The sequence below is a fragment of the Blastococcus sp. CT_GayMR16 genome (genome assembly GCF_004570875.1).
Classification (GTDB): domain Bacteria; phylum Actinomycetota; class Actinomycetes; order Mycobacteriales; family Geodermatophilaceae; genus Blastococcus_B.
Genome location: NZ_SPQK01000018.1, coordinates 1 through 57,341, shown reverse-complemented (window position 1 = coordinate 57,341; position 57,341 = coordinate 1). Strand labels below are relative to the sequence as shown.

Sequence of the window (57,341 nt, the reverse complement as noted above, 5' to 3'; positions counted from 1 at the left end):
CGCAGCCACCGCGGTAACGCCCCGCGCCACCGGAGTCCAGCGCCAGCCCGAGCCGCTCCACCCGCAGCGGGAAGCGCCCCTCGGTGAACTCGGTGGGCAGGTTCCGCGAGTCGGGGACGACGTGGATCGTGTCCTCGCCGTCGGCGTAGTAGCGCCCGCCCGAGCCGCCGCCGAGCACCTCCCGCATGAGGTAGGACTCGCCGCCTGCGTCGGTGCCGTAGACGCCGGTGTAGCGGATCGTCTCCTGGTCGGCGGGCATCCGGCCGCCGGTCGCCTTGGCCAGCACCCCGGCCAGGACGCCGAGCAGCCGCAGGATGACGAACGTCCGGGCGTTGGTGGGGGCCGGGAAGATCGGCGTGAGCAGCGTGCCCTTCTCCGGGAAGCGCATCTCGATCAGCGGGACGACGCCCTCGTTGACGTCGAGCTGGGCCATCCGCTCCGGCGTCTCGGCCAGGTTGCGCAGGATCGGCGCCAGCCACTTCTTGAGGAAGTTGCCGTCGGCGTAGTCGCCGCAGTGGTTGATCGGGCCCTTGGCCTGCGGGCCGGTGCCGGTGAAGTCGATGACCAGCGGGACGTCCTTGGTGGAGTCCATGATCAGCGTGATCCGCTGGCGGTGCAGCTGCGGCTCCTCCACGCCGTCGTGCTCGGCGTAGTCCTCCCAGACGTAGGTGCCGTCCGGGATCTGGCTGAGGATCTCGCGCCGGTAGACCTCGGTGGAGTTGGACAGGATCGCCTCGAAGCAGGCCTCGACAGCCGCCACGCCGTAGCGGTCGAACAGCTCACCGAGCCGGCGTGCACCGGCCAGGCAGGCCGAGCACTCCGCGTCGAGGTCGGCCGCCAGCGAGTCGGGCATCCGCGAGTTGCGGGTCATGATCTTCAGGGCGGACTCGTTGGGCACGCCGCGGTCCCACAGCTTGATCGGGGGGACCATCAGGCCCTCCTCGTACACGCTGGTCGCGGCCGACGGCATCGAGCCGGGGACGGCGCCGCCGATGTCGTCGTGGTGGCCGAACGCCTGGATGAACGCGACGACCACGGGGTCACCGGTCTCCACGTCGGCCGCGAACACCGGCACCGTGACGCACAGGTCCGGCAGGTGGCCGATGCCGCCTTCGGAGAGGTAGACGTCGTTGTGGAAGTAGACGTCCCCGACGTTCATCGTCTCGATCGGGTAGTCGCGCACAATCGGGTGCACGAGCGCCGAGTACGAGCGGCCGGTCAGCTTGCGCAACTGCCGGTCGTGGATCCCGGCCCGGAAGTCGTGGGCATCCCGAATCATGGGGGATCTCGACGTCCTGCCGATGGAGGTCTCGACCTCCTTCTCGATGGCCGCCAGCGTGCCGGCGACGATCTCGACGAGCACCGGGTCGGCATCGACCTTCTGAGACTCGGTCACAGGGCCGACTCCTTCGTGAGCAGCAGGTTGCCGTAGGCGTCGACGGTGACGGCGAAGCCGGGGTGCACCGGGACGGTCGAGCCGAATTCCTCGATGATCGCGGGGCCGGGAACCACGTCGCCGGGCCCGAGATCGGGCCGGTTGTACGTGGGCGTCTCGATCCAGTCGTCGAAGAACACCCGGCGCGACCCCGTGACGGCCCGGTCCGTCCCGCCGTCCTTGGGTGCGAGCTCCACCAGGTCGGGACGGCGGATCGGCCCGATCCCGCTCACGCGCAGGTTGACCCACTCCACGGCCTGGCGCGGATCGGTGGCGAAGTCGTAGCCGTAGAGCTGGCGGTGCGCGGCGTGGAACGCCTGGGCGACATCCTCCGCCGAGGCACGGTCGAGTTCGCCGTCGGCGACCGGCACGCGCACCTCGAATGCCTGGCCGACGTAGCGCAGGTCCGCCGTCCGCTGCATGCGCTGCTCGTCGCGGCCGAAGCCCTCGCCGTCCAGCGCCCCCTGCGCCCGGCCCTCCAGCTCGCCGAACACCGACTGCACGCGGTCGAGGTCGAGGTCGAGGTGCTTGCTGACGACGGTCTGCACGTAGTCGTTGCGGACGTCGACGGTGAGCAGCCCGAAGGCGCTGACGTTGCCCGGGTTCGGGGGCACGAGCGTGCGGGGCAGGTTGAGGATGTCCATCAGCCGGCAGGCCAGCAGCGAGCCGGAGCCGCCGAACGTGGTGAGCGTGAAGTCGCGGACGTCGAGACCCTTGGCGACCGTGACCTGGCGCAGTGCGTTGGCCTGGTTCCAGGCGGAGATCTCGAGAATGCCGGTGGCGACGCGCTCCAGCGTGAGGTCGAGCTTCGCGCCGAGCTGCTCCAGGCCGGTGCGTGCGGCATCGACCGAGAGCGGGATCTCCCCGCCCAGCAGGTGCGGGGGGATCCGGCCGAGGGTGACGTGGGCGTCGGTGACGGTCGGCTGGTCGCCGCCGTTCGGGTAGCACATGGGGCCCGGGTCGGCGCCGGCCGACTTGGGGCCGACCTTGAGCGTGCCCTCGGGGGAGAGCCAGGCGATCGAGCCGCCGCCCGCGCCGACGGTGACGACGTCGATCATCGGGATCTTCGACGGGAAGTCGCCGACCGAGCCCTCGGTGGTCAGCGCCGGCTCGCCGTCGATGACGACCGTGACGTCGGTCGAGGTGCCGCCGCCGTCGCAGGTGAGCACCCGGTCGAAGCCGGCGGTGCCGGCGATCAGCGCGGCGCCGAGCGCGCCGGCGGCGGGGCCGGACAGCATCGTGGTGATCGGCTGGTGAACGACCTCGCCGGCCGACAGCACGCCGCCGTTGCTCTTCATGACGTAGAAGGGGACGCCCGGGGCGATCTCGTCCAGGCGGGTGCGGATGTTCGTGACGTAGGCGCCCACCTTGGGCTTCACCGCGGCGTCGACGAGCGTGGTGACCGAGCGCTCGTACTCGCGGTACTCCCGCAGCACCTCGCTCGAGATGCTCACCACGGCGCCGGGGTGCTCGGTACGGATGACCTCGAGCATCTGCTGCTCGTGGGCGTCGTTGGCGTAGGCGTGCAGGAAGCAGACGCCGATCGTGGTGATCCCGGCGTCCCTGAAGAAGCGGGCGGCCGCGCGGGCGTCGTCGGCGTCGAACGGCCGCACCTCGGTGCCGGTGTGGTCGAGCCGGCCGCGCACGGTCCGCACCAGGTCGGCGGGCACGATCCGCGGCGGCTTGACCCAGAAGTAGCTGTTGCCGTACCCGTCGGGCACCGACTGGCGGGCGATCTCCAGCACCGACTCGTAGCCCTCGGTGGTGATGAACCCGATGCGGTCGAGCTTGCCCTCGAGCAGCTGGTTGGTCGCGACCGTCGTCCCGTGGCTGACAGCAGAGATCGTCGCCCCGGCTGTGTCGTCGGAGATGTCCATCAGGCCCAGGACCTTGCGGACGCCGTTGAGGAACCCCTCGGCCGGGTCGGCCGGGGTGGACGGTGTCTTGGTGGTCGTGGTCTGACCGGTCTCCTCGTCCACGGCGACGACGTCGGTGAACGTCCCGCCGGTGTCGATGCCGATGCGGACCCGGCGCTCAGTCATGCCGGTACCTTAGCGATGAGATATCCCCTCGGGAAGTGGTGCGGCTTCAGTCCGTGATCTCGAGGTTCTTCAGCGAGATGCCCCGGAACGCGGCCAGTCGTTCGGCCTGCCCGCCGATCTCGGTCCGGTTCTCCGGCGGCACCGGACTCCAGAGCTCGACGGAGACGGCGACGGCGGAACCGGACTTCCGCGCCCGCCAGGTGCCGGCGATCTCGCCGTCGACGAGCACGCCGCCCGGGCGGCCGAGCACGCGCCAGAGGTCCTTGGCGCGGGCGGTGTCGTCCACCAGCAGCGGCCGGTCGCGGGCCTGCAGGTAGAGGTCGAAGGGGCCGAGCAGTCGCGTCGCGGGAGCAGGATCGTCGTCCAGGCGGTCCACGTCGTCGGCGAGCAGCCACCGCCGCTCGCCGTCCACCAGCACCTCGACGGCGTCGGCCGGCCAGCGGGCCTTGATGTCCTTGACCGGGGCGTCGAGGTAGCCCGCGACGTGCTGCGGCGTGGCCGGGCCGAGCAGTCGCAGGTACGCGCGGACGACGTCCAGCCGGTCGGGGACCTCCTCGGCGGGAGTCAGCCCGGGCACCGGCCGCAGCACCGGGGGTGAGGTGCCGGGCTCGAGCTCGAGTCCGGCGCGCAGGGCAGCGAGGCGGAACGGCTGCTCGTAGCTGTGGATGGCGTTGCACGGCACGCAGAAGCGGAGGTAGGGCTCGGGCAGCGCCACTGTCAGCCGCGTGGACATCTCCCCCTTGACCATCGGCTCGCGGACGATCGACCGCATCGCGTCGGCGACCACGTCGAGCCCGGCGAGGTTCGGGATGCCCGCTGCCTTCAGGGGCTTGGACGCGTCGAAGATGCGCTTGCCGGCGTCCGCGTCGGAGAAGGGTGCGGTGGCGGTGGCGACAGCGGCCAGGTCGCTGCGGCGGTAGACGTGCGGCGCACCGCGGATCGTCCAGACGGTGGCCAGCTTGCCGGCCGGCGGGGCGTCCACGCCGCGGATCGCCAGCGCCCACAGCGCGCCGTCGGCACCGGTGTCCTGGACCCCGATGTCGAGCACGGCGGTGTCGGCGAGGGTCCCCGAGGGGCGGTCCAGCTGCTGCGCGCGCACCCGGAGGTCGAGGACCTGCCGCCGCGTCACCTCGATGCCCACGAGGCCGATCTTGTCCTGCCCCGCGTCAGTCCGCGAGGGCCCGCAGGATCCGGGCGAGTTCCGCTCGATCAGCGGCCGGGAGCCGCCCGAAGAGCTGGGCCGCGTCGGCCACCCGGGCCGCGTCGATCTCCGCGCGGATGCGCCGTCCCTCGGCGGTCGGCCGGAGGATCACCGCCCGCCGGTCGCCGGGATCCGGGGTCCGCTCGACCAGACCGCGTTCCTGCAGGCCGTCGGCCACCTCGGTCGCTGAGCGGGGCGCGATGTGCAGCGCCTCGGCCAGGTCGGTCAGCCGCACGCCGTCCCGGCCCACGACCACCGCGAGCGCGCGGGCGTGGTGCGGGGAGAGGTCCCACGGCGCCAGGACCTCCCGGAAGCGCCGCCGCTGCGTCCGGGCCACCCGCATCACCAGGTCCCCGAGTTCGGCCGTCCCGTCGTCCGCCACCCGGGAATCGTAGCGGGAGCTGCGTGGTTACCACACCGTGAGGTAACCTCAGCATTCGAACTCAGGAGGTGGTCGGCATCGACGAGATGACGACGAAGAACGGCCGCGGTCGCGAGGGTGGTTCCAGGAACCCCGATCCGGCCGACAAGGCCCAGCTCGAGCGGTCGCCCGTTCGCTGGAGCCGGGTGGCCGGCCTGTTCCGGCCCTACCGGTGGCAGCTCTCGGTGGTGGTGGCCCTGATCGTGGCCAGCTCCACCGTCGCGCTGGCCACCCCTTTCCTCGTGCGCATGGTCATCGACGAGGCGCTCCCCCGTCAGGACGTCCGGCTGCTCGTCTGGGCGGTCGGCGGCATGCTCGCGGTCACCGTCGTCACGGCGGTCTTCGGCGTCGTCCAGACGTGGCTGTCGACGACCGTCGGTCAGCGGGTCATGCACGGCCTGCGGACGGCGGTCTTCACGCACCTGCAGCGCCAGTCGCTCGGCTTCTTCACGCGCACCAAGGGCGGTGAGGTGCAGTCGCGGCTGATGAACGACATCGGCGGCATGCAGTCGGTCGTCACCTCGACCGCGACGTCGGCCGCCTCGAACGCCACCACGGTCATCGGGACGGCGGTGGCGATGGCGGCACTCAGCTGGCGGCTCTCGCTGCTGTCCCTCGTCGTGCTCCCGCCGGCGATCTGGCTGACCCGCCGCGTCGCGCGGATGCGCCGGACGATCACCGCGCAGCGTCAGCGGCACCTCGCGGATCTGCACTCCCAGGTCGAGGAGGGCCTCTCGGTCAGCGGTGTGCTGCTCGGCAAGACCCTCGGCGCCGGGCCCGCGCAGTCGCAGCGGTTCACCGGCACGTCCCACGACCTGGTCGCCCTCGAGGTGCGCTCGCAGCTGGCCGGCCGGTGGCGGATGGCGACCATGAGCATCGTGTTCGCCGGCATCCCGGCGCTCATCTACCTGGCCGCGGGCTTCCCGGCGACCTCCGGCGGCATGACGATCGGCACCCTGGTCGCGTTCACCGCGCTGCAGGGCACGCTGTTCCGGCCGCTGATGGGCCTGCTCGACCTCGGCGTCACGCTGACCAGCTCGATGGCGCTGTTCAGCCGGGTGTTCGAGTACCTCGACCTGCCCGTCGACATCGACGACCCCATCGCCCCGGTGCCGGTCGACCCGGCCGCCGTCCGCGGCGAGGTCCGCTTCGAGCACGTGGGCTTCCGCTACCCGGACGGCCCCCGCCCGGCACTGAGCGACATCGACGTCACGGTGCCCGCCGGCAGCAGCCTGGCGCTCGTCGGCGCCACCGGCTCCGGCAAGAGCACGCTCGCCTCGCTGGTCGCGCGGCTCAACGACCCCACCTCCGGGCGCGTGCTCATCGACGGCGTCGACGTGCGCGACCTGGCGCTCGCCGACCTGGCGCGGGTGGTCGGCGTCGTCTCGCAGGAGACCTACCTGCTGCACGGCACGATCCGGGAGAACCTGCGGCACGCCCGCCCCGACGCCACGGACGACGAGATGACCGCCGCTGCCCGGCGCGCGCAGATCCACGACCTGATCACCGCCCTGCCCGACGGCTACGACACGGTCGTCGGCGCGCGCGGGCACCGGTTCTCCGGGGGCGAGAAGCAGCGGCTGGCGATCGCCCGCACGCTGCTGCGCGACCCACGGGTCCTGGTCCTCGACGAGGCGACCAGCGCGCTGGACAACCAGACGGAGCGGGCCGTGCAGACCGCGCTCGACGAGGCCAGCCGCGGCCGGACGACGATCACCATCGCCCACCGGCTGTCCACCGTGCGCGACGCCGACCGGATCGTCGTCCTCGACGCCGGCCGGATCGTCGAGCAGGGGACCCACGAGGACCTCATGGCCGAGGACGGCCGGTATGCCCGGTTGGCCGGGACCGCCCAGCGGGACGCCGTCCTCGTCGCCTGAGACGTGACGAGCGACGCATCCGGACCCGTTCCGGAATGGTTGCGCGGGGCAACCCGGTTGCCGCCGTCATGGACCTGTTCGCGCCCGTCTCCCTCGGGGACCTCCAACTCGCCAACCGCGTCGTCATGGCGCCGCTGACCCGGTTGCGTTCCGGTGACGCCGGCGTCCCCGGTGAGCTCGTCGCCGACCACTACGCCCAGCGGGCGAGCGTCGGCCTGATCATCACCGAGGGCACGTTCCCGAACGCGGAATCGCGCGCCTACCCCGGTCAGCCCGGCATCGTCACCGACGAGCAGGTCGAGGGCTGGCGTCGCGTGGCCGAGGCGGTGCACGCGCGCGGCGGGCGCATCGTGATGCAGGTGATGCACTCCGGCCGCGTCTCCCACCCCGACATCAACGGCGTCGGCCGGATCGTCGCTCCCAGCGCGATCGCCATCGACGGCGCGGTGCGCACGCCGACCGGCACGCACCCCTTCCCCGTCCCGCACGCGCTGACCACCGACGAGGCGCGGGCGACGCTGGCCGACTTCGTCGCCGCGGCCGAGCGGGCCGTCGCCGCGGGTCTGGACGGCGTGGAGATCCACGGCGCGAACGGCTACCTGCTGCACGAGTTCCTCTCCCCGGCGTCCAACCAGCGGGACGACGTGTACGGCGGGAGCCCGGAGAACCGCGCCCGGTTCGTCGTCGAGGTCGCCACGGCGGTCGCCGGGGCGATCGGCGCCGGCCGGGTCGGCATCCGCATCTCGCCCGAGCACAACATCCAGGGCGTCCTCGAGACCGACCCCGACGACGTGCGGGCCACCTACGACGCCCTGGTCGACGGGCTGCGCCCGCTCGGCCTGGCCTACCTGAGCGTGCTGCACAAGGAGCCCTCGGGCGAGCTGGTCCAGGACCTGCGCCGCCGCTTCGACGGCCCGCTGATCGCCAACAGCGGCTTCTCCTCGCCCACCACGCGCGACGAGGCGGTCCGGCTGATCGGCGAAGCGCACGCCGAGGCCGTCGCCGTCGGCCGGCTCGTCATCGCCAACCCCGACCTGGTCGAGCGCTGGGCCGGGGAGCACCCGGAGAACGCGCCCAACCCGGCGACCTTCTACGCCGCCGGCGCCGAGGGCTACACCGACTACCCGACGCTGGCGGCGGGCCGGAACTGACCCGCCGTCCCCGCGCCTCCTGCGAGACCGGGCCGTCGCCGAACCCCTGGACGACGCCGGTGGGCAGGAGGAGCGTTTTCTCCGTCGTCCCGTCCGGGGCGGCGCGACGGAGGGGGACGGACGTGGCGAAGGAACGGGATCTCGAGTTCCGCGTGGCACTGCGCGGCCTGGACCTGGACGAGAAGGAAGCCGAGCGGATCCGGTTCGCCGTCCAGAAGGCGGCGCTGGTCGAACTGGCGAGCATCGATGTGGCCTCCGGCTACCGGGTGCACCGGCTCACGCCTGACCTGGGCGGCAAGATCCCGCCGATCGGGCCGACCGACGGCATCGTGGCCCACCTCCCCGACCTGCGGTTCTAGCGGCCCGGCATGGGCGGGTGCACCTGCCCGAGCGGCCGGTGCCGCCCGGGCAGCCTGTTGCTGGGCATCGTGACCAGCTCCGGTGAGCTCGCGTACCTGCGTCCCCCGCCGCCGATCGACGACGAGTTCGTCGCCCGGGCGGAGGAGGGCAGGCTCCCCGAGGCACGCTTCCGGTTCGCCGAGCCGTGCGTCGAGCAGGGCTGCGCGAACTGGACCGAGGCCGGGCGCTGCTCCGTCGCCGACCGGGTGGTCGCGTCGCAGGACGACGGGGATCCGGGCGACCGGCTGCCGGCCTGCGGCATCCGCGGGAGCTGCCGCTGGTTCGCCCAGGTGGGCCGGGAGGCCTGCCGCGGGTGCCCGTTCGTCCTGCACTCGGAGGTGTCCACGGCGACCGTCGAGACCTGAACGCGACCGATCGGAACCGCGCGGGGCCCTGCTGCGGAAGAATTGCGGCGAAGACCGTGACGCGCCGGACGTTTCCCCGTTGCCCTGGTATGCGGAACCATCCCGTCCCCCGTATCGTGCCCGCACCGGACGTGCAGCGCAGCGCGGAGGCCGGCGGACCAGGAGTGCCGACGGGTGGTTGATCACGTGTGTCCACCACGGCGACACGCTTCGGCGGGTGGCCGGTTCGACGACGATCTGTTGCGCGCATTCGTCGAGTCCACCGATGCCCTGGTCTGCATCATCGACGGCGCCGGGCACATCCTGCTGGCCAACCGCGCCCTCGAGCGCTTCACCGGCCGCTCGGTCGACGACCTCCAGGGCGAGAAGTTCTGGGAGGTCTACGTCGCGCCCGAGCACGTCGTCCTCGCCCAGGACGCCGTCGAGCGCGCCATGGCGAGCGGAACCGCCCACCCCCAGGAGGGGGACTGGCTGACCGGGGACGGCGAACGCCGTCGCGTGGCGATGCGCAACACCGTGCTCACCGACGACGACGGGCTGCCCTATGCGCTCGCCTGCGTGGGCCTGGACGTCACCGACGACCGCCGGCGCGAGGAGCTCCTCCACCAGCGGGCGCAGACCGACCTGCTCACCGGCATCGCCAACCGCGGGGCGCTCTTCGACGCGCTGCACCGGCGGCTGGAGGAGGGGCCGGGCTGCGCGCTGCTGTTCTGCGACCTCGACCAGTTCAAGGAGGTCAACGACGAGCACGGGCACGCCGTCGGCGACCGGATCCTCGCCGAGGTCGCTGCCCGGCTGGTCGCACTGACCGGTCCGGCGGACCTGGTCGCGCGCTTCGGCGGGGACGAGTTCGTGATCCTCTGTCCGACCCCGGACGAGGCCGCGCTCGCCGATCTCGTGCGTCGCGTCGCCGCCGAGGTGGGGCGTCCGTTTCCGGGGCCGGACGGTCCCTTGTCGCTGGGAGTCAGCGTCGGGGTCGCGATCGGGCGGGCCGGGGAGTCGGGCGACGAGCTCATCGGCCGGGCGGACCGGGCGATGTACGGGGCGAAGACCCACCAGCGGCGGCGGCTCCCGCGCTGACAGGGAAACGGGTGCCCGTCCCGGAGTCGTAGCTCCGGGACGGACACCCGTGGAGTTCAGCGGTCGGGCGCGCGAGTTGCACCGCGGACCGCAGAGGTCAGTGCGTCAGTGGGCGGTGTGCCCGGTCCTGCGCTCGGTGCCGTGCCAGTCGTCGTCGCCCTCGGGCTCCTTGGCCAGCAGGAACGCGCCGGCGGTCCAGACGACCGCGCCGATCAGGGCGATCCAGGTGCCCACCTCGGCGGAGTAGTCGCCGCCGCGCTCGAGCGCGCCCGGAGCGTCGAGGATGTAGCTCAGCGCCAGACCGGCCGCGGCGATACCGGCGGCCATGGTGGTCAGCGAGAGACCGCGGTGCTGACGGCCGCGAGCGCGGTTCAGCGCGTAGAGCAGGGCAGCCGCCAGGCCGACGCCCAGGAAGGCGACGAGCGGGATGGTCGTGTCGGTCTCGTAGCCGGTGCCGGTCACCGAGTCGTCCTGCGTGGACACCCAGTCCAGGAAGGTGGCGATCAGGAAGACGACGACGCCGGCGGTGGCCACGTAGGCACCCATCGGGTTCGCCCGTCGGTCATGACGGAGCTCCCCCTCGTGCGAATGCGCAGCAGTACTTGAATTGGCCATGAGCGCCGGTTACCCGTCGGTAGGTCGGCGGCAACCGGATGGTGACGGAACGCACCCGTTTCGTTCCGGCGTCCTGGAACTCTCAGGAGCGCAGCAGTTCCTGCCGCGGAGCTGGGACGCGCAGCGACTGGGCCTCGCTCAGGGCCTCGGGCGGGCCGGGCCGGCCGTAGTGCCAGCCCTGGCCGTAGTCGACGCCGAGCGTGCGCAGCGCGGCGGCCTCGCCGGCGGTCTCCACGCCCTCGGCGACCACGCGGACGCGGCAGCCGTGCCCGAACTCGACCAGCGACTGCACCAGCTTGGTCAGCACGGGGTCGGAGTTGAGCCCGGTGACGATGCTGCGGTCGATCTTGATGACGTCGGGAGAGGTCACGACGATGTGCCGCAGCGAGGAGAAGCCCGCACCGACGTCGTCGATCGCCAGCCGCATGCCCTCGGCCCGGAACGGCCGGAGCGCGGCGTTCAGCGTGCCGTAGTCCTCCACCTGGTCGTGCTCGGACAGCTCGAGGAGCACCCGGGGGAGGGGCAGCCGGGCGAGCAGCTCGCCGCACTCCGGCGTCAGCAGGGTCGCTGGGGACACGTTCATCGCGATGTAGCCGCCGACGCGGTCCAGGTGCGCGGCGGCCTGCTCCAGCGCGAGCAGTTCCAGCCGGTGGCCGAGGCCGATGCTGTGCGCCTGGGCGAAGACGACGTCGGGTGCCATGCCCCAGTCCGCGGGGAAGCGGCTGAGCGCCTCGGCGCCCACGCGGTCGCCCGTGGCGAGGTCCACGATCGGCTGCAGCGCGACGACCGGCCCGCCGTCGGCGATGACCGGGCCGAGCCGGTCACCGATCTCCGAGCGCCGCTCCTGCGAGCGCACCTCGGGCTCGATGATCACTGCGGCCGCCGCGGCGAGGACGTCCATCAGGCCCTTGTCGCGCTTGCTCAGGTCCTTGTCCGTCGTCAGGCCGGCCGCGCAGAAGGTGCCGTAGAGGGAGCCGTCACTGAGGACGACGGGGACCGAGACGTAGCTGCGCAGTCGCGGCATGCGGGCCGCCGGCAGCTTCATGGCCTCGGGGAAGGCGGTGAGGTCGGGGATGACCTGCGGGATCTTCTTGTCGAGGATCGCCTGGCAGAGCGTGAGTTCCTGCTTCTGCTGGTAGCCCTCCTTGAAGAGGACGGGCACGGCAGTGTCGACGACCTCGAGGTGCTGCGTGGTGCCGTCGAGCCGGCTCAGGAAGGCGACGCTGAGGCGCAGCGACTTCCTCGCGGTGTGCAGCAGGTCAGCGATCTGCTGCTCGGCGTCCGAACGCTGCCTGCCCATAGGTCTGTGATCGGCTGATCTGCGCCTTTCCTGGAGAAAGTTTGTGCGAGCGTGTCGATGAGGAGAGGCGCTGTTCGTCGTCAGTACAAGGAGCACATCGACACGACCCCCTCGGGAGAAGCCATGCGCACGCTCGTCGTCACCACGTTCCTGACCCTGGACGGCGTCATGCAGGCGCCCGGTGGGCCGGGGGAGGACCCCTCGGGCGGGTTCTCCCACGAGGGCTGGCTGGTGCCGCACTTCGACGAGGCTCTGGGCGAGCAGATGAGTGCATGGTTCGTCGGCGCCCAGGACTTCCTGCTGGGCCGCGGCACCTACGACATCTTCTACGCCTCCTGGCCGAAGATGATCAGCGACGACCCGGTCTCGCAGGGCCTCAACTTCAAGAAGAAGTACGTCGCCTCCCGCGGACTCGACGCGGTCGAGTGGGAGACCGCGGAGCTGATCCAGGGCGACGTCGGGGACGCTGTCCGGAAGCTCAAGGCCGAGGACGGCGGCGAGCTGCAGGTGCACGGGTCGGCCGGCCTGATCCAGACCCTGCTGAAGGAGGACCTGGTCGACGAGCTGCGGGTGGTCGTCTTCCCCGTGGTGCTGGGTGAGGGGAAGCGGCTGTTCGGCGAGGGGGCGATCCCGCGGGTGTGGCGGCTCACCAGCCAGGCGACGTCGTCCACGGGCGCGCTGATGCTCACCTACGAGCGGGTCGGCGAGGTCGAGACGGGCTCCTTCGGCGCCGAGTTCGACTGATCCTCGGCGGTTGGTGCACTAGTCGTCGACGACGAGGCCGTCGCTGAGGCGGACGACGCGGTCGGCCGAGGCGACGACGACGGGGTCGTGGCTGGCGATGAGCACGCCTGTGCCCGCCGCGGCGCACACCTCGCGGAGCGTCGCGAGCACGTGCACCGACAGGTCCTCGTCCAGCCGGCCGGTCGGCTCGTCGGCCACCAGGAACGCCGGGCTGACGACGAGGGCCCGGGCGATCGCCGTCCGCTGCTGCTCGCCGAGCGACACCTCCTCGGGCGGGCGGTCGGCGAGGTGGCCCAGCCGCAGGGTCTCCAGCACCCCGAGCGCCGTCCCGCGCGGGTCGTCGAGCCCGGCCAGCCGGGCGGGCATCGCGACGTTGTCGGCGAGGCTCAGCTCCTCGAGGAGGCCGAACCGCTGAGGGACGACGGCGACCGTCGCCCACGACGCGGACGCGGGGGTCTCGGCGCCGGGGACGTGCACCAAGCCCCGGTCCGGGGTCTCCCAGCCGAGCAGGCAGTTGAGCAGCGTGGTCTTGCCCGAGCCCGAGCGGCCGAGCAGCGCCACCACCTCGCCGGGGTGCACCTCGATGCTGACGCCCCGCAGCGCGTGTACCTGCTCCCGCCCGCGGCGGTAGCTCTTGTGGACGTCGTCGGCCCGCAGCACGTCACTCATGTCGGATCCCGCAGGACGACGCCGTCGCCGGTGACGTCGATGAGCACGCGGCGGGCGGCGAACAGGCGCAGCGCCTCCTCCGGCAGCTGGACCCGGCCGTCCCCGTCGATGACCGCCAGGCGCCGTCCGCCGACCTCCTCGTGGGCGACCGTGCCCGAGCGCAGATGGATGATCTGGTCGGCCGCGCCCGCGGCGAGCGGGTCGTGGGTCGCCATGACGACGGTGGTGCCGGTGCGGGTCAGCTCGTGGACGGCGCCGAGCAGGTCGGCGGTCGTGGCGCTGTCGAGCTCGCTGGTCGGCTCGTCGGCCACTACCAGCGCGGGCCGGCCGACGACCGCCTGCGCGAACGCCAGCCGCTGCTGCTCGCCGCCGGACAGCTGGCCGGGCAGGTGCTCGGCGCGGTCGGCGATGCCCAGCAGGTCGAACAGCTCGGCGGTCTCGCGGACGACCTCGGCGCGGGCGACCCCGCGCAGCTTGCCGGCCATCGCCAGGTGCTCGCGGGCGGTGAGGTGCGGCAGCAGGTTCTGCGGCGGCCGGGCGAAGACGTAGCCGATGTGCCGGCGGCGCAGCGCCCGCAGCTTGTGCGCCGACATCCCGGTGAGCGCCGCACCGGCGACCTCCGCGCGCCCGGCGGTCGGCCGGTCCTGGGCGGCGAGGATCCGCAGCAGCGAGCTCTTCCCGGAGCCCGACGGGCCGGTGATCGCGGTCAGCCGCCCGGCCGGCACGACGGCGTCCACACCCTTCAGGGCATGCACCTCGCCGCTGGGCGACCAGTAGATGCGGACCAGTCCCTCACAGACGGCCGCGGGGGTGGCGTCATGTCGCATCGCGCATCACCTGCCCTCCGGTGGCCCGCCGCGCGGAGCGCCCGACGAGGGTGGCGCCCAGCACCGTCACCAGGACGACCCCGACGACGACGGCGGCGATGGTCGGCCACGGTGTCGCGAACAGCGGACCCGGAGGAAGCGTCGGCACCGGGTCGAGCAGGTGCAGCACCAGTGCGGACGCCGGGAGCGCGACGGCGGCCGCGACCAGAGCGCCGAGCGCCGCCAGCAGGCCGATCTCCAGCCCGCTGGCCCGGTCGGCCGCGCCGCGGGACATCCCCATCCGGGACAGCAGCAGGCCGGCCACGGTCCGCCGGCGCTGCTGGGCCATCGCCTGCATCGCCAGCCCGACCAGGCCCAGGACGCCGGCGGCGAGGGCGACGGCGCGGAGGTAGGACAGCGCCCAGGTCTGCGCGTTCAGCTCCGGCCGGGCGGCGAACTCCGCCGCCGTCTCGACGTCCGCCGTCGAGGTGTCCACGTAGCCGGCGGTCGCGAGGGCGTCGACGACCTCCCCGGGCTCGCCGCGCGCCCACACCATGCGGCTCAGCACGAGATCGGGGTCGCGGTCGGCGGCCTCCAGGGCGTCGAGGTAGCGGTCCCAGTCGGCCACCAGGAGCGCGTCGCGGGAGCCCTGCCCGGGAAAGGCGTCGACCTGCGCCACGACGTCGACGGGCAGCGTGTAGTACTCGAAGTCGAGGGTGAGACCGCCGTCGGTGGCCGCGAGGGCGCTCTCCGACGTGCCACCGGCGAGGACCACGGGCACCCGGTCGCCGTCGTAGTCGGCCAGGGCGCTCATCAGCTCGTCCAGCGGCTGGTCGGCGAGGGCGTCGTTCCAGCGCACGACGTCGGCGACCTGCTCGGGGTGCACGACGAGGACGTCGGCCCGCCGGTCGCCCGGCACGAGGGTGGCGTCGTTCTCGACGCCGACGACCATGGCCCCGGCGGGGATGGGCCCGTCGGCCGAGGCGCCGCGGGCCACGGGTGCTACGACGTCGCTGCCAGTGGCGACGGACGCCTTCGTGGCGATCGTGCGGGCGGTGGAATCGGCCAGCGCCCCGGCGTAGACCACGAGTCCGAGCGACAGCGCCGTCGTCACGACGACGAGTCGGGCGGCGCCCTGGCCGGCCAGCACCCGGCGTGCCGCCAGGAAGGCGCCCGGGGGCAGGCGGCGCAGGCGGGCGTCGGCGCGCCGGCCGATCAGGGGCAGTCCGGCCGTGACCACGCCGGCGACGACGACGGTGGCCAGCAGCGGCACCACGAGCGTGAGGACGCCGAAGCCGCGCTCGGTCTCCGAGCCCCCGGTCACCAGCGGCACCGCAGTGACGACCGTGACGGCGGCGGTCACCGCCAGCCACGGCACCCGGCCGAGCAGCTGGGCAGCCGGGCCGCGGCCGATCTGGTCGAGCCGGGCCAGCCGGGCGGCAGTCACGCCGGCGACGACGGCGAGGGCGGCCACGCCGCCCGCGGCCAGCGCGACGAGGGACCGCTGCAGAGTCTCGGGCCCGAGGTCGGCGGCCGGCCCCAGCTCGCGCACGAGCAGCCAGCCGACCAGCCCGCCGACCGCCAGCCCGAGGGCGCCGGGCAGCAGTGCCTCCGTGGCGGCCTGGCCGGCGCCGCGGGCGGGGGAGAGACCGCGCGTGATGAGGGAGCGGAGCTCGTCCTCGCGGCGCCGGATCCGCTGGCCTGCCCAGGCGCCCACGAGCACCAGCGCGGCCGCGCCACCCCCGATCCCGACCGCGCGGACGGGCGGGGAGAGCAGGCCGACGGTACGGTCCACCGTCTCCAGCGACGTCGGCAGGGCCGACTCCGGCGCGGGTCGGGGGAATGCCTCCGCCGCGATCAGCTGGGTGACCGCCGATTCGGGATCGGCCATGGCGGCCTGCAACCGCCCGAAGTCGTCGGCTGCCGTGCGCGCCCCGGCGATGTCGGTGCCGTCGTCGATGGGCACCAGCCACTGGACGAGCACGTCCTCGTCGACGGCCAGGGCCGTCGCGAGGGTGATCTGCTTCGACGCCAGGATCGCCGCCGGCGGGTACTCCAGCTCGCCCAGCGGGGTGAGGGTGGGGAGGAAGAGAAAGCCGAGGCCCTCCCAGTACGGGTCCAGCGGCAGGGTCGGGGTCGTGTAGACGCCGCTCACCTGGAGGGTTGCGAGGTCGCCGTGCTCGCCCTGGACGGCGAGATTCTGCCCGGGACCCACACCGGCGGCCTGCGCCAGTTCCTGGGGGATGAGGACGCCGGTCTCGGACGGGGCGCCGGCTACGATCTCGACGTCGTCCTGGGCGCCGGTCCCGAAGAACAGCTGCACGTCGGCGAAGCCGTGCGGGGATGCGGTGAAGATCGCCTCGTTCAGCGTCGCCCGGGACACCGGTGCGTTCAGCCCGGCGTCGGCCACCGAGGCGACGACGGCGTCGTCGAGTTCACCGATGCGGGCGATCCGGCTCTGCGCCGAGACCTGCCGGCCGACCAGGGTCGAGGACCCGAACGTGCTGCCGAGGCCGTTCTGCCCGACCCGGTCGCGCTCCTGCTGCCAGGCCCCCTGCTCGGCGGAGGCCACCATCAGGGGTCCGGACACCAGGGCCGCGGCCAGGACGGCGACGAGAACGGCGAGGCCGAGCGCCTGGCTGGGCACCGGCAGAAGCCGTAGCCGGAGCCGCCGGAGGACCGACCGCGGCCCGTACCGGGACGTGATCATCAGTTCGGAACGTACCGGCCGGGGCAGGAACCGAGAAGCAGCCTCCCGTGATCTTCATCGATCCGTGTCGGGCGGATCGTTACGTTGCTGCGGGGCCGAGGCGCTCGTGCAGGAAGGCGGTCACCTCGGCGCGCGCCGCGTGCGTGGGGTGACCGGGCTTCTCGACGTCGGCGCTGGTGAGCACCGAGTGCTCGCGCTTGCCGATGCCGTGCGGGTTGCCGGGCTCGGAGTTCAGCGGGATCGCTCGCCAGCCCGGCCCGAACGCCTTCTCCAGCTCGGCGAACCGGTCGCCGGGAGACGCGGCGTCCTCGCTGAACCGCAGGCCGACCAGGCAGAGGCCCTCGGACCGCACCCGCTCGGCGATCACCGCCTGCTCGCGGCCGGACATGCCCAGGTCGCGCCGCCGGGCCTTGCCCAGGGGGAACGGCACCGACGGCTGGCTGCCGATCGGGGCGAGCACGGCGGGCTCGACCGCCGAGGCCAGCGCGAAGCCCCCGCTGAAGCACATGCCGATGACGCCGACGCCCGCCCCGCCGGCCCGCTCGTGCAGCCAGCGGGCCAGCGCGCGGACGTACTCGGCGATCGGGCGGTCGGCGTTGCGGGCGAACGCCCCGAACTCGCGGGTGATGCAGGCCTTCGCGAGCGTGCCCATGACGTAGCCCGCGGAGAGCCCGCGCCCGGGTTCGCCGAACAACGAGGGGACGGCGACGGTGAAGCCCTCGCCCACCAGGTGGTTCGCCAGGCCCATCACCTGCGGGGTCATCCCGGGGATCTCCGGAAGCAGCACCACCCCGGGCCCGGTCCCGCGCGTGTAGACGTCGTGCGTGGCACCGGCTGCGGTGAACGGGGTGGGCGTCCACCCGGCGAGGACGTCGGCGTCGGGGGTCGGCACCGGCTCATGGTGGGGCAGGTGCCGCGCGTCGGCCACCGAGGGTGGAGGCGAAGTAGGCGGGTGGATCAGGCCCTGGTGCCGTGCGCCGCGATCGAGACCGGCTCCCACGCGCGCCACTCGGCCAGCCGCGACTCGTAGTCCCGGGTGGCGATCGTCAGGGCCGCGTCGCCGAAGAAGATCCGCAGCGGCGGGTTCTCGGCGTCGACGACCTGCAGGACCGCCGCGCGGGTGGCTCCCGGGTCACCGGGGTTGCCCGCGCGGGCCTTGCGCTGCTCGGCGGCCTTCTCGCGGAAGGCGTCATAGGCCGGGTTGGCCGCGGCGTGCTTGGCCGAGGCGCCGCCCCAGTCGGTGGAGTAGGCGCCGGGCTCGACGATCGTCACCTTGATGCCGAAGTCGGCCACCTCGGCGGCCAGCGACTGGCTCAGTGCCTCGAGCGCCCACTTCGACGCGTTGTAGATGCCGATGTTCGGGAACGCGCTGATCCCACCGATCGACGACACCTGCAGGATGTGGCCGGAACCCTGCTCCCGCAGGTAGGGCAGCACGGCCTGGGTGACCCAGAGCGCGCCGAACACGTTGGTCTCGATCTGCGCGCGGGCCTCGGCCTCGCTGATCTCCTCCACCATCCCGAACTGGCCGTAGCCGGCGTTGTTGACGACGACGTCGAGCCGGCCGTAGCGGTCGTGCGCGTCCTTCACGGCCGCGACGACGGCGTCCCGGTCGGTGACGTCGAGCTTAAGCGGCAGGACCGCGTCGCCGAACTGCTGCACGAGGTCGTCCAGCGTCGAGGTGTCGCGGGCGGTGGCGGCGACGGTGTCACCGCGCTCGAGGGCGGCGATCGTCCACTCGCGGCCGAAGCCACGGGACGCGCCGGTGATGAACCAGGTCTTCGACATGCCAGGCGACAAGGACGCCGGTCCGGGATCTGTTCCGCGTATCCGGGAGCAAACCCGACGCCGCCGCTGTTGCCGACCGTTGACTGATGCAACGGTATGACTGTGGGGGCGACGACGTGACAGCCATCGGACGACGCGCTCCGCGGCAGCTCACCTTTGCCGTCCTCGCTACCGGGGTGCTCGCGTTCGCGCTGCTGCAGTCGCTGGTGATCCCGGTGCTACCGACCATCCAGGAGGAGCTGGGCACGACCCAGGCCGACGTCACCTGGGTGCTGACCGCGTACCTGCTGTCGGCCTCGATCTTCACGCCGATCGTGGGCCGGCTGGGCGACATGACCGGCAAGAAGCGGATGTTCGTCGTCGCGCTGGCCGCGCTCGCCCTCGGCTGTCTGCTGGCCGCGCTGGCGACGTCGCTGCCGGTGATGATCGCGGCGCGGATCATCCAGGGCATCGGCGGCGGCGTGCTGCCGCTCGGCTTCGGGATCGTCCGCGACGAGTTCGACGAGGACAGGGTGCCCGGCGCGATCAGCGCGCTCGCCTCGATGGCCGCCGCCGGAACAGGCGTGGGGCTGATCCTCGCCGGGCCGATCGTCGACCTGCTCGGTCCGGCCTGGCTGTTCTGGTTCCCCATGATCGTGCTGGTGGTGGCGGCGACGGCGGCGTACTTCGTCGTCCCGGAGTCGAAGGCGCGCAGCGTCGGACGGATCAACTGGGTCGCGGCGCTGCTGCTGTCGGGCTGGCTGGTCGCCCTGCTGCTGCCGGTCAGCCGGGCGCCGGTGTGGGGCTGGGGTTCGCCCATCGTGCTGGGGCTGCTCGCCGTCGCCGTCGTCCTCGCGGTGCTGTGGGTCGTCGTCGAGTCCCGCGCCCGCTACCCGCTGGTCGACATGCGCATGATGCGGACGAGGGCGGTGTGGGCGACCAACCTGGTCGCACTGCTGTTCGGCGTCGCCATGTACGCCGGCTTCGCCTTCCTGCCCCAGTTCCTGCAGACCTCGCCCGAGAACGGCTACGGGTTCGGCGCCTCGGTCACCGAGTCCGGCCTGATGCTCCTGCCGCAGACCGTGGCGGCCTTCGTACTGGGGCTCTACGCCGGCCGGCTGGGTCAGCGCTTCGGATCGAAGAACGTGCTGATCGTCGGCACCCTCGTCTCCGTCGCCGGCTACCTGCTCTTCGCCCTCGCGCACGACGAACGGTGGGAGATCTACGTGATCTCCGCGATCATGGGCGCGGGTTTCGGCGTCGCCTTCTCCTCGATGGCGAACCTGATCGTCGCCGCGGTCCCGCACGAGCAGACCGGCGTCGCGAGCGGCATGAACGCCAACATCCGCACCATCGGGGGCTCCATCGGTTCGGCGCTGATCGCCAGCGTCGTCACCGCCCACATGGGCCCCGGCGGGCTGCCGCGGGAGGCCGGCTACGTCAACGGCTTCCTGCTGCTGACCGGGGCGCTGATCCTCGCCGCGCTCGCCGCGATCCTGATCCCGGCCGTGCGCCGCGACCCGGTCACCCACGAGGAGCCGAACGTGGCGCTGCGCCACCCCGAGGCGGCGCTGGTCGCCGGCGGCACCCTCGTCGGCGACGACCCGGAGTAGGCGCTCAGGCGCCGTCGATCACCCGGCGGTGCAGCTCCGTCGTCAGCACGTGGATCTCGCGGGTGAGCTGGGTGTTGGTCTTCAGCTCCATCTCCTGCTCGACGAAGTCGTGGTTCGCCTTCAACTGCTGGAAGTGCGCGGCCCGGTTCTGACCGATCATCACGAAGGTCGACAGGAAGATCGCCTCCAGCGACACCACCAGGGTGAGCGTGGGCCACGGGCTGGCCTCCACGAACACCATCCAGACGGCGAAGGCGGCGACGTGCACGTAGACGAACGGCATCGAGCCGGCGAACGCCGTGATCGCGTCGGCCACCCGCAGCTGGAGGTCGGCCGCGCGCTTGAGGCGGAGCTTCGTCACGGCGGGGTGTTCGGGGTGGCCGGCGATGTCGGTCATGCGTCTCCTCCGAGGGTGCGTGGGCGCGGGGTTGTGCGCCTCGTGCACGGGCACGAAGGATGCACGAGCCCGCGGTGATCTCGCCGCGCCGTCGACCGGATCGGACGTCATGGACCTCGAGGACCTGCTGCCGGCGCCGGACCACGTCACCCGGCAGTCGCGGTGGATAGCCGCACCGCCCGACGCTGTGTGGGACGCGCTGCACGAGATCCGGCTGAGCTGCCTCCCCGTGACCCTGGTTCTCGGCGCCGTCCGGTTCCTGCCCGTCGTGCTCGCCGGGAGCGGACGGGAGCACCTCCACGACAGGCCGTTCCTCGATGCGCTGCCGGTGCCGCTCCTGTCGTCGGAGCGCCCACGTTCCGTCGTCTTCGGCGGAGCACTCCAGGCCTGGCGCCTCACCGGCGGGGAGCAGTCGCCTGCCCTGGACGCGGAGGGGCTGCACGCGTGGTCGGAGCCGGGATGGGTGAAGGCAGCCATGGATTTCCGGCTGACCCCGCGCGGCAGCGGCACGGAACTGAGCTCGGAGACCCGGGTGGTGTCGACCGACGACGCCACGCGCCGGCGCTTCGCCCGCTACTGGCTGATCGTGGCGCCGGGCAGCACGGCGATCCGGTGGGAGGTGCTCACCGCGGTCGACGTGCGCACGCAGCGGCACGCGGCCTGACGTCGACGTGATCGGAGTTGGAACGGGCGAGGGCCGGAGAGTGCGTCGTCCGGCCCTCGCCCGGGTCTAGGTGCCGCTCTCCGGCAGGTCGATCCAGCCGCCGCCGCCGGAGGACTCGCGGGCGGCGTCGATGAGCCGCTGGGTACGCCAGCCGTCGCGGACGGTCGGGACGCGGGACGGCTTGCCCTCGAACGCCGGCAGCCACTCCTCGAGCATCACGGCCATCGCGTGCCGGGAGGCCGAGGACACCTTGCCCGCCGGCCACTCGACGCCGCTGCGCAGCGGCCGGGCCGGGATCTCCAGCGGGACGACGCCCACGTCGCCGGCGCCGCCGTGGAAGAAGACCGGCTCGCCGTTCGCGTCGAGCTCCGCGCGGACGGTGTTGTCGCTGCCGAGCAGCTCGAAGCCCGCGCTGTTGGCGTGCAGCCCGACGACCGACGTCGAGACGGTGGCCAGCGCCCCGGACTCCAGCCGCAGGATCAGGGACGACGTGTCGTCGGCGTCGACCTGCAGGACCGAACCGTCCTCGCGGGGACGCTCCTTCACCACGGTGCGCACGTCGGCGGCCACCGCGACAGCGCGGCCGAGAATGGTCTGGAGGTAGTCCAGCTCGTGGGAGGCCATGCCGTTGAGGTAGCCGCCGCCCTCCTCCTGGAGGTACATCCACTCCGACTGCTCGGGGCGGCTGGGGTGCCAGTACGGCGCGGTGCGCAGCACGCTCGCGAAGTACGGCGTGCCGAGGCCGCCGGCGGCGATGAAGTCCCAGAGGGCGAGGCGCTGCGGATTGAAGCGGTTCTCGAAGCACACGCCCGTGACCAGGCCCGAGCCCTCGGCGGCCTGGACCATCTCCCAGCCCTCCTTGCCGTCCATCGACAGGGGCTTCTCGCACAGCACGTGCTTGCCGGCGGCGAGGGCCGCCAGGAGCATCGCCCGGTGCATGCCCACGGGGGCGCTGATCGAGATGACGTCGAGGTCGGGCCGCTTGACGAACGCCTCCCAGTCGGTGGTGAAGTCCTCGATGCCGAGCCGGCCGCCGGCCTTCTCGACCGAGGACTGCCGGCGACCGCAGAGCGCGACGACCTCGAACTCCTCGACGGCCCGGAAGGCGGGGACGTGCACGAGCTGCCCCCAGCCGACGCCGATGACGCCCACTCGCAGGACCATGTCGTGCTCCTCTGCTCGGCAGTACCGCTTCGCACGCTAGCCCGGGAAGGAGCTGGTGTGAACGACTGGTGAACAAGCAATCGTATGGATTACGGTAAAACTTCTATCAGAGCCGTGTGCCCGCCCGGAGAGCCGGGGTGCGGCCGGCCGGAAGGTTGTGCGCCCGTGCCCCTCGCCATCACCGACGACCATCGCGAACTCGGCGACGTCGTCCGCTCGTTCTCGACGTCCAACGGGCTGCGTGCGCACGCGCGGGCCGCGCTGGAGGGCTCCGGCGACCCCGCCGCGCTGTGGCAGAAGATCGCCGCCCAGGGCTGGGTCGGCCTGCACGTCCCCGAGGAGTTCGGCGGGTCGGGCTACGGCCTGGCCGAGGCCGCGGTGGTCGCCGACGAGCTCGGCTACGCCATCTCCCCGGCACCGTTCCTGCCGTCGGTCGTCGCCTCCGCGACGCTGGTCGAGGCGGGCACGGACGCGCAGCGGAAGAGCCACCTGGCCGGGCTGGCCGACGGATCGGTCGTCGCCGGGGTCGCGCTCAGCGGATCGGTGACCCAGGACGGCGGGACGCTGACCGGCGAGGCGTCCGGCCTGCTGGCGGGCTCTGCCGCCACGCTGCTGCTGGTCCGGGTCAGGGACGACCTGGTGCTCGTCGACGCCGCTGCCGACGGCGTGACGGTGCACTCGGAGAAGCCGCTGGACCCGGCGCTGGGCTTCGGGACGGTCACGTTCTCGGGCGTCGCGGTCGCGGCGGACGCCGTCGTGGCGGGCGGTGCCGCGGTGGCGTTGCGGGTGCTGCGCACGGTCGCGGCCGCGGAGGCCGCCGGTGGCGCGCGGGCGACGCTGGACGCGGCGCTGGAGTACGCGAAGGTGCGGGAGCAGTTCGGCCGGATCATCGGCGGCTTCCAGGCGATCAAGCACGCACTGGCCGACATGCTCATCCGCCTCGAGCTGGCGGTCGCCGTCAGCTGGGACGCCGCCCGCGCCGCGTCCGGCGACCAGGCCGAGCTGGCCGCCGCTGGCGCCGGCGAGCTGGCGTTCACCTCCTACGTCGAGAACGCGCAGAAGAACATCCAGATCCACGGCGGCATCGGCTTCACCTGGGAGCACGACGCGCACCTCTACCTGCGTCGCGCCGTCAGCCTGCGGAACCTGCTCGCGGCCGCCGGCGACCCGACCGAGGTGCTCTACGGCCTGACCGAGTCCGGCGTGCGCCGCGCCTACGGGGTGGACCTGCCGCCCGAGGCCGAGGAGTACCGGGCCGCGGCGCGGGCGTTCGTCGACACCTACCGCGCGACCCCGGAGACCGACCGCCGTCGCGCGATCGCCGAGAGTGGCTACCTGGTGCCGCACTGGCCGCCGCCGTTCGGCCGCGGCGCGAGCCCGGTCGAGCAGCTGGTGATCGAGGAGGAGCTCGCCGCCGTCGAGACGCCCAACCTGGGGATCACCGGTTGGGTGCTGCTGACGCTGACCCAGACCGCGACGCAGGAGCAGATCGACCGCTGGGTGCCGACGACGCTGGCGAACGGGGTCGTGTGGTGCCAGCTGTTCAGCGAGCCCGGCGCCGGCTCCGACGCCGCCGCCGTGCAGACGCGGGGCGTGCAGGTCGAGGGTGGCTGGCTGGTCACCGGGCAGAAGGTGTGGACCAGCGGGGCGCACGTGTCGAGCTTCGGCCTGGCGACGATCCGGACCGACCCGACGGCGGCCAAGCACAAGGGCATCACCGCGGTGGTCATCGACATGAAGGCGAAGGGCGTCGAGGTCCGGCCGCTGCGCCAGCTCAACGGTGAGTCCCACTTCAACGAGGTCTTCTTCGACGACGTGTTCGTGCCGGACACCGACGTCGTGGGTGAGGTGAACAACGGCTGGGCCGTCGCGCGGACGACGCTGGGCAACGAGCGGGTGAGCATCGGCGGTGGCCTTCCCGGCCGATTCACCGCCGACCAGCTGATCCCACTCGCGTCGCGGTTCGGTGCCTCCTCCGCCGTACGCGGCGAGATCGCGCATCTGATCGCCGTCGAGCAGGGGCTCGAGCTGGTGAACCTGCGTCAGGTGGCCCGTGCGGTCGCCGGATCCGGTCCGGGGCCGGAGGGCAACGTGACCAAGCTGGCCGGGGCGGAGCACTCGCAGCGGCTGACCGAGTTGGCGGTCTCGTTGGCGGGTCTGGATGCGGTATCGGGGGCGGAGGACGGCCTGGCCATGGGCTACCTCAGCAACCGGTCGTCGACGATCGCCGGCGGCACCTCGGAGATCACCCGCAACGTGATCGCCGAGCGGATCCTCGGCCTGCCACGGGACCCGCTGAACAAGTAGCCCGCTCGCCTCGGGCAAGTCCCGCGCCTTGCCGGGGCGAAGGGCGCGAACGTTGCACCGCCGTTGTGAGCACGGTGGGGTCGTGGTCTGATCGCCGACGGCGCGACATCGGTGTCCCGCCGTCCGGAGGGGGTTCCATGGCCGAGGTCCAGGGCAGCTGCGACGACCGGTTCGCCGGGGTGCGGGAGGCGCTGGAGCGTCACCTGGACGCCGAGGAGCTGGGTGCGTCGGTCGCCGTGGACCTCGACGGGGAGACCGTCGTCGACCTGTGGGGCGGCTACCGGGACACGGAGCGGGCCACGCCGTGGACCCAGGACACGATCGTCAACGTCTGGTCGACGACGAAGACCGTGCTGTCGCTGGCGGCGCTGATGCTGGTCGAGCGCGGCGAGCTGGACGTCTACGCGCCGGTGGGCGACTACTGGCCGGAGTTCGCGGCCAAGGGGAAGAAGGACATCAAGGTGCGGCACCTGATGTCGCACACGTCGGGCGTCTCGGGCTGGGACCAGCCGTTCTCGATCAAGGACATGTACGACTGGGAGACCTCGACCGAGCGGCTGGCGATGCAGCGGCCGTGGTGGGAGCCGGGCACGGCGTCGGGCTACCACGCCAACAACCAGGGGCACCTGGTCGGCGAGGTGATCAGGCGGATCACCAACACCACGTTCAAGCAGTTCGTGGCGGACGAGATCGCGGGCCCGCTGGGCGCGGACTTCCAGATCGGTGCTCGCGAGCGGGACGTCGGCCGGATCGCGCCGGTCGTGCCGCCGCCGCGCCCGGAGGAGGACCCGCGGACGCTCGACCCGGAGTCGGTGATGGTGAAGACCTACACCGGGCCGGTGGCGTCGGCGAAGGCGGCGAACTCACCGGTTTGGCGGGCTGCCGATCTGGGTGCGTTGAACGGGCACTCGAACGCCCGCGGCGTACTGGACGTGATGCGGGTGATGTCGCTGGGCGGGGAGGCCGGGGGTCGCCGGCTGCTCTCGCAGAAGACGATCGACCTGGTGTTCGACCAGCAGTCCGACGGCGTCGACCTGGTGCTGGGGGAGCCGTTCCGCTTCGGGATCGGCTACTGCCTCGGGTCGCCCGTCGTCCCGTACGTGCCTTCGGGGCGCACCTTCTACTGGGGTGGCTGGGGCGGCTCGATGATCATCCTGGATCTCGACCGCCGCCTGACGATCAGCTACATGATGAACAAGATGGCGCCGGGCATCCTCGGCAGCGACCGTGCGGATGCGTACGTGAGCGCGGTGTACGACGCACTGAGCTGACGCCGAAAATCCCCGGAATTCCGGCGATCGAAGCGCCACCACGACTGGGTCAACAGGTCCACACTTCCGTGCCAGGTCAGCCCCGACCGAGGCTGATCCCGGAGTCGGAAGGGGTGTCGTCATGGAGACCAGACCTGGATCGCAGACGGGGGGCCCCGCGGTCGTGGGCCACGGTCACGGCGGCGACGGACGGAAGTGGGACAGCATCGCCGGCATCGCAGGGCTCGTGTTCATCGTCCTCATCGTGGCCAGCTTCTTCACACCGGACACCCCGGGGTCCGACGTCGCCGCCGAGCGGATCGCGGAGGAGATCACCGCCGACGAGAGCGGTCACCAGATGTCGCTGCTCCTCGGCTTCCTCGCCGACCTCGCCTTCTTCGTGTTCCTGGCGGGGCTGTGGAGCAGGCTGCGCCGGTGGGAAGGCCCGGCCGGGATGCTGTCCGGGCTGGTCGCCATCGCCGGAGCGGCGTTCGTGGCGATGATCCTCGTGTCCGAAGGGATCTACCTGGCATTCGTGAAGGGCGCGACTGAGGGTGACGCGGCGGCGCTGCCGGCGCTGGCCGTGCTCGACGACTGGGTGGGCGCCTCGACCGTCGTCCCGGGCACGGCCTTGTTCGCCGCCATCGCCGCGGCCATCCTGACCACTCGGGCACTTCCGGCGTGGCTCGGCTGGCTGTCGGCCCTCGCCGCCCTGTCGCTGCTGGTCAGTGTGCTCGGCGTCTTCCAGAGCACGGACGACGAAGGCGCCCTGGGCTTCGTCGGATTCGCCGGCTTCCTGCTGCTGCTGATCTGGGTGCTCGCCGCGAGCGTCGTGCTGCTCATGAAGGCCGGCGGAAGCGGTGGGTACGACGAGGCTGGGCCGATGCGGGCGTCGGGCCAGGTGGCGGCCTGAGCTGAACGGCAACGAGGGCCGCCCGGACGACGTCCGGACGGCCCTCATTGCCGTTCTCACCGCTGTGCGCTGACGAGTTCCTGCTCGGGTGCCCGCGCGGGCGTGTGGCGCTCCAGGGCGGCGCCCTCGATGTCGACGTCCGGCAGCGCCCGGTCCAGCCAGCGCGGCAGCCACCAGGCGGCCTTGCCCAGCAGGGTCATCACCGCGGGCACGATCGCCATGCGGACGACGAACGCGTCGACCAGCACACCGAAGGCGAGCGCGAAGCCGATGCTCTTGATGGTCGCGTCGTGGCCGAGGATGAAGCCGCCGAACACCGAGCCCATGATGAGCGCGGCCGCCGTCACCACCCGGGCGCCGTGGCGGAAGCCGCCGATCACCGCTTCCTTCGGCTCGGCGCCGTGCACGTGCTCCTCCCGCATCCGGCTGACGAGGAAGACCTCGTAGTCCATGGCCAGTCCGAACAGCAGGCCGATGAGCAGGATCGGCAGGAAGCTCAGTACCGGCCCGGTCTGCTCGACGCCGAGCAGGTCGGCGAGCCAACCCCACTGGAACACGGCGACGAGCGCGCCGAAGGTGGCGGCCAGGCTGAGCAGGAAGCCGAGCACCGCCTTGATCGGCACCAGGATCGAGCGGAACGCCAGCATCAGCAGGAACGCCAGGCCGACGACGACGAGGAGGAACACCGGCAGCGCGTCGCCGAGCTTCTCGGAGATGTCGATGCCGAGCGCGGTGTTGCCGGTGACCGCCAGCTCGGAGCCGGTGTCCTCGGTCAGCCCCGGGCGCAGGTCGCGGATGTCTGTGACGAGGTCCTCGGTGCCCGCGTCGGCCGGCCCGGCGTCCGGGATCACCGAGATGATGGCGGTGTCGTCGGCCTCGTTCGGGATCGCCGGGCTGACGGCGGCGACGCCGTCCAGCTCCCCGATCGCGGCGGCCGTGTCGGCGAACGCGGTCTGCGGGTCGTCGGCGTCGACCGCGTCGACGAGCACGGTGAGCGGACCGTTGAACCCGGGGCCGAAGCCCTCGGCGAGCAGGTCGTAGGCCTGCCGCTGCGAGGTCTCCGCGCCCAGGTCGCCCTCGCTGGGGAGGCCGAGGCGCAGGTCCAGTGTCGGCAGGGCCACGACGCCGAGTCCGATGATGCCTGCCAGCAGGACGATCAGGGGACGGCGCGTGACCGTGCGGGCCCAGCGGGTGCCGGCCGACTCCTTGGTCGCCAGCGCGGCCTGTCGGCGGCCCAGGCCCGGGACCTTCCAGCGGTCGAACCGGTTCCCGGCGAAGCCGAGCATCGCCGGGACCAGCGTCAGCGCGATGAGGACGGCGACGCCGACCATTCCGGCGGCCACCAGGCCCATCGAGGTGAGGAACGGGATGCCGACGACGGTCAGCCCGGCGAGCGCGATCATCACCGTGAGCCCGGCGAACACGACCGCGCTGCCCGCGGTGCCGACGGCGCGGCCGGCGGACTCCCGAGGATCGACCCCGGCGGCCAGCTGCTCCTTGTGCCGGATGCTGATGAACAGCGCGTAGTCGATGCCGACGGCCAGGCCGATCATCAGGCCGAGCGTCGGGGTGGTCGCGGTCAGGTCGATGACCGACGAGAGGGCCAGTACGCCCGCCATGCCGACGCCGACGCCGATGAGTGCGGTCAGCAGGGGGAGTCCGGCGGCGAGCAGGGACCCGAAGGTCACCGCGAGGACGACGAGCGCGACGAGGACGCCGGCCGCCTCGGCGGCGCCCTGCGCGGGGATGGCCTGGGTGGCCTCGCCGCCGAACTCGACCCGCAGGCCGGCGTCCTCGGCGACGGTGGCGACGTCGAGCAGCTGGGCGCGGGCGTCGTCGGTGATCTCGTCGACCTGGACGTCGTAGCTGACGGTGGCGTAGGCGGTCGACTCGTCGGGGGAGACGCCCTGGGCCTGGAACGGGTCGCTGACGGCGGCCACCTGGTCGGCGTCGGCAGCCTCGGCGAGGGACTGCTCGATCGCCTGGGTGAGCTCGGGGTCGGTGACGGCGGCGCCCTCGGGGGCGGCGAAGACGATCCGTGCGCTGGCTCCGCCCGCCCCGCCGCCGGGGAAGCGCTCCTGCAGCGTCTCCAGGGCGTTGACCGATTCGACGCCGGGGATGGTGAGCTGCGCGTCGGCGTCCCGGCCGAAGGCACCGGCGAGGCCACCGAGGGCGAACAGCGCGACGACCCAGGCGAGCAGGACGGTCTTGCGGCGGTGGAACGCCCAGCGTCCGAGACGGTGGAGGAAGACAGCCACGAGTGTTGCTCCGGTTCTGAGACGAGGGTGCGCGACGACGTGGTCGCCTAGCCGATCGGCAAGGATGTTACTAGCCGATCGGCTAGGTGGTCCATGAGACACGTCACGTGGCCGGTGATTACTCTGACGCCGTGACCACCTCGCCGACGGCGCCCTCTCCCGGGCTCGCGCCGGGCGGCAGATCTGCTGGTGCGCAGCGGGTCCTCGATGCGGCGCTGGACCTGTTCAGCGAGCACGGGTTCGAGGGCACCAGCCTGCAGGACATCGCCGATCGGCTGGGCGTCACGAAGGCGGCTGTCTACTACCACTTCCACACCAAGGACGACCTCCTGCTCGCCCTCGTCGAGCCGGCGTTCGACGAGATCCTGGCGCTCGCGGGCGAGGCGGACTCGGCGCTGCGGCCCCAGCGAGGCGGCGGCGCGGGCGTCGCCCGCTACGTGGACTACCTGCTGCGGCATCGCCGGGTCGCCGCGTACCTGACCCGCGACGCGACGGCCATGAGCCGCCCGGGTCTCGTGGAGAAGGGCGCCCGGATGCGCGGGCAGGTCGAGGCGATGCTGCTGGGTGGGGACGGCGCCGCGCTCGGCACCGTCTGGGGCGCGGCGACGCTGCAGGCGCTGGCCGGTGCGCTGATCGCCGCGCCGCCCGACGTCTCGGAGGAGTGGCTGCGCGAGGAGCTCACCGAGCTGGGCGCGCACCTGCTCGCCGGCTACAAGAAGGCCGCCCGCCGCCGCGAGGCCTGAGTCGCCGCTCGGTGGGCAGGACGTGGGCATGGCCTGGACCGAGCGAGACATCCCTGGCCTGAGCGGCCGGACGGCGGTGGTGACCGGCGCGAACGGCGGGCTCGGGTTCCAGACGGCGCTCGCGCTGGCGGGCGCCGGTGCGCACGTCGTCCTCGCTGCCCGGGATCCGTCGAAGACGGCGGCCGCCGAGGCCCGGATCCGGGAGCGGTATCCATCGGCGTGCCTGGAGGTGGTGCCGCTGGACCTGGGCAACCTGTCGGTGGTCTCGGCCGCCGCTTCCACGATCCTGGCCGCGCACGAGCGGGTCGACGTCCTGGTGAACAACGCCGGGGTGATGGCGATGCCGCAGCGGACGACGGTCGACGGCTTCGAGATGCAGTTCGGCGTCGACCACCTGGGGCACTGGGCGTTCACCGCGCACCTGATGCCGGCGCTGTTGCGGGCGCCGGCCGCGAGGGTGGTGACGGTGACGAGCACGGCGAGGCACCGGGCGCGGCGCCTCGATCCGGCGGATCCGCACCTGCGGCGGAAGTACCGGGCGTGGGCGGCGTACGCGCAGGCGAAGATGGCCAACTTCCACTTCGGGCTGGGGCTGCAGCAGCAGTTCTCCCGGGCCGGGGTGACTGCACAGAGCCTGGTCGCGCACCCGGGGCTGTCGAACACCGACCTGCAGGCGCGGGCGGTACGGGAGGGTGGCGCCGGCTGGGTGGGGGCATTCTTCGAGGCGTTCACGGCGCGGTCGGGGATGACGCCCTTCGAGGGGGCGCGGCCACAGCTCCGGGCAGCGACGGACCCGCGGGCGACGGGCGGGGAGCTGTACGCGCCGCGGTTCGGCTCGACCGGCCCTGCCGTGCGGCGGCCGATCCTGCGACGGTTCGACCTGCAGAAGCAGATCGACGTCTTGTGGCTGGTCTCCGAGCGCGAGACCGGCATCACCATTGACGTCGAGGCTCGTGATCGGTAGCACATTCAGTGCTACCATTCGCGCCATGCTGCGCATCGGGGTACGGGAGCTGCGGCAGAACGCCAGCAAGTACCTCGCGCGTGTCAAGGCCGGTGAGACGGTCGAGGTCACCGAGCGGGGCACGCTGATCGCCCTGCTCACCCCTCCGAGCCCTGCCGAATCGGCTCGTGACCGGTTGATCGCTGCAGGGAAGCTCCTTCCGGCCACGGGTCCGCTGCGCCTTCCGGAACCGATGCACGTCGCCGGACCGTCGAGCGCAGAGGTCCTCGATGACCTGCGCGCAGACCGTCTGTGATCTACCTGGACTCGTCGGCGCTGCTCAAGCTCGTGCGAGCGGAGGCGCACACGGCCGACCTGCGCGAGTGGCTCGGCGACCGGTCCGACGTCCTGCTGGTCAGCAGTGCCCTGGCGCAGGTCGAGGTGCTCCGGTCGTGCCGACGGATCGACGAGCAGCTCCTGCGCACGGGTCGCGCGGTGATCGCTGCGCTCCACCTCATCCCGCTCGATGGTGGCGTGCTCGACGCTGCGGCCGAACTGCCGGGCACGGACCTGCGCAGTCTCGACGCGCTCCACCTGACGAGCGCCCTGCAGCTCGGCACCGACCTCGTGGCATTCGTGGCGTACGACACGCGATTGGTGAACGCAGCGCGTGCGCAGGGACTGCCTATGGCTCAGCCCGGAGTGTGATCCGTGCGGTGACCTGTCAGCGGCGACCGAGGCGGTAGCCGACCAGGACGCCGATCAGGGTGAGCAGCGCGCCGCCGGCCGCGGCCAGCGCGAGGGTCTTCACGTCGGCCGGGCCCGCGGCCGCAGCGGGCGCCTTGCCCGTGAAGACCTGCGGACCCGCCGCCGGGGCGCCGGCCGCCGGGGCAGCGGCCACCGCGGAGGGAGCCGCCGCGATGGGTGTCACCTTCCCGGTCAGCTCGTCGTCGATCGCCTTGAAGAACTGGCCTGCCATCCGCTTGGCGACGCCGGAGATCATCCGCTGACCGACGCCCGCGACCGCCCCGCCGACCACCGCATCGGCGGAGTACGTCAGGGCTGTCCCGTCGGCGTGCGGCTCCAGGTTGATCGTCACCTTCGCCCGGACGTTGCCCGGACCGCCGGCACCCGACGCGTGCATCACATACGACGTGGGCCGCTGCTGGTCCGACAGGCGCACGTCACCGGCGTACGTCCCGCGGATCGCCCCGACGCCCACCGTCACGTTCATCTTGTACTCGTCGTCCCCGACCTGTTCCAGCGTCTCCACGCCGGGGATCGTGCGCGCGAGCACCGCGGGGTCGGTGATGACCGACCACACCCGCTCGGGGTCGGCGTGCAGCACCGCGGATCCGTCGAGGTTCACGCCATCGCTCCTGTTCCGGAACGCCGGGCATGCGCCGCGGTCAGTTCCGAGTCGTCGTTGCGCATCAGGTCGTACAGCTCGGTGGGGGAGATCGGCATGGAGGAGATCCGCCGTCCCACCGCGTCCTCGATCGCCGAGGCGATCGCCGCCGTCCCGGGGATGACGCCTGCCTCGCCGGCGCCCTTGATCCCCAGCGGGTTCAGCGGGGACGGCGTCTCCTGGTGGTCGATCACCACGTCGGGGATCTCGCTCGCGTACGGCATCAGGAAGTCCATGAACGAGGCGTTCTGCAGCTGCCCGTCGCTGTCGTAGGCCATCCGCTCGTACAGCGCGCCGCCCACGCCCTGCGCGACGCCGCCGTGCACCTGGCCCTCGACGATCATCGGGTTCACGACGTTGCCGCAGTCGTGCACGACCGCATACTTCACGATCTCGATCTCCCACGTCGCCGGGTCGATCTCCACGATCGCCGCGTGCGCGCCCGACGCGAACGTCGACCGGATCGGCGAGTAGTAGTCCACGTGCTCCAGCCCCGGTGCGTCACCGACTGCGACCGGCGGCTTCGAGTCGTCGGCCGGCCCGGCGAACTGGGTCGCCTGCTTCGCGGCCTCGTCGAACGCGTACCGCAGCGGGTTCGAGAGCACCGCCACCGTCCGCAGTGGGATCGAGGCCCCCGGCGTCCCCTTGACCTGCACCAGTCCCTCGTCGATCTCCAGGTCACCCGGGTCGACCTCGAGGACGTCGGCCGCGATCCGCAGCGCCTTCTCCTTCACGCCCCGCGCCGCCAGAGCGATGGCGTTGCCGCTCATCACCGCCGCCCGTGAGGCGAACGTGCCCACGGCGTAGCCGAAGCGCCGGGTGTCGCCGGTGGTCACCTCGATGTCCTCGATCGGCACCCCGAGCTCGGACGCCACGATCTGCGCGAACGCCGTCTCGTGGCCCTGCCCCTGCGACGTCAGCCCGGTCGAGACGAGCACCTTGCCGCTGCCGAGCACCTGCACGTGCCCGCCCTCGTACGGCCCGGGCCCGGTGCCCTCCACGTACATCGCCATGCCGACGCCGAGCAGCTTCCCGCGCGCAGCGGCCTCGTCGCGCAGACGCGACGCCTCCGGCCAGCCGACCAGCACCTTGAGCTTGTCCATCAGTCCGACGTAGTCACCCGAGTCGTAGATGACCGGCCGGCCGTCCTGGAACGTCAGGTGGTGGTCGTAGGGGAACTGGTCGGCCTGGATCAGGTTCCGCTCCCGGACGACGGCCCGGTCGAGGTCGAGCTCGTCGGCGATGCGGTCCATCGTCCGTTCCATGGCGTAGCAGCCCTGCGGCCGCCCGGCCCCGCGGTACGGCGTCACGATCACGGTGTTCGTGTAGACGCTCTCGACCCGCACCCGGTACGTCGGGATCACGTACGGCCCGACCAGCTGGGTCGCCGTCACGATCGGCACGATGATCCCGTAGGGCGTGTACGCGCCGTTGTCGTGCCAGATGTGGACGTCGAGCGCGCTGATCCGGCCGTCGTCGTCGTACCCGACGGTGATCTCCTGCCGCTGCTGACGCTCGTGCGCCGAGGAGATGAAGTGCTCGCGGCGGTCCTCGGTCCACTTCACCTCGGCGCCGAGCGCGATCGCCGCCAGCGGGATCAGCAGCTCCTCGGGCCACGGGTGCACGATCTTCACGCCGAAGCCGCCGCCGACGTCCGGCGCGATGACCTCGACCTTGTCCAGCGACAGCTCGAGCTTCGCCGCGATCGCCGCGCGCACCGACGTCGACGCCTGGGTGCTCGTGTAGACCCGCAGGCTGGAGTCGTCGGCGTCCCAGCGTGCGTGCACGCCCTTGCCCTCCATCGGCGTGCAGGCGCTGCGCTCGATGTACTGCGTGAAGGACATGGTGCGGGTCGATCCGGCGAGCGCCGCCTCGACGTCGCCGGTCTCCTGGTGGTGGTGCGCCGCAACGTTCGTCGGCACGTCCTCGTGCACCCAGTTGGCGGCCTCGCGCGCAGCATCCACCCCGACGACGACCGGCAGCTCCTCGTAGCTGACCAGGATCCGCTCGGCGGCGTCCTCGGCGATGTACCGGTCGGTCGCGACCACCATGACGATCGGCTCGCCGACGTGGTTCACGATCCCGTTGGCCAGCGGATAGCCGGTGCGCGGGTGGTGCAGCTGCGGGTGGGGGATGAGCACGGGCAGCGGCTCGGCCATCGGGCCGTGCAGGTCCTCGTAGGTGTAGATCGCCACGAGGCCTTCGACGTCCAGGGCGCCGTCGGTGTCGATGGCGGTGATCCGCGCGTGCGCGTGCGGGCTGCGCACGAAGGCGGCGGCCAGGGCGTTGTGCCCGATGTCGTCGAGGTAGCGGCCCTTGCCGATGATCAGCCGGGCGTCCTCGCGCCGGCGGACCGGCTCGCCGAACAGCTTCGTGGTCACTTCATCGCCTCGGCGGCGTGGTGCACCGCCTTCTTGATGTTGGCGTAGCCCGTGCACCGGCAGAGGTTGCCGCCGACCATGTCGTCGACCTCCTCCTCGGTGAGCTCCGCCGAGTTGTCGCGCGCCTCGAGCCCGGCGGCGATCGTCATGAGGAAGCCCGGCGTGCAGAAGCCGCACTGCAGCGCGTGGCACTCACGGAAGGCCTCCTGCACCGGGTGCAGCACCTGCCCGCCCTGGTGGTCGGAGTGCGCCAGGCCCTCGACGGTCGTCACCTCGTGCCCGTGCACCTGGACGGCGAGCATCAGGCACGAGCGCACCGGATCGCCGTCCACCAGCACGGTGCACGCCCCGCAGACGCCGTGCTCGCAGCCGACGTGCGTGCCGGTCAGGCCCAGGTCGTGGCGCAGCGCGTCCGACAGCAGGCGGCGCACCGGCACCGTGGCTTCACGTGGAACACCGTTCACCGTGAGGGTGATCGTGCGTTCGGTGTCGGTGCTCATGCCATGCCCCCAAGAGCCTCGGCAGCAGCCTCGGCCAGCGTGCGTTCGGTCAGCACGCCGACCAGCAGGCGCCGGTAGTCCGCGCTGGCGTGCAGATCGGTGTCCGGATCGACCAGTGTCCGCGCGAGCTCGCCGGCGGCGGCCCAGTCCGCGCTGTCGGCCGGCTGGCCGACCACGGCGTCGGTGAGGTCGTGCACCTCGGGGGTGAGGCCCACCGAGATGTACGCAGCGCGGACGGCGGCGACGCGACCGTCGGCGTCCAGCGTGACGACGACACCCCCGCCGCAGACCGCGTAGTCGCCCTTGCGGCGCGCGGCCTCGGCGAAGGCGGTGCCCGAGCGCGCGGGGAGTGCGGGGAAGTAGGCGGAGGTGACGACCGCGGGACCGTGGATCGAGGTCTCCAGCGGGCCGACGAACAGGTCGCGCCAGCCGATGGTCTCGACGCCACTGGGCGTGGCCACGGTGACGGAGCCGTCGGTGAGGGCGAGGACCGAGGTCATCTCGCCCGAGGGGTCGGCGTGCGCGATGGAGCCGACCGTCGTGCCCCGGTTCCGGATGGCCGGGTGGGCGACGTTCGCCGTCGCCCGGGCCAGCAGCGGCTGGACCCGGGCGGCAGCGTCGTCATGCAGCAGTGCGTTGTGCCGTACGAGCGCTCCGACCGTCACGCCGTCCCCGGTGGCCTCGACGGTGTCGAGGCCGGGCACCCGGTTGATGTCCACCAGCGTGGCCGGTGCTGCGAGCCGCATGGAGAGCAGCGGGAGCAGCGACTGGCCGCCGGCGAGCACCTTGGCGCCCTCACCCTCTGATGAGAGAACTGTCAGGACCTCATCCAGGGTGCCGGGGTCGGCGTAACGGAACGGAGCTGGTTTCACCGGTTGAGCGTGCCCTCTCCCCGGTTGCCGGGAACACCCGGGCGGCCGATCTCGTCGACCGACGACGGGTCGGCCCCACCGAGCTGGGCGCCCTTGTGGCCGAGCGTGGACCCGCTCTCCAGGACGGCGCCCTCGCGGAGCAGCGCCGCCTTCATGTCCGCCGGGGCAAGAGCCCGGGCGAGGTGCCAGCCGGCGACCGCGACGATCGAGCCGAGCGCGATGCCCTGCAGGGAGAAGTTGTCGGTGATCTGCAGGTTGACGGGGCCGATCCCGATGATGATCCCGGCCGCGAGCGGCACGAGGTTGATCGGGTTGGCGAAGTCGACCCGGTTCTCCTTCCAGATCTTGGCGCCGAGCAGGCCGATCATCCCGTAGAGGACGACGGTGATCCCGCCGAGCACGCCGCCGGGGACGATGTTGACCAGGGCGCCGAACTTGGGCACCAGGCCCAGCAGGATCGCGACGAGCGCGGCCACGTAGTACGCCGCGGTCGAGTAGACCCGGGTGGCGGCCATGACACCGATGTTCTCCGCGTAGGTGGTCGTCGGCGAGCCACCGACCGAGGTCGCGATCACGGTGCCGACGCCGTCGGCGAACACGGCGCGGCCGATGACCGGGTCGAGGTCGCGCTTGGTCATCTCACCGACAGCCTTGACGTGGCCGGCGTTCTCCGCCACGAGGGCGATGACGGCCGGCAGCACCAGGACGGCGAAGTTGAACGAGAAGTGCGGCGCGGTGAAGTCCGGCAGGCCGAACCAGTCGGCGCCGGACACCGAGTCGAAGCTGATCCGGTCGTGCTCGGTTGCTTCGGTCGCACCGCCGAGCACGGAGGTGATCGGGCCGGACGTGGCGTCGAGCAGGATCGACAGCAGGTAGCCGAACACCAGCCCCAGCAGGATCGCGATGCGGGCGAGGAAGCCCCGCAGTGCCAGCGAGGAGACGATGACGAAGGTCATCGTGGCCAGGGCCACCCACTGGTCCTGGGGCCAGTACGTGTTCGCCGCGACCGGGGCCAGGTTGAACCCGATCAGCATGACGACCGCGCCGGTGACCGCCGGGGGCAGCACCTTGTTCACCAGACCGACGCCGGCGAAGTGGATGAGCAGGCCGACGAGGGCCAGTACCACACCGGCGATCAGGATCGACCCGACGACGTCGGCGGAGTCGCCGCCCTGGGCGCGGATCGCGAACACACCGCCGACGAACGACGCCGAGGTGCCGAGGTAGCTGGGGACCTTCCCCTGCACGATGAGCAGGAAGATGATCGTCGCGATGCCGCTCATCATGATCGCGAGGTTGGGGTCCAACCCCATGATGAGCGGGAAGACGAAGGTCGCGCCGAACATGGCGACGACGTGCTGCGCACCGATGCCGACGGTGCGGGGCCACGACAAGCGCTCGTCGGGGGCCACCGCCTCGCCCAACGGCGGGGTCTTGCCGTCCCCGTAGAGCTTCCAGCTGAACGCCATCCGAGTGCCTCCTTGACGTGCACTTCCGACCCGAACCGGTGCTGCTCGACGGGCGTCGACCCACCGGGGAGGCGCCAATGTGTCACGCAGGTGTGTCCGGCGGAAGTACCTCAGTGCTAAATCGTTATTGCACTTTCGGGCGAATACTTCACCGCTGAGACATCCCTCGGTACGGTCCGTGGGGTGAGTGCCTCGCCCCCCTCGGGAGCCCCCTCCGCATCAGCCGGTACACGCTCGGTCGTGCTCCGATCGGGGGTGTACGCCGACTCGGTGAAGCTCATGCAGGTGAGCCGGGACATCGGCGCCCGGGACGGCGTCACCGCGGTCCTGGTCGCGATGGCCACGCCGCTCAACCTCGAGCTCGCCACCACCATGGGCCTGGCCCCCGACGGGGACGCTTCGCCCGAGCAGCTGCTCATCGCCATCCGTGCCGACGACGCCGAGGTGCTGGCCGCCGCCGAGGCCGCCGTCGACGCCGCGCTCGCGGCCCGGGAGCGCTCGACCGGCACCGCCGCTGCCGTCCCGCTGCGCACGATCGGCGCCGGCCTCGACGACCTCCCGCCCGACACCGCCGCGCTGGCGATCGTCTCCGTGCCCGGCAGCTACGCCGTGGCCGAGGCCGCCGACGCGATCGCCGCCGGCCGGTCGGTCCTCGTCTTCTCCGACGGCGTCCCGGTCGAGCACGAGGTCGCCCTCAAGCTGGCGGCCCGGGCGGCCGGCGTCCTGGTCATGGGTCCCGACTGCGGGACGGCGATCGTCTCCGGCGTCGCACTCGGCTTCGCGAACGTCGTCCGGCCGGGCCCGGTCGGGCTGGTCGCCGCCTCCGGCACGGGAGCGCAGCAGATCTCGTCCCTGCTCGACATGGCCGGTGTCGGCGTCTCGCACGTGCTGGGCGTCGGCGGCCGTGACCTCTCCGAGGCGGTCGGCGGTCTCGCCACCCTCGACGCGCTCGCGGCGCTGGACGCCGACACCGCGACGGAGCGGGTGCTGCTGGTGTCCAAGCCGCCGGCGCCGTCGGTGGCCGCGGCCGTCTCGGCAGCCGGCGACAAGCTGTCCGTCCCCGTGCGTTCCGCCGTCCTGTCGCCGGAGACGCCGGACCTCACCGCCGCGGTCGAGGCGCTGCTCACCGACATGGGGCTCGACGTGCCGACCTGGCCGTCGCGGCCCGGGCCGGCCGAGGCCGCGCTGCCCGGCGCCGTGCTCAAGGGCCTCTACTCCGGGGGCACGCTCGCCGACGAGACGATGCTGCTCGCCGCTCCCGCCCTCGGCGACATCCGTTCGAACACCCCGCTGAAGCCCGAGCTCGACCTCGGGACGGACCTGTTCGCCTCGGGGCACGTCGTCATCGACTTCGGGGACGACGCCCTGACGGTGGGCCGGGCGCACCCGATGATCGACCCGACGCTGCGGCTCGAGGCGATCGCGGCAGTCGCCGCCGGCGAGGAGCCCGCGGTGCTGCTGCTCGACGTCGTCCTCGGGTACGGCGCCGACCCCGATCCCGCCGCGGCCCTGGAACCGGCGCTGACGGCGGCCCGCGAGGCGGCCGAGTTCCCGCTGCCGGTGGTGATCGCGCTGATCGGCACCGAGGGTGATCCGCAGGGCTGGTCGCGCCAGGCCGATGCACTCTCTGCCGCCGGCGCTGCCGTCTTCGCCTCCAACTCCGCGGCCACGCGGTACGCCCTCGACCTGCTGGGAGCCTCCTCATGACGCTCGGTGGACTGCTCTCCGGGCCGCCGGCCGTCGTCGCCGCGGGCGTCGACGTCTTCTCCGACGCGCTGCGCGCCCAGGGCGCCGAGGTGCACGACGTCGACTGGCGTCCGCCGGGCTTCGGCAGCGCCGAGGACATCGCCGACGTCGCCCTCGACCCGCGCCGCGCGTCGGCCAACCGGGCCGCGGTCGAGCGGATCCTCGCCGCGGGCTCGCAGCTGGTCGACGTCCGCCCGGCGGCTGAGGTCATCGGCCTGCGGGACCGGATGCTGCTGCACTCCGGACCGCCGCTGACGTGGGAGACCGCGTCGGGTCCGATGCGGGGTGCGCTGATCGGTGCCTGCCTGTTCGAGGGCTGGGCCACCGACGTCGAGGACGCCGAGCGGATCCTGGCGAACGGCGAGATCACGCTCGACCCGTGCCACCACCACCGCACGGTGGGCCCGATGGCCGGTGTGACGTCGCCGTCGATGTGGATGTGGTGCCTGAAGGACCCGGTCCACGGCGGCAGCGACAAGAACATGGCGTTCTGCAACCTCAACGAGGGCCTCGGCAAGGTGCTGCGGATGGGCGCCTTCAACGAGGAGGTCCTCACCCGGCTGGCCTGGATGCGCGACGTCCTCGGCCCGGTCCTGCAGTCGGCGGTGCGGAGCCGGTCCGACGACCCGATCGACGTCAAGGCGATCCTCGCGCAGATGCTGCAGATGGGCGATGAGGGGCACAACCGCAACCGCGCCGGCTCGCTGATGGCGTTGCGCGAGCTGTCGCCGTCGATCGTCGCCGTCGATGCGCCGTCGTCCGACATCGCCGCGGTCCTGAAGTTCATCGGCGGCAACGAGCACTTCTACCTCAACCTCGGTATGCCGACGGCGAAGCTCGCGATGGACGCCGCCCGGGACGTCCCCGGCTCGTCGATGGTGACCGTCATGTCGCGCAACGGCACGGAGTTCGGGATCCAGACCGCCGGCACCGGCGACCGCTGGTTCACCGGGCCCGCGAACACCCCGGTCGGGCTCTTCCTCGGCGACTACGGCCCGGACGACGCCAACCCCGACATCGGCGACTCCGCGATCATGGAGACCTACGGCGTCGGTGGTTTCTCGATGGCCGCGGCGCCCGCGATCGTGCGGTTCGTGGGCGGCACCGTGCCCGACGCGCTCGCGACCACGGAGCGGATGTACCAGCTGACGCTCGCGGAGAACCCGGCGATGGCCATCCCGATCATGGGCTTCCGCGGCTCACCGACGGGGATCGACGTCCTGAAGGTGGCGCGCACCGGCTGGCTGCCGCAGATCAACACCGGCATGGCCGGGCGGATCGCCGGCACCGGCCAGGTCGGCGCCGGCCTCGTGCAGCCGCCGCAGGAGTGCTTCGAGAAGGCGCTCGCCGCGCTGGCCGAGGAGTCGCGCACCGCCTGAACGGTCAGGGGCCGCAGGTGAGCAGGCGATCGACCGCGGCACCGAACCCGGCCGGCCCGCCGAGCGGCGCCACGAACGGCACGCGGAGGTCGTAGCACCCCGCGGAGCCCTGCACCCGGAAGCGGACGCCGTAGCGATCCAGCGCGAGCAGCCGGATGGAGTCGTGGCGGCCCACCCGGCGCTGGATCCGCGCGGCCAGCCGGACCAGCGCATGGCAGTGCTCGGCGACCAGTGCGTTCTCCGCGCGGCTCACGGGGTCCGGCCGCGCGGCCAGGAACTCGTCGAGCCCGACGTCCGTGGTGCCCCCGGCCTCCTCCAGGTGCACCTCGGCCGGCTCCAGGCGCAGCAGCGTCGCGCTCAGGCCGACGTCGAACAGGCTGTCGCAGGTGCGGACGTCGGCGAAATCCAGCACCAGCCGCGTGACGTCGTACTCGGCGACCGACGCCACCAAACCGGTGAGTTGGACGAGCCCACGAACCGGATGGGGCACCGGGAACGGCGTCCGCTCGGTGACCGTGAGCCGGGCGGGGACGTCGCCCAGGGGGGTGTCCCGGAGTGCCGCCGTCACCACGCCGTCGGTGGGGACGACGAGCAGCACGTCCCCGGCGTCCGTCGTCGTCGCGCCCCACAGCTGGCAGATACCGAGACCGAGGCCGTAGAGGGAGACCGCGGGGGCGGCGGCGATCGTCCGGGCGCGCTCGGCTGCCGGTGGTTGCCGATGCACGGCAGGGGACGAGTGGATCGAACCGGCCGTCATGGACCACCTCGGAAGCTCATGGGCGAGTAGTAAGGTGAGCCTAACCAAACTGGAGGTCCTGTGAACACCCCTCGTCCCAAGGTCCGACTCAGCCGCGCGCTCGGCATCCCGCTCACCCCGAAGTGCGTCGCGTACTTCGAGCGCCGGCCGTATCCCCCGGGCGAGCACGGGCGCAAGCGCCGCAAGGACAGCGACTACTCCACCCGGCTCAAGGAGAAGCAGCGGCTGCGCGCGCAGTACGACATCAGCGAGACGCAGTTGCGGGCGGCCTTCGACCGGGCGCGGCGCTCCGGCGGCAAGACCGGCGAGGCGCTGATCCAGGACCTCGAGTCGCGCCTGGACGCCACCGTCCTGCGGGCCGGCTTCGCCCGCACCATCTACCAGGCCCGCCAGTTCGTCACCCACCAGCACGTGCTGGTCAACGGCAAGCGCGTCGACCGCCCGTCCTACCGGCTCAGGCCCGGCGACTTCATCCAGATCGCCGAGAAGTCGAAGCAGAAGGAGCCCTTCCAGGTGGCCGCCTCGGGCGCGCACGCCGACGCCCCCGCCTACCTCGAGGTGCGGCTGGCCGACCTCGTCGCCCGGGTCGAGCGGACGCCGGGCCGCGACGAGGTCCCCGTCCTGTGCGAGGAGCAGCTGGTGGTCGAGTACTACTCCCGCTGACGCCGTCGCCTCCCCCGGCTCGACTGCGAAGGATGACCGTTCCGTCACACAAGGTGGTGTCCAGCGGGACGGTGTCGTACCGGGATGGCACGATGATCCCGACACCGTGCCGGCCGGCGCAGTGAGCGGGGACGGCCGTGGACGCTGGGCGGGGGTGCGGAGTTGGACGGGCAGTTGGCGGAGCTGGTCCCGGCCACCGCGCGGACCGAGCTGCAGCGGATGGTCCTCGACTACGACTGGGCCGGGACGGCTCTCGGCGCCGAGGAGCACTGGTCGCCCACCCTGCGCACCGCCGCCAGCACGGCGCTGAACTCCGGCTTCGGGATGCTCCTCATGTGGGGCCCGGAGCTCGTGATGATCTACAACGACGCCTACGCCCCGATGCTCGGCCTGCGGCACCCGTCTGCGCTGGGGTGTCGAGTCCCGGACGTGTGGGACGACATCTGGCCCGACATCAAGGGCATGGTCGAGGACGTCTTCGCCGGGGGGACGATCCGCTTCGAGGACCTGCCGCTGACGATGACGCGGCGGGGCTTCGACGAGGAGGCCTACTTCACCTTCTCCTACAGCCCCGTGGTCGAGCCCGGCGGCGAGGTTGCCGGCCTCCTCAACACCGTCGTGGAGACCACCCAGACGGTGCTGGCCGCCCGGCGCATGGGCGTGCTGCAGCAGCTGGGCAGCCTGCCCCGCTCGGTGCACGGCAGCACCGACGACGCGGTCGCCGCGGCTCTCCGGGTGCTGGCCGACGCCCGGACCGACTGTCCGTTCGGCCTCGTCTACCTGGTAGATGAGGACGGCGCCGCCGCCCGGCTGGTCGCCCGTCAGGGCATCGGCGTCGACGACGACCTCGCCGCCAGCGTCATCCCGGACCAGGTGCGCGAGGTGATCGCCACGGGTCAGACCCAGACGGTGACCGGCCTTGCCGAACGCCTACCCGGGCTCTCCAGCGTCGGGGCGAGCCCGGCCGGCCAGGCCGACGTCCACACGGCCGTCGTCCTCCCGCTCATCGTCGCCGGCCGGCCCGCTCCGGTGGGGGCGGTGGTCCTCGGCACCAGCCCGCACCTGCAGCTGGACCAGGAGTACCGCATCTTCCTGTCGCTGGCCGCCGGGCAGGTCGCTGCCGCCGTCGCCGATGCACAGGCCGTCGAGAGCGAGCGCCGTCGCGCAGAGGAGCGGGCGCAGTTCTTCACTGACGTCGCCGTCACCCTGCAGCGCGCCGTCCTCGGGCCCACGGTCCTGCCGCGCGACTTCGCCGTCCACTACGAGCCGGCGACCGGGACGCTGGAGGTCGGCGGTGACTGGTACGACGTCGTCGACCTGCCCGACGGCCGGTACGGCGTGGTCGTGGGCGACGTGGTCGGTCGCGGCCTGGCCTCGGCCGCGGTGATGGGCCAGCTCCGGAGTGCCGGGCGGGCACTGCTGCTGGAGAGCCGGTCGCCCGGTCACGTGCTCTCGGCCCTCGACCGGTTCGCGACGCTGGTGCCGGGCGCCGCGGTGAGCACGGTGTTCTGCGCCGTCATCGACCCGCGCGACGGCATCCTCCGGTACAGCAGCGCCGGCCACCCTCCGGCGATCGTGGTCGACGCCGACGGGAGGGCGACCTTCCTCGAGGAAGCCGGCTCGCTGCCCCTCGCGGTCGTCGACGACCTGGAGCGTCCCGAGGCCGACGTCGCCCTGGCACCGGGTTCGACGCTGCTGCTCTACACCGACGGACTCGTCGAACGGCGCGACCAGGGCCTCGACGACGGCATGACGCGCGCGGCGGAGGTGCTCGCCGAGGGGCGGCACCTCCCCCCCGCGGAGCTGGCGGACCTGCTCACCGAGAAGCTGCTGGACGATGCCCCGGACGACGACGTGGCCTTCCTCGTCTACCGCTGCGGCGCCTGAGCCCTCGGCGGGACGCGCACGGCCAGCAGGGCGACGTCGTCGTCGATCGGCCCACTCATGCCGGCCAGCAGGTCGTCGCACAGCCGATCGAGGGATTCGGTGCCCAGCCGCCGGAGCCGCCCGACGAGCCAGGCCGTGCCGTCGTCGAGCGCGACATCCGGCTGCTCCACCAGCCCGTCGGTGTAGAAGAGCACCGTGTCGCCCGGCTGCAGGACCAGGGTGTGGTCGTGGCGCGCGGCGTCGGGCGAGACCCCGAGCAGCCGGTCGGCCGGGCGCTCGAGCAGCTGCGTGGAGCCGTCCGCGCAGACCAGGACCGGCGCGGGATGACCGGCGTTCGACCAGCACAGCGTCACCCCGGCGCTGTCCCGGGTGCGCCGGACGTCCACCGCCGCGACGAGCGCCGTCACGAGGGTGCGCATCCGCAGGTTCGCCAAAGCGGTGTCCAGCACGGCGAGCACCGCCGCCGGTGAGCCGACCGTGGACTGCGCGATCGCCCGCAGCATGCCGCGCGTCTCGGACATCGTCGCTGCGGCCGGGGCGTCATGGCCGGCGACGTCGCCGATGACCAGCATCGTCGTCCCGTCCGGAACCGGGAAGGCGTCGTACCAGTCACCGCCGACGCGGGCATGGCGCGTGGCAGGCAGGTACCGCACCGCGGTCTCCAGCCCGTCGACCCGGGGCGGGTCACCCAGCAGGTTGCGCTGCAGGGTCTCGGCCAGCTCGACGACGGCCCCGCTCGCCGCCGCCTGGGCGCTCGCCTGCCTCAGCCGCGCCTCACCCCGGAGTCGCAGCGTGCAGGCGAACAGCGCGACGCCGCTGCCCACGGCGACGCCGAACAGCCGCATGAACTGCGTGGGCGCCGCCTCGGACGTGTACTGCTGGTCGTAGATGCCGAGCAGCGCCGAGACCAGCACGGCGAGGACGCCGTACGCAGCTGTCGCCCGTCGGCCGAGGGTGGTCGCTGCGACCAAGGGAGAGATGACGGTCAGCGAGAGTGCCTGCTGACCGCGGCCGGCCGCGAGGTCGAGCACCGTGAAGAGGGCGAGCACCGTGAGCGGCAACGCGTGCCGTACACGGGTTGACCTGTGCACTGCCGAACTCCTCGTGGCGTGGGCCTCCGACCGCGAAGTACCGGCTCACGGTAGTTGAGCCGAACGGAAGTCTTTCCGGACCCCGACGGGGATGCGGACCCGGCGGACACCGTTGCGGCGGCCCCGACAACACGTGGACCTGCGCTTTTCCACCGTGGAATTCACTCGTCGATGACCGCCCCGAGGGTGTCGCTTTAGCGACTCCAGTTTCTTTTGGGACAGGAGTTGATACGGGGCGGCGAGTGGCCGAAGACAGGGCGTCAACGAATGGCGAAGCCGTCGCTGAACCGGATGAACACATCTGGGCGGCACTGAGCCACTGAGAGAACAGGACCCGTGCAATGCGCAAGTCGCGTCTTCTGCTCGCTGGTGTCGCGGTTGCCGCTGCCGCCGTCGGCACGTCCGCTTTCACCGCCAGCAACACCGTCCCGAACTCCGTCGCAGGTTCCGGTCAGGGTTCCGTCACCGGTGCCGTCGTGACCGACATCCACTACGTGCAGAACGCCGCCGACGCGACCGTCGTCGACGCCGTCGAGTTCACCTCGACCACGAACCTCACGGGCAAGACCACCACCATGACGCTCAAGACCACGGGCGGCACGGTCGTCGTCGGCACCCCGTACACGTGCGCCGTCAAGACCGCGTGGGACGCCCTCGCCGTTCCCCCGATCATCGTCATGACCTGCGACACGACCGGCAGCCCGCGCACCTTCGACGAGTTCGACAGCGTGGCCATCACGGTGGTCCAGTAACCCCTCCGCGGTGCAGGCGGGGTCGGCCGAACGGTCGCCCCGCCTGACCCCGGACCGGTGCCTTCGACATGAATGCCGCCAGCAGAGCCGCCAGCATCAGCGCCCTCAGCGCGCTGGTGCTGGCGGCTGTGTGGCTTTTGTGGCCGCTCGCGCTCGGTGGCTCCACCACGTACGTCAGCACGCACGGCATCAGCATGGAACCGCGCTTCCACACCGGGGACATGGCGATCCTGCGGTCGGCCGGCAGCTATGCGGTGGGGGACGTCGTCGCCTACCAGAGTGCCTCGCTCGACACCGTCGTCATGCACCGGATCGTCGCACTGGACGGCGACCGCTTCGTGATCCAGGGCGACAACAACGACTGGCTCGACGAGGATCACCCGACACCGAACGAGGTCCTGGGCAAGCTCTTCCTGAGAGTTCCCCAGGGGGGTAAGGCGCTCGCGGCGGTCACCAACCCCGGCGTCCTCGGGCTGGTCGTCGTCGCCGCGCTCACCGTGGCCGGGGCCGCCCGCAGGCCCCGCGGCCGGCACGGTGCCCGTTCCGCGCTCCGCCGTCTCCGGCGCCCCTCGATCCCTCGAGCGCCGGCCTTCAGGATGCCGACCCGGGCGATGGCCCGCCAGGTCGCGTTGATCTCCGCGGCCGTCGCTCTCCTGGCGGGGGTCGCGGGCGGCGTCCTGCTCGCGCTGCCGTCGACCCAGACGGACACGAAGACGCTGCAGGTGACCCAGCAGGGAACGTTCACCTATACCGCTTCCGCCGAGGCAGGGACGACGTACCCGGCCGGCACCGTCTCGACCGGCGACACGGTGTGGACCAGCCTCGCCTCCGACCTGAGCGTGTCCTTCACCAATGCCGTCACCGGCCCGGACCTCGCCGATCTCCGTGGCGCCATGCGGCTCGACGTCGCGGTCTCCTCGGCGGACGGCTGGAGCGCCTACCTGAACAGCAGTCCCGTCGTCGCCCTGGCCGAGGGGTCGGCCACCGCCACCGTGCCGGTCGACCCGGCGGAGGCGGCTGCCCTGCTCGGCAAGCACTTCGCGGAGATCGGCGGCGGGGGCACGAGCGCGACGCTCACCGTCACGCCCGTCGTCGTGACCGAGGGCACGGTCCGCGGGCTGCCCTTCCAGGCAGGCTCACCCGCCGGGCTCTCGTTCAATCTCGAGGCCACGTCCTTGCGCCTCGCCGGGGACGCGCGGGCAGCACTGGCGCCGAGCACGCAGACCCCCGTGGTGGTCGAGGAGACCGGTCCGCGCCGGCTCAGCGTGCTGAGCGTGTCGATCCCGCTCGACGTCGCCCGGATCGTGGTGGTCGCCGTCTTCGGACTCTCCCTGCTCACCCTCGCCGGCGGAGCGTGGATCGGCCGGACCGGACGTGGCGACGTCGCCGACGAGTTCCTCGTCAAGCATGCCGCCCGGATCCTGCCCGTTGCCGCGTTCGACCCCGGGCCCACCGTCATCGACGTCTCCGACCCCGAGGCTCTGCACCGGGTCGCCGAACGGTTCGACACGCTCGTCCTGCACCACGCGGCCCCGGACGAGGACGTCTTCGCGGTGCGGGACGTCGATGCCACGTACCGCCTCGTCATCCCCGGCCTGCCGCAGCGCCAGCGAGGCAAGCCGCCCGTACCGGCACCGGTCGCGGCCAGGTCGACGGAACCCGACGACCTGACGGCGCCTCTGCCGGTCGTCGTCCCGGGGCCGATGTCGGCGCCCGGAGGCCTCTGGGGCCACCGCTTCGCCTGAACCCCGAGTTCGGGGAAGTAGGGCTCCGGAACGGCGTCCGAACCCCTACTTCCCCGGAGTTGCTGACTACGCCTTGACGATGGCGGCGACCGGGCCGCCGCCGGACGGGCCCTGGTGGACCGCAGCCACGGACACGAAGACGGCCGGGTCGCCGGTGACCGAGGCGGTCACGCCGCCGACCGTCGCCTTGATCTGGCGGTGCCAGGAGACGTCGGAGTCGTCGAGCATCGCGTTGCGGCGCCCGCGGACCTTGCCGTCCGGCGAGGCCTCGCACTTGAGGAACACGTTGACCAGGCGGTCGCCCAGGTCGGTGTAGTGCGGCCGGTCGGGAAGCTCGAGGCCGGCGTTGCGGATGGCCTCCCAGATCCCGTCCTGGTCGAGGGCGTCCTTCATCACCGAGTGGCCGACCTTGTAGGTGCCACCGTGGCCACGGGCATTGCCGACGACGACGATCTGCGCGCGGTCCAGTTCCACACCCGACGAGCAGGAGGCGACGGCGCTGAAGAGGGAGAGGTCGTGCATGACCTGCTCCTGCTTCGGCATCTCGATCTCGCCGAGTGCGACCCCGATGCCGAGTGCCGTGGTGCCGTTGGAGAGGTCCATGGAGCCGTGCGGCTCCTCCATGTACGTCGTCTTGCCGCGTTCTCGGGCGTCGCGGATCGTGTCGATCGTCAGCAGCGGGGTCTTGGTCTGCACGTAGTGCACGTCGGCCGGGTCGGTGATGCCGGCGGCCTCCATCGCCTTCTTCACGCCCTCGGCGACCTTCTCCACCATGGAGATGCGCCCGATGTCCTCGGGCAGCAGGACGTCGCTCATCGCGTAGCCGACGGTCAGCCGCGGCTCGTCGGTCTGCTCGACCGAGTCCTCGGGGAGGGTCGCGAAGATCGTGGCGTGCGGGCTGATGACGCCGTCCGTGCCGCCGGACCAGACGATCGGGATCTGCTTGACCTCCTCGCGCGAGCGGGAGCCCTTCTCCTCGAGGACCTCGCGGAAGGCGCGGTCGGCGATGATCCGGGTGTAGTCGTTGATCCCGCCGTTGCCCTCGGTCTTGCCGATGACGGCGATGATGCGGTCGGCCTCCATGACACCGTCGTCGATGAGCTTGGCCAGCTCGGAGGCGTCACTGACGTTGTGCAGCGGGACCTTGCGGACCTCGATCGGTGCGGGCACGGGGGTTCCTCTCAGGAAGCGGTTATGACGGTGCCGGCGTCGTCACCGGAGACGGCGTCGGCGATGTGTTCTAGAGACGTGATGACGGCGCGCCCGCCACCCGCTACGAAGCGGAGGGCGGCCTCGACCTTCGGGCCCATGCTGCCGCGCGCGAACTGGCCCGCGGCGGCGTGCGCATGCATCTCGGCCACCGTGACGCGGCCCAGCGGTCGGGCGTTCGCCGTCCCGAAGTCGATCATCACGTGAGGGACGTCGGTGGCGATGACGAGGGTGTCGGCGTCGAGCTCGCGCGCCAGGATCGCGGCGGTGAGGTCCTTGTCGATGACCGCCTCGACGCCGCGCAGGGCGGATCCGTCACGCCCGTCGTCGGCCACCGGGATGCCACCGCCGCCGGCGCAGACGACGACGAAGCCGGCTCCGGCGAGCGCGTGGATCGCAGGGGAGTCGACGACGGACGTCGGCTCGGGCGAGGCGACCACGCGGCGCCAGCCCTTCTCCCCGCGGTCCTCCCAGACCTGGCCGAGGGAGACGAACCGTTCCGCCTCCTCGCGGGGGAGGAAGCGGCCGACCGGCTTGGACGGCTCGCGGAAGCCCGGGTCCTCGACGTCGATGAGCGTGCGCGTGACCAGGCCGGCGGTGCGCTGCGGCAGGCCGCGCGCCGCGAGGGCCGAGTCCAGTTCGTCGCTGAGCGTGAAGGCGATGGTGGCCTGGGTCTGGGCGACGCACCAGTCCAGCGGGACCGGCGGCACCACGTGCGCGGCCAGCTCGTTCTTGACCAGGAGATTGCCGACCTGCGGGCCGTTGCCGTGGGTGAGCACCACCTCGACGCCGGACGCGACGACGTCGGCGATGTGGGCAGACGCCTCGCGCAGCGCGTCGCGCTGGGCTCCCGGGGTGGCCGACCCGTCCGCGCCGGTCATGGCGTTGCCGCCGAGGGCGATCACGACGCGGCGGGAGGTCATCTGCCGGACCCTACTGGGAATTGCCTTAGCGGTGAAGTACCAGATCGGGGATCAGAGACCGCGCATCCGGAGCGCCGCCTGGGTGCGGTCCCGGACCTGCAGCTTGGGAAGGATGCGCGAGACGTGGTTCTGCACCGTCTTGAGGCTGAGGCCCAGTTCGTGGGCGATCTCGGGGTTGCTCCGGCCGTCGGCGACGAGCGCGAGGATCTCGGCCTCCCGCTCCGTGAGCCGCCCGGCGGCATCCCGCGGGGGTGGTCCGGCCAGGACGGCGCGCGCGGCGCCGGCCCCGAAGACCGCGCCGCCGCTCGCCACCGTGCGGATCGCGCCGAGGAGTTCGTCCTGGCCGGCACCTTTGAGCACGTAGCCGCGGGCGCCGACGCGCAGTGCGGCCAGCACGGTGTCGTCGTCGTCCACCATGGTCAGGACCAGGACGGCGGCCTCCGGCGCCTCGCGGCCGATCCGGCGGGTGGCCTCCAGCCCGGGGACGCCGGGCAGGTTGAGGTCCATGAGGACGACGTCCGGTCGGTGCTGGACGGCGAGCCGGACCGCGGTCTCGCCGTCCCCGGCGGAGCCGACCACGGACATGTCGGTCACCGTGCCGAGCAGCGAGGAGAGCCCCTGCCGGACGATCGGGTGGTCGTCGACGACCAGCACGCGGATCACCGGGCCACCCCCGCGACCGCGACGTCCGGCCGCGGCGCCGCGCCGGCCGCAGGGAGGCGCAGCCGGACCGTCGTGCCGGAGCCGGGCCGGCTCTCGACGGTGAGCTCCCCGCTCAGCTCCGCGGCCCGCTCGTGCATCCCCGCGAGGCCGGCCCCTCCCGCCCGTGACGCGACCGCTCCGGAACCGTCGTCTGCCACCTCGAGCAGCAGCGCGGAACCGTCGTGGCTCAGGGAGATCCGGCCCCGCGAGGCACCGGCATGGCGGACGACGTTCGTCACCGCCTCCTGGGCGACACGGAAGGCCGCCACCTCGACCGCGGCGCTCAGCGGCGGGAGCTCCGGCGGAGCGTCCATCGCAATCCCGCCGGGCAGGTGCCGTCCCAGCCGGTCGGCGAGCTCCGCGACCGCCTCGACCAGCCCGAGCTGGTCGAGACCCGGCGGCGTGAGGCCGTCCACGACGCGACGCACGTCCACCACCGCGGCCTGGATCCCGCTGCGGATGTGGCGCAGCGACTCCTCGGCTGCGTCGACGTCGCTGCGCAGCAGGTTGCCGGTCGCCTCGACGAGGAACGTGAGGCCCGCCAGCCGGGAGCCCAGCCCGTCGTGCAGGTCCCGGCGGAGTCGGCGCCGCTCGTCCTCCCGTGCCAGGACCAGCCGTTCCTGGGCGGCCCGCAGCCCGGCGACCAGGCCGGCCGCGTGCACGAGGGCCCCCAGGTGCCCGGCGATGTCGGAGAGGAGCTGCCGGTCGCGTGCGCGCAGCGCCCGCGGGGGCGGCGACCAGCGCAGGATCCCGACCGGGCGGCCGTACGCCGTCAGCGGGGTCTCCTCCTTCCCGTCGCCTTGCTCCGAGCCGTGGGCCGCGAGCAGCTGCCCGTCGGCGTCCAGGACGGCGATCCGCGCCAGACCGAGTCCGTCGCCGAGCTCGACCACCAGGTCGCGCAGCAGTCCGTGCGCGTCGCCGGCGTCCGCGACCCGCCGCCGGACGTCGGCCAGCACCGCCTCGGGCTGGGCCCAGAGGCCGTAGGTGAGCCGGTTCGCGGCGCGCTGGAGCGCCTCCCGGAGTGGCGCGAAGGACAGGGCCACCACCCCGGTGGCGAGCCAGGGCAGCCACCGCGCCCCCTGCGCCTGGAGCAGCGCCCCCACCCCGGCGACGACGAGGACGTAGACGACGGCGAGGGCCGCCGACAGGGCGACCGACGCGATGGTCCGGTTCGCGACGAGCTGCACGTCGTAGAGGCGGTGCTGGAGGACGGCGACCGCGATCGCGATCGGCAGCGGGAGGACCGCCAGCGCGAACAGGAGGGGCGCTGCGACGTTGGTCGGGACGATCGGCAGGAGCAGGACCGGGACGGCAGCGGCGAGGGTGAACCACAGCAGCTGCTGACGGACCAGCCGGCTCCCCTTCCGCCAGCGGGCCACGAGGCTGCCGACCGCGCCCACGAGAGCGATCGCGGCCAGTCCGAGGCTGAGCGCGGCCAGCCCGTCGACGAGCGCCGAAGCCCAGGCGGGAGGAGCGAGGGGGTTGGACACCGTCATCAGTCGGTTGTCCAGCGGGTGCGCTGTCAGCAGCGTGGCGGCCGCGAAGCCGACGACGGCGGCGGTGGCGACCGGTGCAGCCCACCGCCACGGCGCTGCCGGCAGGATCCCGTCCGGGAAGACCAGCGGGACGCCCAGCACGAGGACCAGCCAGCCCGCCCCTCGAAGGAACGTGCCCAGGATCCCCAGCCACGCGACCGCCGGCACGCTGCCGGGCTCGGTTCCCAACCCCTGGACGGCGAGGGCGAGGGCGGTCTCGCCGACGGCCCAGGCCGCCGCTCCTCCCAGCATCAGGCGACCGACGCGGTGGCCGGGCCGGGCCAGTGCGATGACCAGGCCCACGGCGGCGTACGCGGTGATGGCCAGCGCGATGGCGGTCTCGCCCTGCGGGAGCCCGTCGCCGCGCGCCGACGCCAGGGTCAGCGGGACGACGGCCCCGGCCAGGGCGACGAGCGCGACGACCACGGGTGCGACCCGTCCGGACACCGTCATCCCGCCCGTCCTCACACCGACGTCGCCGCCGCTGCCGGCCGGTCCGCGCGGGCGACGACGTCCGCCCCCTGGGGGCGGTGCCTGAGCATGACGGTCGCCAGTGCGATGAACCAGAGGATCCAGAGCAGGGTCGCGTAGTCGGCCACCCCGTGGACGGCGAACGGCACGCCGCCCAGGAGGACGATGCCCGTCACGACCGCCGACCAGCCCAGCCAGGCGGGGAGCACGTGATCGGTCAGCACGCCGATCGCGATCCCGATCGTGTGCCCCCCGAGCAGCAGCAGGCTCATGAAGAAGGCGAAGACCCGGACGTCGTTGACGAGCGACACGGTGGCCACGTCCGCGCCGTGCTGGGCCCCGTAGAAGGCCGCCGCCCCGGCGGCCAAGCCGGGGGCGAGGCTGAGCAGGACGTATCCCGTGCCCGCCGCGAAGGCGGTCCGGGCCGCCCAGCTCCCCGCCTCGGTCCGTCGTCCCACGGCCTGGGCCAGGAACGCGATCACCGGGAGCAGGAGGAGCAGGCCCAGAGCCTCCACGTAGCCGCCGGCGAAGGAGCGGATCATGTCGCCGTCGACGTACTGCTCCGCCACCATCGCGGCGTCGTCCCCGAGCAGGAGCGTGTCCTGCTGGCTGATCCCCGCGAGGATGAGCACCACGTGGCCGATCGCGAACGCCCCTGCGAGGCGCCATGCAGTCCTGGACATCGGATTCTCCTCTCGACGACCGGTCGATCCGGTCATCGAGAACCGTGCCGCCGGCTCACCGCGCCGTCGTGAGGCGCCTTCCCGTCCGGGCCGGGAAGTTCTCCCGGTTCAGCGGCGCCAGAAGTCGAAGCGGTCGCGGCCCGGCCGGAAGCCGGCCGCCTCGACCACGTCGGCGGCGAGGTCGAACTGCTGGGCGACGGCGCCCGGCTGGTGGGCGTCGCTGCCGAAGCTGACCGCCTCGCCGCCCTCCTCGTGGAACCAGCGCACCTGGTCGACCGAGGCGAGCGGGCTGCTGGTGTTCACCTCGAGCGCCCGGCCGGTGGAGGCCAGCGCCCGGAACACCGCCCGGTACTCCTCCTCGAACCACTTCTCCACGTACTGGTCCCGGCCGTCGGGCCAGTACCGCCGCGGGAAGTCGCAGTGCGCGAGCACCTGGAACACGTCACTGCTCTCGATCATCGTGACCAGCTCGCCCAGGTAGCGGCGCATCGTGCCGTCGGCATCGGCCCAGAGCAGCCGGCCGACGCCCACCAGCCGGCCGTCGAGGTTCAGCGAGTGCAGGGAGCCGAGCACCCGGTCGACGGGGGACTGGGCCAGGTGCCGGGCCACGCTCGCCGCGAACAGGTGCGGCTCGCCGGTCTCGACGCCGGACCAGATCCGCAGCTCCGGGAAGCGGTCGCGGCACTCCTCGAGATCGGCGAAGTAGCTGTCGACGTCGATCGGGAGTTGGTGCGCTGGGTGCCGGTCGATCAGGCCGCGGGACGTCGCCGCGTCGTCCTCGTGCCAGACCGTGAAGTCCAGGTGTTCGGTGAACGCGATCGCGGGGAGGCCCAGGGCGACGGCCCGTTCGCAGGCACGTCGCATCGTCGAGGAGTCCTGGGTGTCCCACGACCACCTGGTGTGCACGTGGTTGTCCGGCGGTCGCATCGCTGTGGATTCTCCCCCGCCGTCCCCACCCGCCGCGCGGTGGGCTGTTCTGTCCCCGGGCGTGCCTACTGTCGTCGCCATGAGCTCCGCCGCACCGACGTCCGAGATCACCGGCTCCGTCCACGCCGAGGCGCTCGCCGTCCTCCGGGAACTGACCGGCCGGGACGACGCGGAGTTCCGGGAGGGGCAGGACCTCGCCGTCGCCGCGCTCGTCGAACGGTCCGAGCGGGCGCTCGTCGTCCAGCGCACCGGCTGGGGCAAGTCGGCCGTCTACTTCGTCTCTACCGCTCTGCTGCGCCGCCGCGGCAAGGGCCCCACCTTGCTCGTCAGCCCCCTGCTCGCGCTGATGCGCGACCAGGTCGCCGCGGCCGCCCGCGCCGGCATCCGCGCCGTGGAGATCTCCAGCGCCAACATGACCGAGTGGGACGACATCGCCGCCCGCCTCGCGGCCGACGACGTCGACGTCCTGCTGGTCTCCCCCGAGCGGCTGACCAACCCGCGCTTCCGCGAGGAACAGCTGCCCGGCCTGGTCGAGCGCTGCGGCCTGGTCGTCGTCGACGAGGCGCACTGCGTCTCCGACTGGGGCCACGACTTCCGCCCCGACTACCGCCGCATCCGCGACCTGCTCGGCACGCTCCCCGCCGGCACCCCGGTCCTGGCGACCACGGCGACCGCGAACGAGCGCGTGGTGGCCGACGTCGCCGAGCAGCTCGGTGCCGGTGGCGTCGAGGTGACGACGGTCCGCGGTCCGCTGTCGCGTGACTCGCTGCGGCTCGGCGTCCTCCGGCTGCCCAGCGACCGCGCGCGCCTGGCGTGGCTGTCGGCCCACATCGGCGACCTGCCGGGCAGCGGCATCGTCTACACGCTCACGGTGGCCGCGGCGGAGGAGACCGCTGCGCTGCTGCGCGACGCCGGGCACGAGGTCCGCTCGTACACGGGCCGGCTGGACGACGCCGACCGCAAGGACGCCGAGGAGGCGCTGCGCAACAACGAGGTGAAGGCGCTGGTCGCCACCTCGGCGCTGGGCATGGGCTTCGACAAGCCCGACCTCGGCTTCGTCGTCCACCTGGGAGCGCCGTCCTCCCCGGTCAGCTACTACCAGCAGGTCGGGCGTGCGGGCCGTGCCGTCGAGCACGCCGACGTCCTCCTCCTGCCCGGCCCGGAGGACCTCGCGATCTGGCAGTGGTTCGCCACCTCATCCATGCCTCGGGAGGACCACGCGGCCGCGGTGCTCACCGCCATGGCCGACGGCAAGGCCTGGTCGGTGGCGCGCCTGGAGACCGTGGCAGACGTCCGCCGCTCACGGCTGGAGCTGTTGCTCAAGGTCCTCGCTGTGGACGGCGCGGTCGAGCGCGTCCAGGGCGGCTGGCGCTCGACCGGTCAGCCGTGGATCTACGACGCCGACCGGTATGCCCGCGTCACGCGTACGCGCGAGGCCGAGCAGCGGGCGATGATCGCCTACGCCCGTCCGGTGGACGAGGCGGAGTGCCGGATGTCCTTCCTCCAGCACGCCCTCGACGACCCGACGGCGGCCCCCTGCGGCCGCTGCGACGTGTGCGCCGGCGCCTGGTACTCCGCCGACGTGCCCCAGGCCGCCGCCGAGGCGGCGTCCGCAGCCCTCGACCGTCCGGGCGTGGAGCTCGCGCCCCGGGCCCAGTGGCCGACCGGCGCCGATCGCCTGGGTGTCGACGTGAAGGGCAAGATCTCGCCGTCCGACCAGATCGAGATGGGCCGGGCCGTCGCCCGGCTCACCGACCTCGGCTGGGGCCAGCGGTTGCGCACGCTCCTCGGGGACGACGGGGTCGGCGGCGTCGTCACGCTCGACCTCGAGGCCCCCGGCATCGAGGAGGACCCGGACGCCGCGTTCGACGTCCCCGTGCGGCGCTCGATCTCCGACGTGCCCCCGGACGAGGCGCTGCTCAAAGCGTGCGCGCGGGTGCTGGGGTCCTGGGACTGGAAGGAGCGTCCCGGCGCCGTGGTGGCGATGCCGTCCCGCCGGCGCCCGCAGCTGGTGACCGGGCTGGCGCAGGGGCTCGCCCGCCTGGGTCGGCTGCCCTACCTGGGGGAGATGTCCCTGCAGCATGGCGGCCCGACCGGACAGCCCGGCGGGAACAGCGCGTTCCGGCTGGCCGCGGTCTGGGACCGGATCGTGGTGGGTCCCGAGCTGCGGGCCCGCCTCGCGGAGGCGGGCAGCGCGCCGGTACTCCTTGTGGACGACCTTGCGGATTCCCGGTGGACGATGACGGTGGCCGGGCGGGAGCTGCGCCGGGCCGGGGCGTCGGCTGTCCTGCCGTTCGCGCTAGCGCTCACTGCCTGAGGCGACTGTCCACAGGGTTTCGCACATATGTGCGAAACCGGAGTAGCGTTCCCCTATGTCACTCGCTCACCAGCCGTCGATGTGGGACCTGGCCGAGGAGGCCACGCTGGGCGCGCTGGCCGGCCAGGTCGTCCGACACGATCTCGGCCGGGGCGCCTGGGTCGACCACCTGCCGAACTGGGTCACCGGCTCGGACGCCGTGCTGGACGTCCTGCTGGGGGACATCGGCTGGCGTGAGGACCGCCGGCAGATGTACGACCGCGAGGTCGCGGTCCCCCGCCTGCTGCGCTGGTACTCCGGTACCGAGACGCTCCCCCACCCGCTGCTGACGGAGGCGCGGGAGTCGCTGAACCGCCACTACGGCCCAGAGCTCGGCGAGAGATTCGTCAGCGCCGGCATGTGCCTCTACCGCGACGGCCGCGACAGCGTGGCCTGGCACGGCGACCGGATCGGCCGCGGACGGTCCGCCGACACCATGGTCGCGATCGTCTCCTTCGGGTCGGCGCGGCCGCTGCTGCTCCGACCGGTCGGCGGCGGGCAGAGCCTGCGGTTCCCGTTGGGGCACGGAGACCTCGTGGTCATGGGCGGCTCGTGCCAGCGCACGTGGGAGCACTGCATCCCCAAGACCACGAAGCCCGTCGGGCCACGGGTGAGCGTCCAGTTCCGGCCGACCGGCGTGGCTTGACCAAAAGACCCGTCCGGACAGGGCCGCCGGGGTGGTCGGGACCCCCCTGCAGGGGGCTCTCCGAGCCGTGTACTGTTCTCCATGCGCCGCGCGGCCCGGAAGGGTCGCCGGACCGGTTGCTCCTGCGGGGGTGCTGGAAACCGGCGTAGTGTTGGACATCCAGCCAGCGAGGACGCCCGGAAGGGTCGAATTGTTGCGCGTCCGCTCTTTGAGAACTCAACAGCGTGCCGAAAGTCAGTGCCAAGTAATACCCCGTGCCAGGGCTTGCTCTGGTTTGGGATTCCTTTGGTTGATTGATATCGAGAGTGCTAGCTCTCGGTTCTCAGCTGCGATCAAATCATCTACGGAGAGTTTGATCCTGGCTCAGGACGAACGCTGGCGGCGTGCTTAACACATGCAAGT

General features: G+C 72.5%; 50 protein-coding genes and 1 rRNA gene (1 of these 51 running past the window's edge). 24 read left to right on the top strand and 27 right to left on the bottom strand.

Translation table 11 applies throughout. From position 1 onward, the window contains the following. The 4 genes in view from E4P38_RS17445 to E4P38_RS17430 are tightly spaced (at most 46 nt apart) and all read right to left on the bottom strand, a layout consistent with a single transcriptional unit that may run on beyond the window. Positions 1–1,396, bottom strand: the 5' portion of a protein-coding gene (locus E4P38_RS17445) for a hydantoinase B/oxoprolinase family protein (RefSeq protein ID WP_135133224.1). 479 nt of this gene lie to the left of the window's left edge; 1,396 of the gene's 1,875 nt are visible here — the first part of the coding sequence; the start codon lies at positions 1,394–1,396; its stop codon lies off the left edge, out of view. After that, positions 1,393–3,477, bottom strand: coding sequence for a hydantoinase/oxoprolinase family protein (locus tag E4P38_RS17440; RefSeq protein WP_135133223.1), 2,085 nt, complete (start codon positions 3,475–3,477; stop codon positions 1,393–1,395). The genes E4P38_RS17445 and E4P38_RS17440 overlap by 4 nt, the downstream gene beginning before the upstream one ends. Before the next feature lie 46 nt (positions 3,478–3,523). Next, the gene (locus E4P38_RS17435; RefSeq protein ID WP_135133222.1) at positions 3,524–4,618 is read right to left on the bottom strand and encodes a winged helix DNA-binding domain-containing protein; all 1,095 of its coding nucleotides are present in this window, start codon (positions 4,616–4,618) and stop codon (positions 3,524–3,526) included. Positions 4,619–4,643: 25 nt separating this feature from the next. Continuing rightward, positions 4,644–5,060, bottom strand: a complete 417-nt coding sequence (locus E4P38_RS17430; RefSeq protein WP_209309162.1) for a MarR family transcriptional regulator — start codon at positions 5,058–5,060, stop codon at positions 4,644–4,646. Positions 5,061–5,128: 68 nt separating this feature from the next. Here E4P38_RS17430 and E4P38_RS17425 point away from each other — a divergent pair, with 68 nt between their 5' ends. The 5 genes from E4P38_RS17425 to E4P38_RS17405 all read left to right on the top strand — a co-directional run bounded on the left by E4P38_RS17425 (position 5,129) and on the right by E4P38_RS17405 (position 9,974). Continuing rightward, the gene (locus E4P38_RS17425) at positions 5,129–6,979 is read left to right on the top strand and encodes an ABC transporter ATP-binding protein (RefSeq protein ID WP_280791094.1); all 1,851 of its coding nucleotides are present in this window, start codon (positions 5,129–5,131) and stop codon (positions 6,977–6,979) included. 68 nt (positions 6,980–7,047) lie between these two features. Next, positions 7,048–8,130, top strand: a complete 1,083-nt coding sequence (locus tag E4P38_RS17420) for an alkene reductase (RefSeq protein ID WP_135133221.1) — start codon at positions 7,048–7,050, stop codon at positions 8,128–8,130. A 122-nt stretch (positions 8,131–8,252) separates the two neighbouring features. Next, complete coding sequence (locus tag E4P38_RS17415) at positions 8,253–8,489, top strand: hypothetical protein (RefSeq protein WP_135133220.1); 237 nt, start codon at positions 8,253–8,255, stop codon at positions 8,487–8,489. A 69-nt stretch (positions 8,490–8,558) separates the two neighbouring features. Beyond that, positions 8,559–8,894, top strand: coding sequence for a hypothetical protein (locus E4P38_RS17410; protein WP_135133219.1), 336 nt, complete (start codon positions 8,559–8,561; stop codon positions 8,892–8,894). Between the two features lie 240 nt (positions 8,895–9,134). After that, on the top strand, positions 9,135–9,974 hold the full coding sequence (locus tag E4P38_RS17405) for a diguanylate cyclase (protein WP_245161105.1): 840 nt from the start codon (positions 9,135–9,137) through the stop codon (positions 9,972–9,974). Positions 9,975–10,079: 105 nt separating this feature from the next. Here the strand turns inward: E4P38_RS17405 and E4P38_RS17400 are convergent, their stop codons facing one another. Both E4P38_RS17400 and E4P38_RS17395 read right to left on the bottom strand, forming a co-directional pair. Then, positions 10,080–10,508, bottom strand: a complete 429-nt coding sequence (locus E4P38_RS17400) for a hypothetical protein (protein WP_209309161.1) — start codon at positions 10,506–10,508, stop codon at positions 10,080–10,082. 163 nt (positions 10,509–10,671) lie between these two features. Next, positions 10,672–11,889, bottom strand: coding sequence for an EAL domain-containing protein (locus tag E4P38_RS17395; protein WP_135133217.1), 1,218 nt, complete (start codon positions 11,887–11,889; stop codon positions 10,672–10,674). A 123-nt stretch (positions 11,890–12,012) separates the two neighbouring features. Here E4P38_RS17395 and E4P38_RS17390 point away from each other — a divergent pair, with 123 nt between their 5' ends. Further along, the gene (locus tag E4P38_RS17390) at positions 12,013–12,633 is read left to right on the top strand and encodes a dihydrofolate reductase family protein (protein WP_135133216.1); all 621 of its coding nucleotides are present in this window, start codon (positions 12,013–12,015) and stop codon (positions 12,631–12,633) included. Between the two features lie 18 nt (positions 12,634–12,651). Here E4P38_RS17390 and E4P38_RS17385 read toward each other — a convergent pair whose 3' ends face one another. From E4P38_RS17385 to E4P38_RS17365, 5 genes are all read right to left on the bottom strand, one after another. Then, positions 12,652–13,302, bottom strand: coding sequence for an ATP-binding cassette domain-containing protein (locus E4P38_RS17385; RefSeq protein ID WP_135133215.1), 651 nt, complete (start codon positions 13,300–13,302; stop codon positions 12,652–12,654). Then, positions 13,299–14,129: an ABC transporter ATP-binding protein gene (locus E4P38_RS17380; protein WP_135133214.1), complete on the bottom strand. Its 831-nt coding sequence runs from the start codon at positions 14,127–14,129 to the stop codon at positions 13,299–13,301. Before E4P38_RS17380 ends, E4P38_RS17385 begins: the two co-directional genes overlap by 4 nt. After that, on the bottom strand, positions 14,119–16,818 hold the full coding sequence (locus tag E4P38_RS17375; protein ID WP_135133213.1) for an FtsX-like permease family protein: 2,700 nt from the start codon (positions 16,816–16,818) through the stop codon (positions 14,119–14,121). The genes E4P38_RS17380 and E4P38_RS17375 overlap by 11 nt, the downstream gene beginning before the upstream one ends. Before the next feature lie 79 nt (positions 16,819–16,897). Beyond that, positions 16,898–17,710 (bottom strand): dienelactone hydrolase family protein, encoded by an 813-nt coding sequence (locus E4P38_RS17370; RefSeq protein ID WP_135133212.1) that lies wholly within the window; start codon positions 17,708–17,710, stop codon positions 16,898–16,900. 65 nt (positions 17,711–17,775) lie between these two features. Continuing rightward, positions 17,776–18,606: an SDR family oxidoreductase gene (locus E4P38_RS17365; RefSeq protein WP_135133211.1), complete on the bottom strand. Its 831-nt coding sequence runs from the start codon at positions 18,604–18,606 to the stop codon at positions 17,776–17,778. Positions 18,607–18,692: 86 nt separating this feature from the next. Between E4P38_RS17365 and E4P38_RS17360 the strand changes: the two genes are divergently transcribed. Then, on the top strand, positions 18,693–20,198 hold the full coding sequence (locus E4P38_RS17360; protein ID WP_135133210.1) for an MFS transporter: 1,506 nt from the start codon (positions 18,693–18,695) through the stop codon (positions 20,196–20,198). 4 nt (positions 20,199–20,202) lie between these two features. Here the strand turns inward: E4P38_RS17360 and E4P38_RS17355 are convergent, their stop codons facing one another. After that, entirely contained in the window at positions 20,203–20,595 is a 393-nt protein-coding gene (locus E4P38_RS17355; protein WP_135133209.1) for a DUF1003 domain-containing protein, read from the bottom strand. A gap of 109 nt (positions 20,596–20,704) precedes the next feature. Here E4P38_RS17355 and E4P38_RS17350 point away from each other — a divergent pair, with 109 nt between their 5' ends. Then, positions 20,705–21,259 (top strand): hypothetical protein, encoded by a 555-nt coding sequence (locus tag E4P38_RS17350; protein ID WP_135133208.1) that lies wholly within the window; start codon positions 20,705–20,707, stop codon positions 21,257–21,259. Between the two features lie 66 nt (positions 21,260–21,325). On the opposite strand, the gene E4P38_RS17345 is transcribed toward E4P38_RS17350, so the two are convergent. Further along, positions 21,326–22,423, bottom strand: a complete 1,098-nt coding sequence (locus tag E4P38_RS17345) for a Gfo/Idh/MocA family oxidoreductase (RefSeq protein WP_135133207.1) — start codon at positions 22,421–22,423, stop codon at positions 21,326–21,328. 165 nt (positions 22,424–22,588) lie between these two features. Between E4P38_RS17345 and E4P38_RS17340 the strand changes: the two genes are divergently transcribed. The 3 genes from E4P38_RS17340 to E4P38_RS17330 all read left to right on the top strand — a co-directional run bounded on the left by E4P38_RS17340 (position 22,589) and on the right by E4P38_RS17330 (position 26,893). Continuing rightward, a complete protein-coding gene (locus E4P38_RS17340) occupies positions 22,589–24,730 on the top strand; it encodes an acyl-CoA dehydrogenase (protein WP_209309160.1) in 2,142 nt (713 codons plus the stop codon). A 137-nt stretch (positions 24,731–24,867) separates the two neighbouring features. Beyond that, a complete protein-coding gene (locus tag E4P38_RS17335; protein ID WP_135133205.1) occupies positions 24,868–26,001 on the top strand; it encodes a serine hydrolase domain-containing protein in 1,134 nt (377 codons plus the stop codon). 121 nt (positions 26,002–26,122) lie between these two features. Next, a complete protein-coding gene (locus E4P38_RS17330; RefSeq protein ID WP_135133204.1) occupies positions 26,123–26,893 on the top strand; it encodes a DUF4386 family protein in 771 nt (256 codons plus the stop codon). A gap of 56 nt (positions 26,894–26,949) precedes the next feature. Here E4P38_RS17330 and E4P38_RS17325 read toward each other — a convergent pair whose 3' ends face one another. Then, the gene (locus E4P38_RS17325; RefSeq protein WP_135133203.1) at positions 26,950–29,151 is read right to left on the bottom strand and encodes an MMPL family transporter; all 2,202 of its coding nucleotides are present in this window, start codon (positions 29,149–29,151) and stop codon (positions 26,950–26,952) included. Positions 29,152–29,282: 131 nt separating this feature from the next. Between E4P38_RS17325 and E4P38_RS17320 the strand changes: the two genes are divergently transcribed. From E4P38_RS17320 to E4P38_RS17305, 4 genes are read left to right on the top strand one after another with little or no spacing between them, the layout of a single operon-like run. Continuing rightward, entirely contained in the window at positions 29,283–29,894 is a 612-nt protein-coding gene (locus tag E4P38_RS17320; RefSeq protein WP_135133202.1) for a TetR/AcrR family transcriptional regulator, read from the top strand. 28 nt (positions 29,895–29,922) lie between these two features. Beyond that, positions 29,923–30,858, top strand: coding sequence for an oxidoreductase (locus E4P38_RS17315; RefSeq protein ID WP_135133201.1), 936 nt, complete (start codon positions 29,923–29,925; stop codon positions 30,856–30,858). A 25-nt stretch (positions 30,859–30,883) separates the two neighbouring features. Next, on the top strand, positions 30,884–31,153 hold the full coding sequence (locus tag E4P38_RS17310; protein WP_135133200.1) for a type II toxin-antitoxin system prevent-host-death family antitoxin: 270 nt from the start codon (positions 30,884–30,886) through the stop codon (positions 31,151–31,153). Next, a complete protein-coding gene (locus tag E4P38_RS17305) occupies positions 31,150–31,545 on the top strand; it encodes a type II toxin-antitoxin system VapC family toxin (protein ID WP_135133199.1) in 396 nt (131 codons plus the stop codon). Before E4P38_RS17310 ends, E4P38_RS17305 begins: the two co-directional genes overlap by 4 nt. Before the next feature lie 16 nt (positions 31,546–31,561). Here the strand turns inward: E4P38_RS17305 and E4P38_RS17300 are convergent, their stop codons facing one another. The 5 genes from E4P38_RS17300 to E4P38_RS17280 are packed head-to-tail and all read right to left on the bottom strand — an operon-like array spanning position 31,562 to position 37,467. After that, a complete protein-coding gene (locus E4P38_RS17300; protein ID WP_135133198.1) occupies positions 31,562–32,206 on the bottom strand; it encodes a carbon monoxide dehydrogenase subunit G in 645 nt (214 codons plus the stop codon). Further along, positions 32,203–34,626: an aerobic carbon-monoxide dehydrogenase large subunit gene (gene cutA, locus E4P38_RS17295; protein WP_135133197.1), complete on the bottom strand. Its 2,424-nt coding sequence runs from the start codon at positions 34,624–34,626 to the stop codon at positions 32,203–32,205. The genes E4P38_RS17300 and cutA overlap by 4 nt, the downstream gene beginning before the upstream one ends. Beyond that, on the bottom strand, positions 34,623–35,126 hold the full coding sequence (locus tag E4P38_RS17290; RefSeq protein WP_135133196.1) for a (2Fe-2S)-binding protein: 504 nt from the start codon (positions 35,124–35,126) through the stop codon (positions 34,623–34,625). The genes cutA and E4P38_RS17290 overlap by 4 nt, the downstream gene beginning before the upstream one ends. Then, positions 35,123–35,998 carry an FAD binding domain-containing protein gene (locus E4P38_RS17285; protein ID WP_135133195.1) on the bottom strand — a complete coding sequence of 292 codons (876 nt, stop codon included), beginning with the start codon at positions 35,996–35,998 and terminating at the stop codon, positions 35,123–35,125. Before E4P38_RS17285 ends, E4P38_RS17290 begins: the two co-directional genes overlap by 4 nt. Further along, the gene (locus E4P38_RS17280; protein WP_135133194.1) at positions 35,995–37,467 is read right to left on the bottom strand and encodes a solute carrier family 23 protein; all 1,473 of its coding nucleotides are present in this window, start codon (positions 37,465–37,467) and stop codon (positions 35,995–35,997) included. Before E4P38_RS17280 ends, E4P38_RS17285 begins: the two co-directional genes overlap by 4 nt. A gap of 240 nt (positions 37,468–37,707) precedes the next feature. On the opposite strand from E4P38_RS17280, the gene E4P38_RS17275 reads away from it, so the two are divergent. Continuing rightward, positions 37,708–39,174: an FdrA family protein gene (locus tag E4P38_RS17275; RefSeq protein WP_245161104.1), complete on the top strand. Its 1,467-nt coding sequence runs from the start codon at positions 37,708–37,710 to the stop codon at positions 39,172–39,174. Then, entirely contained in the window at positions 39,171–40,592 is a 1,422-nt protein-coding gene (locus E4P38_RS17270; RefSeq protein WP_135133193.1) for a DUF1116 domain-containing protein, read from the top strand. Before E4P38_RS17275 ends, E4P38_RS17270 begins: the two co-directional genes overlap by 4 nt. A 4-nt stretch (positions 40,593–40,596) precedes the next feature. Here the strand turns inward: E4P38_RS17270 and E4P38_RS17265 are convergent, their stop codons facing one another. Then, a complete protein-coding gene (locus tag E4P38_RS17265) occupies positions 40,597–41,349 on the bottom strand; it encodes a DUF2470 domain-containing protein (RefSeq protein ID WP_135133192.1) in 753 nt (250 codons plus the stop codon). Positions 41,350–41,409: 60 nt separating this feature from the next. Here E4P38_RS17265 and rpsD point away from each other — a divergent pair, with 60 nt between their 5' ends. Together rpsD and E4P38_RS17255 are read left to right on the top strand one after the other, a co-directional pair. Further along, a complete protein-coding gene (gene rpsD, locus E4P38_RS17260) occupies positions 41,410–42,012 on the top strand; it encodes a 30S ribosomal protein S4 (RefSeq protein WP_135133191.1) in 603 nt (200 codons plus the stop codon). A 162-nt stretch (positions 42,013–42,174) separates the two neighbouring features. Continuing rightward, positions 42,175–43,899 carry a SpoIIE family protein phosphatase gene (locus E4P38_RS17255; protein ID WP_135133190.1) on the top strand — a complete coding sequence of 575 codons (1,725 nt, stop codon included), beginning with the start codon at positions 42,175–42,177 and terminating at the stop codon, positions 43,897–43,899. On the opposite strand, the gene E4P38_RS17250 is transcribed toward E4P38_RS17255, so the two are convergent. Further along, on the bottom strand, positions 43,881–44,990 hold the full coding sequence (locus E4P38_RS17250; protein WP_245161103.1) for a PP2C family protein-serine/threonine phosphatase: 1,110 nt from the start codon (positions 44,988–44,990) through the stop codon (positions 43,881–43,883). The two genes, E4P38_RS17255 and E4P38_RS17250, sit on opposite strands and share 19 nt — an antisense overlap. A gap of 341 nt (positions 44,991–45,331) precedes the next feature. Between E4P38_RS17250 and E4P38_RS17245 the strand changes: the two genes are divergently transcribed. Together E4P38_RS17245 and E4P38_RS17240 are read left to right on the top strand one after the other, a co-directional pair. After that, complete coding sequence (locus E4P38_RS17245; RefSeq protein ID WP_135133189.1) at positions 45,332–45,742, top strand: hypothetical protein; 411 nt, start codon at positions 45,332–45,334, stop codon at positions 45,740–45,742. Positions 45,743–45,810: 68 nt separating this feature from the next. Then, positions 45,811–47,487, top strand: coding sequence for a signal peptidase I (locus tag E4P38_RS17240; protein WP_135133188.1), 1,677 nt, complete (start codon positions 45,811–45,813; stop codon positions 47,485–47,487). Positions 47,488–47,553: 66 nt separating this feature from the next. Here the strand turns inward: E4P38_RS17240 and E4P38_RS17235 are convergent, their stop codons facing one another. The 6 genes from E4P38_RS17235 to E4P38_RS17210 all read right to left on the bottom strand — a co-directional run bounded on the left by E4P38_RS17235 (position 47,554) and on the right by E4P38_RS17210 (position 53,937). Then, the gene (locus E4P38_RS17235) at positions 47,554–48,657 is read right to left on the bottom strand and encodes a ring-opening amidohydrolase (protein WP_135133187.1); all 1,104 of its coding nucleotides are present in this window, start codon (positions 48,655–48,657) and stop codon (positions 47,554–47,556) included. A gap of 11 nt (positions 48,658–48,668) precedes the next feature. Continuing rightward, complete coding sequence (gene arcC / locus E4P38_RS17230) at positions 48,669–49,619, bottom strand: carbamate kinase (RefSeq protein ID WP_135133186.1); 951 nt, start codon at positions 49,617–49,619, stop codon at positions 48,669–48,671. A gap of 51 nt (positions 49,620–49,670) precedes the next feature. Continuing rightward, the gene (locus E4P38_RS17225; RefSeq protein WP_135133185.1) at positions 49,671–50,282 is read right to left on the bottom strand and encodes a response regulator transcription factor; all 612 of its coding nucleotides are present in this window, start codon (positions 50,280–50,282) and stop codon (positions 49,671–49,673) included. Next, positions 50,279–52,309: an ATP-binding protein gene (locus E4P38_RS17220; RefSeq protein ID WP_135133184.1), complete on the bottom strand. Its 2,031-nt coding sequence runs from the start codon at positions 52,307–52,309 to the stop codon at positions 50,279–50,281. Before E4P38_RS17220 ends, E4P38_RS17225 begins: the two co-directional genes overlap by 4 nt. A gap of 11 nt (positions 52,310–52,320) precedes the next feature. Next, positions 52,321–53,010, bottom strand: coding sequence for a hypothetical protein (locus E4P38_RS17215; protein WP_135133183.1), 690 nt, complete (start codon positions 53,008–53,010; stop codon positions 52,321–52,323). A 108-nt stretch (positions 53,011–53,118) separates the two neighbouring features. Then, on the bottom strand, positions 53,119–53,937 hold the full coding sequence (locus tag E4P38_RS17210; protein ID WP_135133182.1) for a PHP domain-containing protein: 819 nt from the start codon (positions 53,935–53,937) through the stop codon (positions 53,119–53,121). 79 nt (positions 53,938–54,016) lie between these two features. Between E4P38_RS17210 and E4P38_RS17205 the strand changes: the two genes are divergently transcribed. The 3 genes from E4P38_RS17205 to E4P38_RS17195 form a co-directional block, all read left to right on the top strand. After that, positions 54,017–56,254 (top strand): DEAD/DEAH box helicase, encoded by a 2,238-nt coding sequence (locus E4P38_RS17205; RefSeq protein WP_135133181.1) that lies wholly within the window; start codon positions 54,017–54,019, stop codon positions 56,252–56,254. A gap of 55 nt (positions 56,255–56,309) precedes the next feature. Next, positions 56,310–56,939 carry an alpha-ketoglutarate-dependent dioxygenase AlkB gene (locus E4P38_RS17200; RefSeq protein ID WP_135133180.1) on the top strand — a complete coding sequence of 210 codons (630 nt, stop codon included), beginning with the start codon at positions 56,310–56,312 and terminating at the stop codon, positions 56,937–56,939. A gap of 340 nt (positions 56,940–57,279) precedes the next feature. Beyond that, positions 57,280–57,341 (top strand): 16S ribosomal RNA (locus E4P38_RS17195); the annotation flags it as partial.

Excerpts from the sequence above, each read along its gene's own strand:
- E4P38_RS17440 (WP_135133223.1), bottom strand. The coding sequence starts at position 3,477 with ATGACTGAGCGCCGGGTCCGCATCGGCATCGACACCGGCGGGACGTTC.
- E4P38_RS17420 (WP_135133221.1), top strand. The coding sequence starts at position 7,048 with ATGGACCTGTTCGCGCCCGTCTCCCTCGGGGACCTCCAACTCGCCAAC.
- E4P38_RS17395 (WP_135133217.1), bottom strand. The coding sequence starts at position 11,889 with ATGGGCAGGCAGCGTTCGGACGCCGAGCAGCAGATCGCTGACCTGCTG.
- E4P38_RS17390 (WP_135133216.1), top strand. The coding sequence starts at position 12,013 with ATGCGCACGCTCGTCGTCACCACGTTCCTGACCCTGGACGGCGTCATG.
- E4P38_RS17385 (WP_135133215.1), bottom strand. The coding sequence starts at position 13,302 with ATGAGTGACGTGCTGCGGGCCGACGACGTCCACAAGAGCTACCGCCGC.
- E4P38_RS17380 (WP_135133214.1), bottom strand. The coding sequence starts at position 14,129 with ATGCGACATGACGCCACCCCCGCGGCCGTCTGTGAGGGACTGGTCCGC.
- E4P38_RS17375 (WP_135133213.1), bottom strand. The coding sequence starts at position 16,818 with ATGATCACGTCCCGGTACGGGCCGCGGTCGGTCCTCCGGCGGCTCCGG.
- E4P38_RS17365 (WP_135133211.1), bottom strand. The coding sequence starts at position 18,606 with ATGTCGAAGACCTGGTTCATCACCGGCGCGTCCCGTGGCTTCGGCCGC.
- E4P38_RS17360 (WP_135133210.1), top strand. The coding sequence starts at position 18,693 with ATGCAACGGTATGACTGTGGGGGCGACGACGTGACAGCCATCGGACGA.
- E4P38_RS17355 (WP_135133209.1), bottom strand. The coding sequence starts at position 20,595 with ATGACCGACATCGCCGGCCACCCCGAACACCCCGCCGTGACGAAGCTC.
- E4P38_RS17350 (WP_135133208.1), top strand. The coding sequence starts at position 20,705 with ATGGACCTCGAGGACCTGCTGCCGGCGCCGGACCACGTCACCCGGCAG.
- E4P38_RS17345 (WP_135133207.1), bottom strand. The coding sequence starts at position 22,423 with ATGGTCCTGCGAGTGGGCGTCATCGGCGTCGGCTGGGGGCAGCTCGTG.
- E4P38_RS17335 (WP_135133205.1), top strand. The coding sequence starts at position 24,868 with ATGGCCGAGGTCCAGGGCAGCTGCGACGACCGGTTCGCCGGGGTGCGG.
- E4P38_RS17330 (WP_135133204.1), top strand. The coding sequence starts at position 26,123 with ATGGAGACCAGACCTGGATCGCAGACGGGGGGCCCCGCGGTCGTGGGC.
- E4P38_RS17315 (WP_135133201.1), top strand. The coding sequence starts at position 29,923 with ATGGCCTGGACCGAGCGAGACATCCCTGGCCTGAGCGGCCGGACGGCG.
- E4P38_RS17310 (WP_135133200.1), top strand. The coding sequence starts at position 30,884 with ATGCTGCGCATCGGGGTACGGGAGCTGCGGCAGAACGCCAGCAAGTAC.
- E4P38_RS17290 (WP_135133196.1), bottom strand. The coding sequence starts at position 35,126 with ATGAGCACCGACACCGAACGCACGATCACCCTCACGGTGAACGGTGTT.
- E4P38_RS17280 (WP_135133194.1), bottom strand. The coding sequence starts at position 37,467 with ATGGCGTTCAGCTGGAAGCTCTACGGGGACGGCAAGACCCCGCCGTTG.
- E4P38_RS17270 (WP_135133193.1), top strand. The coding sequence starts at position 39,171 with ATGACGCTCGGTGGACTGCTCTCCGGGCCGCCGGCCGTCGTCGCCGCG.
- E4P38_RS17265 (WP_135133192.1), bottom strand. The coding sequence starts at position 41,349 with ATGACGGCCGGTTCGATCCACTCGTCCCCTGCCGTGCATCGGCAACCA.
- E4P38_RS17245 (WP_135133189.1), top strand. The coding sequence starts at position 45,332 with ATGCGCAAGTCGCGTCTTCTGCTCGCTGGTGTCGCGGTTGCCGCTGCC.
- E4P38_RS17240 (WP_135133188.1), top strand. The coding sequence starts at position 45,811 with ATGAATGCCGCCAGCAGAGCCGCCAGCATCAGCGCCCTCAGCGCGCTG.
- arcC (WP_135133186.1), bottom strand. The coding sequence starts at position 49,619 with ATGACCTCCCGCCGCGTCGTGATCGCCCTCGGCGGCAACGCCATGACC.
- E4P38_RS17220 (WP_135133184.1), bottom strand. The coding sequence starts at position 52,309 with ATGACGGTGTCCGGACGGGTCGCACCCGTGGTCGTCGCGCTCGTCGCC.
- E4P38_RS17215 (WP_135133183.1), bottom strand. The coding sequence starts at position 53,010 with ATGTCCAGGACTGCATGGCGCCTCGCAGGGGCGTTCGCGATCGGCCAC.
- E4P38_RS17210 (WP_135133182.1), bottom strand. The coding sequence starts at position 53,937 with ATGCGACCGCCGGACAACCACGTGCACACCAGGTGGTCGTGGGACACC.
- E4P38_RS17205 (WP_135133181.1), top strand. The coding sequence starts at position 54,017 with ATGAGCTCCGCCGCACCGACGTCCGAGATCACCGGCTCCGTCCACGCC.
- E4P38_RS17200 (WP_135133180.1), top strand. The coding sequence starts at position 56,310 with ATGTCACTCGCTCACCAGCCGTCGATGTGGGACCTGGCCGAGGAGGCC.